This window comes from Amycolatopsis sp. NBC_01488 (assembly GCF_036227105.1).
Taxonomy (GTDB): domain Bacteria; phylum Actinomycetota; class Actinomycetes; order Mycobacteriales; family Pseudonocardiaceae; genus Amycolatopsis.
On record NZ_CP109434.1, the window covers coordinates 4,559,010 to 4,615,606 of the forward strand.

The following is a 56,597-nucleotide window of genomic DNA, read 5'->3' on the forward strand; positions in this document are numbered from 1 at the left end:
ACGCCTGCCGCCCGACGCCGCCGACGATCCCGCGCAGCAGCTCACGCGGCGAGCGCGAACCGCCGAGGTCGACGACCCGGTCGTGCCACTCGGCGGGGATGGCGGCGCGGGCGCTGCGCGTCGGCTCGCCGATGAGCACCACGCGTTCCGGGGCGATCTTCGGGACGAGCGCGCCCATCTGGCCGTTGCGTTCGACGCGGTCGGGCCGGCAGTTGATGATCACGTGCAGCGGGTCGGCGATCGCACCCTGGCGGCGGAGCTGGTCGATGTTCAGCAACGTCGATTCGGGGTCGTTCGCGGCGAAGACGTTCGCGAACCGCAGGAGACGGCGGCCGGCGCGGTACCGGTGGACCTGCAGCACGCCCGGGTCCGGCGGCGCGGCCCACATGCCTTCGAGAGCCAGCTGCCGGTTGACGTTGAGCAGGTCCGCGACGGCCAGCGCGATCGCGACGTTCTCCTTGAAGGTGATCCAGCCGAAGCGGCGCATCTCCTCGTCGCTGACCGACTCGGGGTCGACGGCGATCAGCTCGCAGTCCCGCTTGCCGGCCTCCTCCTGGAGGATGTGCAGCCGGTCCTTCTCGGCGGTCAGGCAGATCCCGCCGACGGGCATCGAGCGGGACAGCGAGCGGGCGACGTCGTCGAGGGTCGGACCCATTTCGGCGAGGTGGTCCTCACGGACGTTGCAGAGCACGCCGATGGTGGCGCGGATCAGCTTGCTCTGGTTGATTTCCTGCAGGTCGGGCATGACGGCCATGCATTCGATGACCAGCGCGTCCGGCCGGTAGGCGGCGGCGCGGCGGACGATGCCGATCTGCTCGACGACGTTGGCGATGCCGAACTTGCGGTAGACGGGTTCCTCACTGCCGTCGGGGTGGATGAAACGCGCCGCGGTGCCGGTGGTCTTGGCGGTGGTGACGAGGCCGCCGCCGCGCAGGGCGCCCGCGCAGAGGCGCGTGATGGACGACTTGCCGCGGATGCCGTTGACCAGCACGCGCGTCGGGATGCTGTGCAGGTGCCGGTAGTGCCGGCGCTGTTCGGCGATCCCGGCGGCCAGCATCACCGCCGACGCTGTGAGCAGCACGACGTAGAGGAACGTCACGTCAGACCCCGGCCCCGTCCAGCCAGCTGAGGTAGTCGCTCTTGGCCTTCTCTTCGGCGGTCCGCGCGGGCATCCGCGGCGGCGTCCGCGGGCGGGGCCGGGCCGGGCGCGGCGGCTGGGGCTTCTCGGGCTCGTCCACGATCTTCTGGAGCAGCTCGGTCTCGTCGGTCGCCGCGCCGGTCGGGCGGCGGACCTCGCCGAGCCGGTCACGGCCGTCGGTCAGGGCCTGGCGGCAGATCTCGACGCAGGAGGCGATGGTGCCGATCTCGTCCTGGCGCTGCGGGTAGACGACGGCGCCGGTGTCCCCGCCCGCGATCCGCCCGGCCTCCGCGCCGACCCGCCGCAGCGGCCGCACGACCACCAGCAGGTGCCAGGCGAACAGCATCAGCGCGACGACGGCGGTGAGCAGCGCGGCGACCCGCGCGCCCGAGCGCACGGTGTTGTCCGCGACCCCGAGCGAGCCGATCGGCTGCTCGGCGACGACGACCCACTTCAGCGCGGCGGCGTTGCCCTTGTCGGCCAGGCGTTCGGCCGCGACGAGCGACGACGAGGTCGTCTCGCGGGCGTCCTTGCCGGACTGGGCGGCTTCGACGTTCTTGATCAGCTCCGGGTCCGACAGCGCGGAGAACGCGAGGTAGCCCTCGGTGTCGGCGATCGTGCGCTTGCCCTCGTCGACCACGCGGACGCGGCCGCCCGCGGAGCCGAGCAACTCCGCCATCCGCGGCACGTCGTACTCGCCGACCAGGACGTTCTTCGAGTCCGGCAGTGGCGTGAAGGCGTAGACGACCGGGACGCGGCCGCTCGTGTTGTGCTGGCGCAGGCCTTCGCCGTCGGGCAGCTTCACGGGGTCGCGCAGGGACTCGCGCCCGGCCCGCAGCCGGACCGCGCCCTCGGCGTCGGCGACGTAGACGCTGCGGAACCGGCTTTCGGTACCGGCCAGCCGGTCGAGCATGCCGCGCAGGTCGTCCGGCTGCTTCCCCTTGCCCAGCCGGGCGACCGACTTCAGGTCGGTGAGGCCCTCGGCCAGGCTGCGGCGCAGCGTGTCGGCCGAGCGCGTGACGCGGACGCCGTGCTCGCTCAGCATGGTCGGCGACACCGCGGCGTGCTGCCGCCCGAGCGTCGCGGCGACCGCGCCGGACCAGCCGAGCAGCGCCAGCGCGACGAGACCGATGACGAGCTGGGCGGACAGGAACGGGCGCACCTTCGCCGCGGGCTTGCGGCGGCGCAGCTGTGTCGTGCCGGGGCTGCGCCCCGGGCCGGGGGCTCTGCCACCCGGAGCCCCCGCAAGCGTGCAGCGGCAGCGTTCGAGGGCAGCCGTTACGTGGTTGACCTCGCGGACCCGCGACTGCCGGACCGGCTTGCCGAGCATCCCGGCCGCGACGGCGAGCGCGTCGGTGCGCAGCCGGCGGATCGGCGCGACGACCGTGCGCCGCAGCAGGACGAAGCCCGCGACGGCCAGCGCGAGCAGTGCGGCGGCGGGAATCAGGCCGGGCCAGCGGACCGGCACGGCCTCGACCGGGAACCGGCTGAACGACACGACCGACAGGCCGAGGCTGCCGCCGATGCCCGAAGGGGAGACCGGCGCGTACGAGACGACCGGCGCGCGCTGCTTGCCCTTCTCGGTGACGGCGTCCCCGGTGAGCACGCCGGACTGCCCGACGGCGGCCGCCGTGGCGGCGCGGGCGAGCAGCTCCTGGGCCGGGCGGTCGGTCGCGGCGACGTCGGAGCCGTGCGCGTGCAGCACCGCGCCGTCCGCGGCGACCAGCCGGACCTGCTGCTGGGTGTCTTCGTCGAGGTCGCCGGTGGTGGTGCGCAGGGCCGTCGAGACGACGAGCAGCCTGCCGGCGCGGGTGCCGGTGAGCGGGAGCGCGGTCAGCACGAGCGGCGTGTCGCCGGGACGGGCGACCGGGCGGACGGTGAGGTTCGCGACGGCGACCCCGCGCAGCGTCTCGACCGGAACCGGCTCGCCGCGGGTGGCCAGCACCTTCTGCGCGACCGGGTCGTAGACGACGACGCCACGCCAGTCCTCGTAGGTCTCGCCCAGGCGGGTGAGCAGCGCGGCGTCGTCGGCGGTGTCGAACACGCCGGAGCCGGCCGCGACCTGGAGGTCACCGGCGGCGGCCGTCGCCGACGTCGCGACGCTCTGCGCGAGGCCGGCGGTGGTGCGCTGCTGGCCGGCCGTCACTTCGTCGGGGACGCGGCCGCCGGCGTCGTTCGCGCGGATCAGGGAAAGCGGCCCGGCGGTCGAAAGGTAAAGCGCGGTGAAGGCGGCGATGAGCACCAGCAGAACGAACGTGACCGCGGACGCGACCCCGGCGCCGCGCGGGAACCCCGCTTCCGGGATCTGCGCGCGCAACCGCGCCGCTCGATCGTCGTGCTTGCTCAAGAGGGTCTCCCCAGGCCCTTCCGGTCACGCGGTCCCGAAGGACCGCCGGCCATCGCGGCCGCTAGCGAAACGTCACCCGTCCGGGTCACGTGAAGGTATCGATGAAACCTTCGGGTGACGTTACAACTGCCCCCCATCGGGCGGCAAAGGACGGGTAATGCTAGCTATTGGGTGACATCAGTACACTCCGGGTGGTGATGAGCCGACCGCGGACGTTGCTCAGCGTGGCCGGTGTGGTCATCGCCCTGGCCCTGGTGCTGACCATGGTGCTGATCCTCGGTGACGCGAAGTCACCGAAGCCCGTCCCGGAGGCCGGTTTGGATTCCCTGGTGACCGATTTCACCGCCCGCCTGTCCGCGGACCAGGAGTACCGCTCACCGAAAGCCGACGAACGTCGCACCGCGGCGGCCGGCTTCGCGGCGCTCCTGGACCGCCGGAGCACGCCGGAGCTGGCGAAGCTCGGGTTCTCGGTCCGCGACGGCGTCGACCCGGCGACCGGACGGCCGTACACGATCGCCGTCAACGAACCCGGGACCGAGCGGGCGTGGGGGATGTACGTGCTCGACCGGTCGGCACCGCCGTCGCTGGCGGTCGAGGTGCCGCACCCGGCGTTCGACCTGCGGACGGAGCTGTTCGGCGTCGACCTGTTCCGCCGGACGCCCGGCGCGGTGCTGCTGGTGGCGGGCGCGCACCGGAAGGCCGACGGCACCAAGGCGGACGTCGCGCACCAGGAGGACTCGGTGTTCCACGTCATGGCCACGGCGCTGGCGGGGCGGGGGCTGGCGCAGGTCCAGCTGCACGGCTTCCACGACGAGAACCTGCCGTCGACGGACCTCGTGCTGTCGTCCGGAGCGACGGTCGCCGGCGACCCGGCCCGCCGCGCGGCCACGCACCTGACGGCGGACGGCTTCGCCGTGTGCCGCGCGTGGGAGGAGCGCTGCGGCGCGCTCGAAGGCACGACGAACGTCCAGGGCAAGCTCGCCGCGGCCGACGACACGGTGTTCCTGCACGTGGAGATGAGCCGGACCGTCCGCGAGTCCCCGGAGCGCCGGGCCGACGTCGTCCGTGGCCTGGTGGAGGCCGGCCTCGCCAGGCCGTGATCACGCCGAGCGTTCGGAGTCTCCGAGGCGGGGGAAGGGTTTCGTGGAGAACAGGACTTCCACCGGGACCTCGAAGAACTCCGCGATCCGCAACGCCACGAACAGGCTCGGGCTGTACTCGCCGCGTTCCAGGTAGCCGATCGTCTGGTAGTGCACGCCCAGCGCCTCGGCCAGCTGGCGTCGCGAGATCGACCGCTCCGCGCGCAGCATCGCGATCCGGTTGTAGACGACCTCACTCATCACTACCCCACACGCTGCATGGCCTTCTCCCGGCGCTTCGCCACCGACGAACCCGCTTCCCGCCGCGCCATGCGGCGGAGCAGCACCGGGGCCAGGGTCAATCCGACCACGGACCACGCCACGAGCACGCCCAGGGTGGCCAACGGCCGCCACGACTGGCCGATCTCGACGACCACCGCGCCGTCCGGCAGCAGCGCCGAGCGCATCCCGAGCCCCAGCCAGTACATCGGGAACACCTGCGCGATGTCCTGCACCCACACCGGCAGCGACGTGATCGGGTAGAAGATCCCCGAGATCGCGCCCAGGCCCAGTACCGGCAGCGTGATGAACCCGATGGACCGCGCGCTGGAGGTGAGCGAACCCAGCGCGGCGCCGAGCGGCAGCGTCGCGGTCAGGCCGACGGCCAGCACCCACAGCAGGTGCAGGTACGACCAGCCGCCGCCGGGTGCCAGGGCCGGGTACAGGAACAGGCAGGGGACGAGCGTGAAGAGCAGCCCGGTGACCTGCGTCAGCGACAGCGACGTCGTCTTCCCGACGAGGTAGCCGAGCATGCCGTTCGGCGTGGCCTTCGCGCGCAGCAGCGTGCCGTCCTCGCGGTCGACGGCCAGGTAGCCGGCCGCGCCGTTCAGCCCGTTGAACACGATCCCGGCGCCGAGCACGCTCGGCACGGTGGCCGCGCCGAGCGAGAACCCGGTGCCCGGCAAGGCGGAGTTGCGCATGAAGAACAGGACGCCCAGGAAGATCCCGATGAAGACGAACTGCCCGATCGCGTCCTCGCGGTTGGTCCACGTCTGCTTGAACTCGATCCAGCCGCGGGCCAGCCCGGCCCGCACCGCGACGGCGTTCACCGCGCACCCGCTTCCTGAAGGCCCAGCTCCGTCTCGCCGCCGGCTTCGGCGCGGCGGACCAGCGTCATGTACGTGTCCTCGAGCGACGCCCGCCGGACCTCGAGGTCCGCGACGGCCTCGCCGTGCTGCTTGAACAGCTCGTAGACGTACTTCGTCGCTTCGGTCGTCGAGTGGACGAAACGCTGGCCGTCGAGGGTCCAGCGGACCTCGGCTTCGCCGGAGATCCGGCGGCTCAGCGCGTCGGCCGAGCCGTCGGCGATGATGCGGCCGCCGTTGAGGATCATGATCCGGTCGGCCAGCTTCTCGGCCTCGTCGAGGTCGTGCGTGGTGAGCAGGATCGTGGTGTCCAGCTCGTCGGACAGGCGGTGCACCAGGTCGTGGAACTCGCGGCGCGCTTCCGGGTCGAAGCCCGCCGTCGGCTCGTCGAGGAACAGCAGCTCGGGACGGCCGACGATGCCGATCGCGACGTCGAGCCGCCGCCGTTGCCCGCCGGAAAGGCTCTTGAGCTTCTTGTGCGCGTGCTCGGTCAGCCCGACGGCCGCGATCAGCTCGTCGGCGTCCCACGGCCGCGGGTGCGAGGCCGTCGAGTACGGCGCGTAGTACCGGCCGAGGTGCGCGAGCAGCTCGCGGACGCGCCACTTCCCGTGGTCGCGCCAGGACTGGAGCACCACCCCCAGCCGCGCCCGCCAGTCCTCGCCGCCGTGCGCCGGGTCCACGCCCAGCACGGCCACCTCGCCCGCCGACCGCATCCGGAACCCCTCGAGGATCTCGATCGTCGTCGTCTTGCCCGCGCCGTTCGGCCCGAGCAGGCACACGACCTCGCCCCGGTACGCCTCGAAGCCGACGCCGTGGAGCACGTCGTTCGCGCCGTAGCGCATCCGCAGGCCGCGCACGCGGACCACGGGAACCGCAGGATCTCTCATCACGTCACCCCCATCGAACTGGTGCGATCGAATGTAGCACACCTACTACATTCGATCAGACTTCTGCTGCGCCGGGAACTTGACCCGCGGTCATCCGGTTCGCGGGGCATGGGAACTTGGCTGGGGCTGGCGCTCCCGGGTGGTGTCGTGGTCGTGCTGGTCATGGCGGCGATCGAGCTGCGGCCGCGCAAGAACGGCTCGCGCTTCAAGGCGCGCCTGTCCGCGACCTACCTCGAGGAGACGACCGCGTTCCTCTACGGCACCAAGCGGCGTGAGCTGGAACACCGGGAAACGACGTCGATGCTCGTCGAGCAGGACGCCGAAGGTGCACCACCCTCGCGTGACGTGGACTTGGACCGGGGAATCGCGAGGATCCGGCCGCGTTCGGACCCTCAGGAGCCCGGCAACCGCCAGCTACAGTGACCCCATGCCGACCCCAGCGCGTGTGCGAGCCGACGCGTGCCCGGGTGTTTTCGCACCCCACGACGCCGCCGACGGCCCGTTGGCGCGGGTCCGGCTGCCCGGCGGTGCGGTTTCCGCCGCGCAGCTGCGCGCGCTGGCCGACTGCGCCGAAGCGTGCGGAGACGGCGACCTCCACCTCACTTCGCGCGGCAACGTCCAGTTGCGCGGCGTCACCCGGCCCGGTCTCGCGGCACGGCTGACCGACGCCGGCCTGCTGCCTTCGCCGTCGCACGAGCGGGTCCGGAACGTCCTGGCCTCGCCGTCGAGCGGGCTGCGTGGCGGCCTCGCCGACGTCCGGGGGCTGGCCGCCGCGCTCGACGCCGTTCTCTGCGCGACCCCGGAACTCGCTTCGCTGCCCGGCCGGTTCCTCTTCGCCTTCGACGACGGACGCGGCGACGTCGCCGGTGAGGGCCCCGACGTTTGCTGGCGGGCTACCGGCCCGTCCGAGGGGACTTTGCTGCTCGCGGGCGGCGACACCGGACGTCGCGTGGCTCGCGCCGACGCCGTCCCGGTGCTGGCCGACGTCGCGCTGGAGTTCGCCCGGGTGCGCGGGTCCGCCTGGCGCGTCGCCGAACTCGACGACCCGGCCTGGCGCGGCACTCCGGCGCCGCGGACCCCGGCAGACGCCCCGGCCGGGTTGCTCCAACGCGACGACGGCGGCCTCGCGGCGGGCGTCGTGCCGCGCTTCGGGCAGCTGACCGCGCAGCAGGCCCGGGCCCTCGCCGAGTTCGGTGCCGCGGTGGTCACGCCGTGGAAGTCGCTGGTCCTGCCGGACGTCCCCGCCGACGTCTTCGAGCGGCTGGGCTTCGGCGGCGAGCCGCTCGGGACCAGCGCGTGCATCGGCCGTCCCGGCTGCGCGAAGTCGCTGGCCGACGTCCGCGCCGACGCCGTGTTCCTGCCGGGCCTGCGCGCGCACTTCTCGGGCTGTGCACGGCGGTGCGGGAAGCCGTCCCAGTCCCATGTGGACGTTGTCGCCGAAGCGGGCGGCTACCGGGTGGACGGCCGCTGGGTGCCGCTCGAAGAGCTGAAAGGGAACCTGTGATCGACTACCTGCGGGACGGTGCCGAGATCTACCGGCACTCGTTCGCCACGATCCGCGAGGAGGCGGACCTGGCGATCCTGCCCGACGACGTGGCGGGCCTGGCGGTCCGGATGATCCACGCCTGCGGCATGGTCGATCTGGTCGACGACCTGCGCTACACGCTCGACGTCGTCGAGTCCGGGCGCGCCGCGCTCGAGGCAGGCGCGCCGATCCTGTGCGACGCGCAGATGATCGCGAGCGGCGTCACCCGGCGCCGGCTGCCCGCGGGCAACGAGGTGCTCTGCACGCTGTCGGACCCTTCGGTGCCCGGCCTCGCGGAGCGGATGGGCACGACGCGCTCGGCCGCGGCGCTGGAACTGTGGCGCGACCAGCTGCCCGGCTCGGTCGTGGCGATCGGCAACGCGCCCACCGCGCTGTTCCGCCTGCTGGAGATCCTCGACGAAGGCGTCGGCGCGCCCGCGGCGATCATCGGCGTGCCGGTCGGGTTCGTCGGCGCGCTCGAGTCCAAAGTGGAGCTGGCCAAGCGGGCACCGGCGCCGTACCTGGTGGTGCACGGACGGCGCGGTGGCAGCGCCATGGCCGTCGCCGCGATCAACGCCCTCGCGAGCGCCGAAGAATGACCGGGACCCTCTACGGCGTCGGGCTCGGCCCCGGCGACCCGGAACTGATGACGGTCAAGGCGGCCCGGCTGATCTCCGAGGCGTCGGTGATCGCGTACCACTGCGCGCGGCACGGGCGGAGCATCGCGCGGTCGGTCGCCGAGCCGTACCTGCGGGAAGGGCAGGTCGAGGAGAAGCTCGTCTACCCGGTCACGACCGAGACGACCGACCACCCGGGCGGGTACGAAGGCGCGATCGCGGACTTCTACGAGCTGAGCGCGAAGCGGCTCGCCGAGCACCTCGACGCGGGGCGTGACGTCGTCGTGCTCTGCGAAGGCGACCCGTTCTTCTACGGCTCGTACATGTACATGCACGAACGGCTTTCCGGCCGGTTCGAGGCAGTCGTCGTGCCCGGCGTGACGTCGGTGAGCGCGGCGTCGTCGGTGCTCGGCCGGCCGCTGGTGCAGCGCGACGAGGTGCTGACGGTGCTCCCGGGCACGCTCCCGGCGCCCGAGCTGGCCCGGCGGCTGGCGGACACCGACGCGGCGGCCGTGCTGAAGCTCGGCCGGACGTTCTCTTCCGTGCGGGACGCGTTCGAGGAGGCGGGTAAGCTCGATTCCGCCGTCTACGTCGAACGCGCGACCTGGGGACAGCAGCGCGTCGAGCCGCTCGCTTCGGTGGATCCCGCTTCGGTGCCGTACTTCTCGCTGGCTCTGGTGCCTTCGCCCGCTTACGCGGCGCGGGTCTCGCCCGCTCCGGCCGCCGCTTCGGCGGCTTCGGAGGTCGTCGTCGTGGGCCTGGGCCCGGCGGGTCCGGAGTGGCTGACGCCGGAGGCCGAGGCGGAGCTGGCGGCGGCCGACCACGTCGTCGGGTACGGGCCGTACGTCGCGCGGGTCCCGCAGAAGGCGGGGCAGCGGCGGCACGCGTCGGGCAACCGCGTCGAGGCGGAGCGGGCCCGCGAGGCGTTGTCCCTGGCTTCCGCGGGGTCCCGGGTGGCGGTCGTGTCCTCGGGCGACCCCGGGGTGTTCGCGATGGCGTCGGCGGTGCTGGAGCAGGTGGCCGCGGGCCACGGCGCGGGCGTCCGCGTCCGGATCGTCCCGGGCGTGACGGCGGCCCAGGCGGCGGCGTCCCGCGTCGGCGCGCCGCTGGGGCACGACTACTGCGTGCTGTCGCTGTCCGATCGGCTGAAGCCGTGGGAGATCATCGAGAAGCGCCTCGAAGCGGCGGGCGCGGCGGATCTGGTGCTGGCGCTGTACAACCCGGCTTCGCGCACCCGGACGACGCAGCTGGCGTCCGCTCGCGACGTCTTGCTGCGGCACCGCTCGCCGTCGACGCCGGTGGTGGTGGCGCGCGACGTCGGCGGCCCGGAGGAGGACGTCCGCGTCACGACGCTGGGCGAGCTTGATCCGTCCACTGTGGACATGCGGTGCCTGCTGATCGTGGGCTCGTCGAAGACCCGCGCGGAGAACGGGGTGGTGTGGACTCCGCGCAGCTACTGACGTCCGACGTCCGCCGGGCGGAGCGCGCCCTGCACCGCCGGACGGCGCTGGCGTGCGAGGCGGCGTCGGCCGCGGGGGTGCCCGGCCGCTTCCGGGTGTGGGACCGGGCGGGGTTGCTGGCGGTGCTGGCGACCGACCCCGCGCTCGGCTACCTGTCGACGGTGACCGGAGTGACCCGTGAGACGCTGCCCGCGCTCGCCGGGTTGCTGCGTTCGCCCGACTGGGACGGCGTCCAGCCGGCGGTCGTCGCCCCGGCCGGGCTGCCGGTGCCGGGCCTGGTGCCGGCGGGCGAGCGGTACCTGGCCGTCCGCCGGCTCGAGCCCGCCCCGGCGCCGCCTGCGGAAGCGGCCGAAGAGGAGGTCTTCCTGCGCGTCCTGCTGGCCGGCTTCGAGGCGAGGGGAGCGGTGGCCGCGTACATGACCGCGGAACACCGGCTCCCGATCGTGCGACGGTTCCTGGTGGGGGACGTCGCGGCCGCGGGCATGACGATCGACGGCGAGGTCGCGATCCTCGGAGCGGCGTCGACCCTGCCCGCTCACCGTGGCCGGGGCGCCCAGCCGACGTTGCTGCGCCGCCGGCTCGAGGCGGCCGCCGCGGAGGGCTGCACCCTCGCCGTGGCGACGGCCCGCCCCGGCTCACCGAGCCTGGCCAACCTGGAGAGCGCCGGGTTCCGCCTCCACCGCCGTCAGGCGTGGACGAAACCCTGACTCGGCGCGTAGGTCTGCCGCGGCTTGTCGTGAGTGAGAAACAGGGTTAGCACACTGTTTCTCACTCACGACCTCTCAGCGCGTCGGGTCCTTGCCGTTGGGCTGGCTCGGGCCCGGTCCCGGGGACCACCACCCCGGCACGGTCTTCTCCCCGTGCACCACCGTCGGCGCGATGCCTTCGGTGAACGGCTCGATCTGCAGCAGCTGGCCCCACGACTGGCTCGGCTGCCCGATCAGGTAGCTCGGCACCTCGGGTTCCTCGGCCAGCTCCTCCAGCCACCCGATCGGCCCGCCGTTGGTCGACGACGCCCACTCCGCCTCGTCCGCCAGGCCGCCCGCCGTGATGCGGTACTCCGGCACCTGCGAAATCCCGTCGTGGGACGTCACCGGCTGGACGCACGGGTACACGAACGACGCCGGCCAGTCGACGTACACCGGCTTCGAGCCGATCTTGTCCGTCAGCGTCGTGAACGTCGGGACGCGCGGGGCCGACGCCGCGATCCAGCCGTCCTCCGTCAGGTCGTTGTCGACGATGTTGATCCGGACGGCGTTCGTCTCCGCGGGGAGGTCGCGCAGGTTGATGCGCGTGTCGTTCCAGCCGCCCGTGCCCGAGCCCGGCGGGAGCATGAACTGGCTGCGGAGGATCTTCACGCCCTCCGGGGTGTTGACGCCGTAGTCGAGGCTGACCGACGTCGGGCGGCGGGCCGCGCCGGCCGTGGCCACCACGATCTGGCCGTCCGCGGGCTTCTCCGTCAGCGCGTACCAGTCGCTGCGCAGGCGGCCCGCGCGCGTCTCGGGGTCGAGGTAGCTCGACCACATCGGCACGGTATCCGGGGTGAACCCGTGCGGCGGCTCGGCCAGCGGGTCCTTGTCGTCGACCGCGCGGGTGTGGAAGCCGGTCTGGACGCGGCCGTTGTCCTGGTCGGGGTTGGGCAGCGGCGAGTTCGCCGGCTCCTTGGGCTTCTCCGCGACCGTCCGCTGCTCGGCCTGCGGGTGCAGGACGCTCGTCGCGGCATCGCGCTCCACCATCACGTGGTCGGAGAGGTTGCAGCTCTTGCCGAACAGGTGCCCGATGTTCGCCGCGCCCAGGCTGTAGCTGCCGGCCTGGTTGTGGATCGCCCACGCCATCGTGACGAACTCGCCGCCCGCCACCAGGCCGCAGACCACGACCAGCGACAGCGACCCGAGCCGCAGCGCGCGCAGCCGGCCTTCTTGGGGCTGGGCCGGCAGGCCCGGCCGGTGCGCGCGGACGTTCTCGACGAACGCGTAGACGCCGGCGATCGCGGCCGCCGCCAGCAGGATCGTCGACAGGCCGATGCCGCCGATCGACGGCGCCACGTTCGTCCACTGGACGCCGAGGCGCGAAACGAACCAGTACGTGTTCGGCCCGGTCGCCGCCAGCGCGGCGACCACCAGCAGCGCCGCGAGGAAGGCCGCGCGGTTGCGTTTGGACCGCAGCACCGTCGAGCTGGTCGCGAGCGCGGCCAGCGCCGCCATCGACGCGCCGACCGCGGCGAACGCGCCGAAGTGGTGCGTCCACTTCGTCGGCGTCAGGGCCAGGAGCAGGAAGAACACCGCCGTCGTGCCGATCAGGCGACGGGCGGGGCCGAGCGACGCACCGGGGATGCGGCCGCGGCGCAGCAGCATCACCAGGCAGGTGGCCGTGCACAGCACGACCAGCAGCACCGGGAACCGGCGGGGCGCCGAGCCGTCCGGCAGGTCCGCGAACAGCAGCTGGTAGCGCGCCAGCTCCTGGAACCACGACAGGTTCGGGCCCACCTGGGTCCGGATCCGCGTCGCCTCCTGGACGGTCGCGAACGTCTGGTCGGCGAACACCACGACGAGCACCAGCAGCCCGGCCGCGGCGATCGGCGCGAGCACCGGCAGCCAGCCGCTCTCGGTCGCGCGCTGGCGGATCAGCTTGAACAGCGGGCGCGCGGCGACCAGGAACGGCGCCACCGCGATCAGCCCGGTGGGCGTCGCGGCCAGGGTGAACCCGGCCGCGGTCAGGCCGAGGCACATCGGCAGCAGCCGCCGCGTCACGAGCGTGCGCTCCACGGCGCAGATCGCCAGCAGCGAGCCGAGCGCGGCCACCGGTTCCGGGCGGACCCCGTTGTTGTAGGGCATCCACCAGATCAGGAACACCGTCGCCGCCGCCCAGCTGGCCGGGCGGCTGGTGCGGATCTGGGTGCCCAGGCGCGGCATCACCTCGCGGCTGATCAACAGCCAGCTGAGCACGCCCAGCAGGAACGACGGCAGCCGGATCCACGGCGGCACCACGCTGACGTGCGCCATCAGCTCAAAGACGTGGTAGAACCAGCCGAACGGCGCCTCGGCGACCCCGAACCAGCGGTGGTAGTTCGTCAGGAACCCGGTCTGCTCGGTGACCCGGGCCATCGTCAGGATGTAGCCGTCGTCCGAGGTCACCGGCCCGATGAAGACCCACGCGCCGAGCGCGGCGATCACCGTGACGTCCCGCATGGTCAGCCGCCACCAGCCGACCGGCGCCCAGCGCGGCGCGCGTCTCGCGGAGCCGGAGTCGCGGCGCCAGACCGCGATCATGCAGCCGATCAGCGACAGCACGGCGAGCACGCCGACGCCGATCTTCAGCGCGGTCGGCGAAGTCTGGTAGCGCGTGTCCGGCACGACCGAGACGTGCAGGCCGGCGATGGGGTCCTTGCTCGAGTTGATCGAGGAGTAGATGCCGACCACGCGCGGCCGGACGTCGCCTCCTGCGTGGAAGATCGGCGTCCCGGCCACGGCGAGGGTCATCTGCGTCGCGTCGACGTCCAGCTCGACGTCGCACTTCTCGGCGGGCAGCGGCTGCTGCGCGATCTGCTGGCCCTGGCTGGAGGCGAACAGCACGCCGTTGTCGACGCGCAGTTGCATGCCGACGCCCTTGCCCGCATTCGGGTCGGTGCGCCCGTCCGGCACGGTGGCGAACAGCAGGCCCGGGCCGCTGGTGCGGGCGTCGACCGAGCGGATCGCCGCGCACGGCAGTTCGGCGCGCAGGTCCTGGGCCCAGTACCCGGTCAAGGGCGCGTTGACGGAGCGGGTGTCGCTGCCGGTCGGCCAGACGACCTCCGCCGTGTCCTGCACCACCGGCAGGAAGGGGAAAGCCAGCGCGCACAAGGCCGAGAGCAACCCCAGCGCTACGGCAATCAGACGCATCGGCGCAACGCTAACGGGTCAGACGCCGCCAGCTGACGCAACCCCCGGGTCACGCGGCGTGAAGCGCCCGTGGTGTAAAGCCGCCATCAGGGGACGGCGGCTGCGCCAGCCGTGGCGCTCCAGGTCGGGCACGGTTTCCAGCCTGCTCACCGGCCCGACGCAGAGCCACGCGACCGGCCGGATGCCGTCCGGGACGCCGAGCAGCTCGCTGAGGAACGGCTCGCGGTAGAAGCTGACCCAGCCGACGCCGAGGCCTTCGGCGGTCGCGGCCAGCCAGAGGTTCTGGATCGCCAGGCACACCGAGTACAGGCCGGCGTCGGCGATCGCGTGCCGGCCGAGGACGTCGGGGGCGCCGCGGGCCGGGTCGTAGGTGACGACGACGCCGAGGCTCGATTCGAGGATCCCCTCGATCTTGATGTTCGCGAAGGTGCTCGCGCGGTCTTCGGCGAGCTGCTCCGCGAAGACCTCACGCTCCTCGTGGACGTGCTTCGCGAACGTCTCACGCGTCGCGTGGTCGTCGACCAGGACGAAGTCCCACGGCTGGGTGAGGCCGACGCTCGGGGCGGCGTGCGCGGCCTCGAGGATCCGCATGAGCGTCGCTTCGGGGATCGGCTCGCCGGTGAACTCGCCGCGGACGTCACGCCGCTTGCGCAGGACTTCGTAGAACTCTTCGATCATCGGTTCAGGACCCATTCGACGGCTTCGGTGACGGTTCCGGCGGTCTCGGTGCGCGGTCTCGGCGGCCGCCGGACCACGAGGACCGGTTTGCCCAGTTCGCGGGCCGCCGTCAGCTTCGCGCTGGTCTGCGGCCCGCCCGAGTCCTTGGTGACGAGGACGTCGACTCTCTCGAGCAGTTCGCGTTCGGCGGCCAGTTCGTACGGCCCGCGGGCGAGGATCAGCTCGTGGTGGCGGGGCAGCGGCGGCTCGGGCGGGTCGACGCAGCGGATCAGGAACCACAGGTCGTCGAGGTGCGCGAAGGCGGGCAAGCCCTGGCGGCCGCTGGTGAGGAAGACGCGGTTGCCCAGCTCGGGGAGCTTCTTCGCAGCGTCCGCGAGATCGTCGGCCCAGTGCCAGACGTCGCCCCGGCCCGGCTGCCAGCCCGGCCGGACGAGCCGGAGGAGGGGGATTCCGGTGCGTTCGGCCGCTTTCGCCGCGTTCGCGCCGATGCGCTCGGCGAAGGGGTGCGTCGCGTCCACGACGGCTTTGACGTCGTTCTCGCGCAGCCAGGCCGCGAGACCGTCCGGGCCGCCGAAGCCGCCTACGCGTACTTCGCCGACCGGGAGCCGTGGCCGTGCGACGCGTCCGGCCAGCGAAGAGACAACGCGGACTTCGCTCTGCACAAGCTCTTCGGCGAGTTTCCGCGCTTCGCCGGTGCCGCCGAGGATGAGGATCACGACTTTCCGTACCCGACGGCTTCGCGCCACCGGTCCAGGGTGCGCATGTTGGCCAGCGTCTCGGCCCAGGTCAGCTCCGGCGCCTGCCGGTCGCCCACGTGCGCGGCGACGTGGTCCGCTTCGCGGGCGAAGACGCCTTGCGTCGCTTCGACCTCGATGACCTCCGGCTCGCCGTCGGCCGGTGTCAGGACGATCCGGGAAATCCCGGGCTTGCGCAGCGGGTGGATCCACGCGGGCTGCGGCACGTACAACTGACCGTGCGAGCCGTAGACGCGGATGCCGTCTTCCCGGGTCAGCCGGATGCCGCAGGAGATCGTCGCCAGGATGTCGCCGGGCAGGCGGAGCAGGCCGGTGGCGTACTCGTCGACGCCGGTCGTGCTCAGGCGGGCCATCCCGCTGACCTCGGTGGGCTCCACGACGTCCTGCCCGGTGGCGGCCCGGGCCACCAGCCGCGTCAGCGACGTGCAGTAGCAGCCGACGTCGAGGATCCCGCCGCCGCCGAGCGCCGGGTCGGACAGGCGGGCGGTCTCCTCCGGGTTGCTGTCGAAGGAGAACGCCGTGTCGACCGCGCGGACTTCGCCGATGGCGCCGCTCGCGATCAGCTCGACCAGCCGCCGCGTCTGCGGGTGCAGGCGGTACATGAACGCCTCCATGAGGAAGACGTCGTGCTTGCGGGCCGCGTCGATCACCTCTTCGGCGTCGGCGGCGGTGAGCGTCAGTGGCTTCTCGCACAGCACGTGCTTGCCCGCTTCGACCGCGGCGATGGCCCACTGCTTGTGCAGCGCGTGCGGCGTCGAGACGTACACGGCGTCGACGTCCGGGTCGGCGAGGAGGTCTTCGTAGCTGCCGTAGGCCTTCGGGATCTCGAAGCGGGTGGCGAATTCGCAGGCCCGGTCGGCGTCGCGGGCCGCGACCGCGGTGAGCGTGCCGTGCTTGCTTTCGTCGACGCCCGCGGCGAAGTGGGCGGCGATGGTCCCGGCGGCCAGCAGGCCCCAGCGCAGGTGCGTCACAACGACTCCGGTTGGTTCGCCCGGTCGCGGGCACGGGAATAGAGGAAGCTGTCCGGGAAGCCCGCGGCGGCGAGCACCCGGCCGACGAAGATGGTGGCAGCACGCGTCATCCCGGCCCCCCGCACGAGGTCGGGCAGTTCCCCGAGCACGCCCCGCACGACGGTTTCGCCCGGCTGCGTCGCGAGCGCGACGACGGCGACCGGGCAGTCGGCGCCGTAGTGGGGGATCAGCTCATCGGCGACCCGCTCGACGTGGTTGATCGCGAGGTGCAGAGCCAGCGTCGCCTCGGTGGCGGCGAAGGCGGCGAGCGTTTCCTTGGGCGCCATCTTGGTGGACCGCGCCTGGACCCGGGTGATGACGAGGCTCTGCCCGATCTCGGGCACGGTGAGTTCCCGTTTCAGCGCGGCGGCCGAAGCGGCGAAGGCGGGCACGCCGGGTACGACGTCGTAGGGCACGTCCCGCACGTCGAGGCGGCGCATCTGCTCGGCGACGGCGCTGTAGAGCGACGGGTCGCCGGAGGTCAGCCGGACCACCTCCTGACCGGCGTGATGAGCCTCCGCCATCCGCGCGACGATCGCCTCCAGCGCGAGGTTCGCCGTGTCGACGAGGACTGCCTCCGAAGGGCAGTACGCGAGGAGGTCGGTGGGCGTCATGCTGCCGGGGTAGAGGCAGACATCGCACCGGGCGAGCAAGTCGCGGCCCCGCACGGTGATGAGGTCGGCGGCACCCGGCCCGGCCCCGACGAAGTGCACGGTCATCGGCTGCTCCACTGCGTCACGACGCGAGCCGGCGTCCAGCCGGTGAACCCGCCCAGCGTCCCCGCGCGTTCCACCCCGATCCGCACCAGCTCACCTCCATGTTGCGCATACGCCCGGGCCAGCACCTGCTCCGCCTCCAACGTCACCCCGTGCGCCACCAGCCGCGCCCCGGTCGCCAGGCACGCGTCCAGCACGCCCGGCGCCGTCACCCCGCCGCCGATGAACACCGCGTCCGGAGGCGGCAACGCGCTCAGCGCGTCCGGGGCGTCGCCCGTCACCACCTCCAGCTCCGGGACGCCCAGGTCCAGGGCGTTCCGGCCGATCCGCTCCGCCCGCGCCGGGTCACGCTCGACCGCGATCGCGCGGTTCAGCCCGTGCAGCCGCGACCACTCGATACCGACGCTGCCCGCCCCCGCGCCGACGTCCCACAGCAGCTCGCCGGGGCTCGGCGCGAGCCGGGCGAGTGCCGACACCCGCAGGTCGCGCTTGGTCAGCTGGCCGTCGTGGGAGTACACGTCGTCCGGGATGCCGATCAGGGGCAGCGCGGGACCCGCGCACGTGAGCGCGAAGACCGTCAGCGGGCCGGGTTCGCCGGACCAGCCGTCGGAGATGCGCTCGCCGGGCCCGCCCAGGTCCTCCAGCGCGAACAGCTCGCTCTCGCCGAACCCGCGAATCGTCAGCAGGGAGCGCAACGCCGCCGCGTCCGCGCCCAGCACCAGCACCCGCCGCCCCGGGGCGAGCACCCGGGCGACGCGGGCCGACGACCGGCCGACGAGAGTCACCACCTCGGTCTCCTCGGCGGACCAGCCCAGCCGCGCCCGGGCCAGCGTCACCGACGAGACCGCGGGCAGCGCCTCGACCTCGTACCCATGCGCCACCAGTGTGGTGCCGACCCCCGACAAGAACGGATCACCGCTGGCCAGGACGCAGATCCGCTGCCCTTCGTGCTCGGCGATCAGCGCGTCGAGCCCCGGCAGCAACGGCGACGGCCATGGCACCCCCACGACCTCCGCCGGCAGGTAGCCCAGCTGCCGCGGCGCACCCAGCACGACGTCGGCCGCGAGCACCAGGGCCCGGGCCTGTTCGGAGAGCCCCGACCAGCCGTCGGCCCCGATGCCCACCACCGTCAGCCGCGCTGCGCGTGCCCCCGGACCCCACGCCGGGGGCGCGCCCTCGGACCCCTCGCCGGCCGGCTCGGCGGGCATGTCGGGCCCCTCGGGTCCCGTTGCAGGTGGACGTGATTTTTCGCGCACGATTTCCCACCCTAAGCGAGCCGGGCGCTGTGCGATGATCGGCCGGTCGCCGAGTTCAGGAGTGCTGTTGAAGCCGTACCCGTTCACCGCCGTCGTCGGGCTGCCGGACCTGCGCCTGGCGCTGGTTCTCTCCTCGATCTCCCCCGCGGTCGGCGGCGTGCTGGTACGCGGCGAGAAGGGCACTGCGAAGTCGACCATGGTCCGCGCGCTCGCGGGCCTGCTGCCGAGCGTCGACGTCGTGGACGGCTGCCGGTTCTCCTGTGATCCCGAGGCGCCCGACCCGGCCTGCCCGGACGGCCCGCACGACGTGACGATCAGCCATCGGCGCCCGGCCAAGCTGGTCGAGCTGCCGGTCGGCGCGGCCGAGGACCGCGTCGTCGGGTCGCTGAACCTCGAACGCGCGCTCGGCGAAGGCGTCACGGACTACCAGCCGGGCCTGCTGGCCGCCGCGCACCGCGGGCTGCTCTACGTCGACGAGGTCAACCTGCTCCACGACCACCTCGTCGACACCCTGCTCGACGCCGCCGCGATGGGCCGCGCGACCGTCGAGCGCGAGGGCGTCTCGGTGTCGCACGCCGCGCGGTTCGTGCTGATCGGCACCATGAACCCCGAGGAAGGCGAGCTGCGGCCGCAGCTGCTCGACCGGTTCGGCCTGACCGTCGAAGTCGCCTCCAGCCGCGACCCGGAGCAGCGCGTCGAGGTCGTCCGGCGGCGTCTCGCCTACGAAGCGGACCCGGACGGCTTCGCGGCCGAGTACGCGGCCGAGGACGCCCAGCTCGCCGCGGACATCGAAGCGGCGCAACGGCTTCTGCCCGCCGTCAAGCTGCCCGACGACGCGCTGCGCCGGATCGCCGAGGTCTGCGCGTCCTTCGAGGTCGACGGCATGCGCGCGGACATCGTCACCGCGCGCACCGCGGTCGCGCACGCGGCCTGGGCCGGGCGCGACGAGGTGACCACCGACGACGTCCGCGTCGCCGCACGGCTCGCGCTGCCGCACCGCCGCCGCCGGAACCCGTTCGACGCCCCGGGCATCTCGGAAGAGCAGCTGGAACAGGCCCTCCGGGACGCCCAGCCGCCGGAGCCGGGCCCCGAAGACGACGGTCCCGGTTCGGGGTCGACGCCCGAAGAAGCACCGCGGGAAGTCCCGCAGGGAGAGGCGCCGCAGGGCGAGCCCCAGCAGAAGCCGAGCGGCGGGCAGCAGAAGACCGTCGGCGCGGGCGAGACGTTCAAGGCACGCGTGTTCCGCGTCAAGGGCACGGGCGAAGGCGAGCGCGGACGCCGGTCGCGCGCGATCACCGACAGCGGTCGCACCATCGGCGTCCAGCCCCCGAGCGTCCGCGACGGACGGCCGCACCTGGTCGCGACGGTGAAAGCCGCGGCGCCGCACCAGAAAGCCCGCGGCCGCGACGGCGCTGGGCTGAAGCTGCGCCGCCAGGACCTCCGCTTCGCGCTGCGCGAAGGCCGCGAAGGCAACCTCGTGCTGTTCTGCGTCGACGCGTCCGGCTCGATGGGCGCCAAGGCACGGATGCGCGAGGTCAAGTCCGCGGTGCTGTCCCTGCTGCTCGACGCCTACCAGCGGCGCGACAAGGTCGGGCTCGTCACCTTCCGCGGCAACGCCGCCGAACTGGCGCTGCCGCCGACGATCAGCGTCGACGCGGCCGCGTCCCGGCTCGAAGGCCTGCCGACCGGCGGCCGGACACCCCTCGCGGAAGGCCTCCTGGAGGCCGCGCGGGTGCTGCGCGTCGAGGAGATCCGCGACCCGCGGCGCCGTCCGCTGCTGGTCGTCGTCACCGACGGCCGGGCCACCAGCGGGCCCGACGCCGTCGCGCGCGCCCAGGCCGCGGCCGGACTGCTCGCCGGCGTCACCACCATCGTCATGGACTGCGAAAGCGGCCGGATGCGGCTCGGCCTGGCCGCCGACCTGGCCGGCCACCTGGGCGCGGAGCACGTGCCCCTGGGCGACGTCGCCGCCGAGTCCCTCGCGAACGCGGTCCGCGCCCGGACCGGAAAGGCCGCCTGATGCCCCAGGGAAAGCCTTCGGTTGTGCCGGCCGACGGCCTGACCACCCGCCAGCGCCGCAACCGGCCGCTGCTCGCCGTGCACACCGGCGAGATGAAGGGCAAGTCGACGGCCGCGTTCGGGATGGCGCTGCGCGCCTGGAACCAGGGCTGGTCGATCGGCGTGTTCCAGTTCGTCAAGTCGGCGAAGTGGCGCGTCGGCGAGGAAGCCGCGTTCAAGGCGCTGGGCAAGCTGCACGACGACACCGGCCAGGGCGGCCCGGTCGAGTGGCACAAGATGGGCGAGGGCTGGAGCTGGACGCGCAAGTCCGGCACCGACGAGGACCACGCGGCGAACGCGCGTGAGGGCTGGGCGGAGATCAAGCGCCGGCTCGCCGCCGAGGCGCACGACTTCTACGTCCTCGACGAGTTCTCCTACCTGCTCAAGTGGGGCTGGCTCGAAGTCGACGACGTCGTGTCCACTTTGGTCTCCCGGCCGGGGCACCAGCACGTCGTCGTCACCGGCCGGTACGCGCCGCCCGAGCTGGTCGAGGCCGCCGACCTCGTCGCCGAGATGACCAAGGTCAAGCACCCGATGGACGCCGGCCAGAAGGGCCAGCGGGGGATCGAGTGGTAGCGCGCGTGGTCGTCGCCGCGCCCGGCTCCGGGCACGGCAAGACCACGATCGCCGCCGGGCTGATGGCGGCGCTGCGCGAAGCCGGGCACCGCGTCTCCGGGCACAAGGTCGGGCCCGACTTCATCGACCCGAGCTACCACGCCCTCGCCACCGGGCGCCCCGCGCGCAACCTCGACCCGTTCCTGCAGGGCGAAGACGCGCTGATCCCGTTGCTGCGGCACGGTTCCCGCGGCGCCGACATCGCGGTCATCGAAGGCGTGATGGGCCTGTTCGACGGCGCTCTCGGCACCGAGGGCTACGCCTCGACCGCGCACGTCGCCCGGCTCCTGGACGCGCCGGTGGTCCTGGTCGTGGACGCGTCGGCGGCGTCGCGCAGCGTCGCGGCCACCGTGCTCGGGTTCGCTTCCTACGACACGCGGGTGCGGCTGGCCGGGGTCATCCTCAACAAGCTGGGCTCGCAGCGGCACCGCGACGAGATCGCGGCCGCGCTGGAGGCCACCGGCGTCCCGCTGCTGGGCGCGTTGTACCGCAACGAAGAGATCCACGCGCCGAGCCGGCACCTCGGGCTCGTCCCGGCGGCGGAACGGGCGTCGGACGCGCAGCGCGTGCTGCCTTCCCTGGCCGCGTGGGTGCGCGACGGCGTCGACCTCGAAACGATTGTCCGGATCGCTTCCGGGGCTTCGCGGCTTTCGGCACCCGCGTGGGAACCGTCCGGTGTGGACGGTCCGCGCGTGACCGTCGCGGCCGCGGGCGGGGCGGCGTTCACGTTCCGCTACACCGAGAACGTCGAGCTGCTGGCCGCCTGCGGGGTCGAGGTGGTCGACGTCGATCCGTTGCGGGACAAGGCCTTGCCCGACGGGTGTGCCGGGCTGTACTTCGGCGGCGGGTTCCCCGAGGTGCACGCGGCGGAGCTGTCGGCGAACACGGCGTTGCGGCTCGAGGTGGCGTCGGCGATCGAACGCGGCATGCCGGTGAGCGCGGAATGCGCGGGCCTGCTGTACCTGTGCCAGTCGCTGGACGGCCTGCCGATGGTCGGCGCGGTGCCCGCGGACGCGAAGATGACCGCCCGCGGCAAGCTCGGCTACCGGCGCGCGGTCGCCGTCGAGGACAACGTCCTGGCCACGGCCGGGCAGCGCGTCACCGGGCACGAGTTCCACCGCACCGAGGTCACGCCGTCGCACGGCGCGACGGCCGCGTGGGGCTGGGACCGGCAGCTGGACGGCTTCGCGTCGCCGACCCTGCACGCGTCCTACCTGCACGTCCACTGGGCCGGGTATCCCGAGCTGGCCCGGCGGTTCGCGGCGCGGGTTCGAGCCAATGCGTGACTACGACCTGCACCACCACGGTGACCGGGAGGTCGGGCCGGGGCTGGTCGACCTCGCCGTGAACGTCCGGCTGCCGCGGCCGCCCGCGTGGCTGCGGGACGAGCTGGCGTCCGCTTTGGACACCCTGGCCGCTTATCCGTCCACTGTGGATGCCGAGCTTTCCGTTGCCGCGCGCCACGGCCGTCCTCCGTCGGAAGTCCTGGTCACGGCCGGCGCGGCGGAGGCGTTCACGCTGCTGGCTTCGGCTCTCCGGCCACGGCACGCGGTGGTCGTGCACCCGCAGTTCACCGAGCCGGAGGCGGCGCTGCGGGCGGCGGGACACGCGGTGTCGCGCGTGATCCTGTCCGAAGAGGACGGATTCGTGCTGGACCCGGCGCTGGTCCCGGCCGATGCCGACCTGGTGTTCGTGGGCAATCCGACGAACCCGACGTCGGTGCTGCACCCGTCTTCGTCGTTGCGTTCGCTGACGCGACCCGGGCGGCTGCTCGTGGTCGACGAGGCGTTCCTGGACGCCGTCCCCGGCGAGGTCGAGACCCTCGCCGCCGGTGTCCCGGGTATCGTCGTGCTGCGCAGCCTGACGAAGACGTGGGGCCTGGCCGGGCTGCGGGCGGGATACGTCCTCGCGGCGCCGGACGTCATCGAGCGGTTGCGGGCGGTGCAGGTGCCCTGGTCGGTGTCCACGCTGGCCGGCGTGGCGACGGTGGCGTGCTGCCGTCCGTCCGCTTTGGAGGAGGCGGAAAAGCTGGCGATCGCGGGGGAGGCAGACCGCGACTACCTGGTGTCGCGCCTGACGGATGCGGGTGTTCCCGTGGTGGGTGACCCACGTGGTCCGTTCGTGCTGGTTCGGGTCCCGGACGGCGCTTCGCTGCGTGCTCGGCTGCGTGAAGCGGGTTATGCGGTGCGCCGGGGCGACACGTTCCCGGGCCTCGGCCCGGACCACCTGCGCCTGGCGGTCCGTGACCCCGCGACGACGGACGCGTTCCTGAGCGCGTTGCGGAAGCTTTTGTAAACACCGACAGGGGGTTGTCGCCACCGCCGCCGAGACTGGGCAGAGCCGGGAAACGCCCGGTGTGGCAGCGGAAGGAACGACATGCCCGGATTCAACGACGTCGCCTGGTTCGAGATCGGCGCCGCCGACCCGGCGGGCGCCGAACGGTTCTACGGCGACGTGTTCGGCTGGAAGGTCGCCCAGGACGACGCGGCGAGCACCGACACGGCCTACCGCGTCATCGACACTGGTGGCTCGCGCGGCGGCCTGTTCACCGGCAAGGAGAACTACGCGATCTTCACGGTGCTGGTCGAGGACGTCGACGCCACCTGCCGTCAGGTCGAGGCAGCCGGCGGGCGGGTGCAGCGGCCACCGAGCGTCAACCCGGTCGGCGTGACGTTCGCGCACCTGCTCGATCCGGCGGGCAACCACTTCTCGGTGTTCACCCCGCCAAAGTGAGCTGCTCGACGTCGCCGTACGGGATGTCGAGGTCCTCGGGCCGCAGCCGGCGCAGCGGCGGCACCTCGGCGGTCACGGAGAAGGAGGTGATCCGGTCGGTGCGGAAGGCCCGGACCTCCCGGCGCAGCCGGCACCAGGCCACCAGGTACCAGTGCGCGGGCTTGCCGACGTAGCCGAGCGGCTCGATCTCCCGCCGGGTGACGGTGCCTTCGCGGTCGGCGTACCGGATGCGCAGGACGCGGCGGATGCCGAGCACGTGCGGCATCGGCGGGATCGGACCCTCGCCGAGCAGGTGGACGCAGGCGGCGAGGTCCTGCGCCGCGGCGGCGTCCTCCTGTCGCATCGCCGCGATGAGCTTGCGCAGCGCCGAGCGCCCTTCCGCGCGGAACGGGGTGCCGTCGAGGTGCTTCAGCGCGAGGGCCATGGCGACGGCCTCACCGGGGGTCAGGTTGACCGGCGGCATCGTGTGCGCCTTGTCGAGGCAGTACCCGCCGGTGCGGCCGACTTCGGCGTAGATCGGCACGCCGGACTGCTGCAGCGCGCTGATGTCCCGTTCGACGGTGCGTACGCTCACCTCGAACCGGGTCGCGAGCCAGCGCGCGCTGCGTGGGCGGGGCGCGACAGCACGGAGTTCTTCGACGAGCGCGTACAGCCGATCGGTTCGGTTCACGCGCTGCACTCTAGAAAGGGGGTACGACATTTTCGCGACGTCCAAGGCGGTGCCGGGGCCTCGATCGTGACGCGCGCATCAGCGCCAAGCGAGCGCGACCAGCGCGGTCGCGACGGCGACTTCGACGCCCGCGCCGAGAACGTCGCCGGTGACGCCGCCCAGCCGCTTGGTACACCGCCACAGGAGCGCTCCGGTGGCGGCGTAGGCGAGAACGACCGCGAGCGGCCCGCGCCACCACGGCAGGCCGGGTAGCAGGGCGGCGAGCCCGGTGGCGGCGACGCCCACGGCGAGCGCCGCGGTGCGGGGAACCGAGCCCGCAACAGCGGCGCCGAGGCCCTCCGGCCGGGCCGGGGGCACTCCGCGGGCGCACGCCAGCGAGAGCGTGCACCGGCCGACGAGAACTCCCGCGGCCGCGGTCACCGGGCCGGCGGCGGTCAGCGCGCCGACCTGCGCGAGCAGGACGAAGACGAGCGTCGCGACGCCGGTGGGCCCGGAGTCGCCGCGGCGCATGACGTCGAGGGCCTTGGCACGGTCGTAGGAGGCGCCGAGGCCATCGGCGGTGTCGGCGAGCCCGTCGAGGTGCAGGCCCCGGCTCCCCAGTGCGACGGCGCCCAGCGCGAGGGCCGCGGTGGCGAGCGCGGGGAGGCCGAGTGCGGTCCCCGCGGCGACCACGAGCCCGGCGGCCGCGGCGAGCGGGAGGGCGGCGAGGGGGGCGAGCACCATGGCGCCGCCCGCGACCCGGCGGTCGATGACGCGGGGCGCCGGGACGGGGACGGTGGTCAGCGTCCCGACGGCCATCCGCGCGGAGTCGGCCCAGCGGCTCAAGCCAGGTCCGCGAGCAAGCCCATGTCGGCCAGGATCGCCCGCGCCGCCCGCAGCGTCGGGACCGCCTGCACCGCACCGCTGCCCTCGCCGAGCCGCAACCCGAAGTCCAGGATCGGCTCCAGCCCCAGCGCCTTCAGCGCGAACGCCTGCGACGGCTCCGTCGACCGGTGCCCGGCCAGCCACCACTGCTCCACGCCCGGCGCGATGTCCCGCGCGACCAGGGCCGCCGCGCCCGAGAACACCCCGTCCAGCAGCACCGGGATCCCGCGGACCGCCGCCTCGACCAGGAACCCCGCCGTCGCCGCGACGCACGCGCTTCCCAGCGCCGTCAGGCGCTCGAATGGGTCCTCCACCCGGCCCGCGGTCCGCGCCAAGGCCGCCGACACCGCGGCCGTCTTGCGCTCCAGGCCCGCCGCGTCGACGCCCGTCCCGGTGCCGACCACCTCGGCCGCCGGCAGTCCCAGTGACGCGGCCACCAGCGCCGCGCACATCGCCGTGTTGCCGATGCCCATGTCGCCCGGGATCAGCAGGTCGGCCTCGGCTTCCTCGCCGGCGATCGCGCGGCCCGCGTCGAACGCCGCCTGCGCCTCGCCCGGCGCGAGGGCGTCCTCGACGTCGATCGAGCCCGAGCCCCGGCGGATCTTGTGTGCCGTGACGGCGGGGGGCACGTCCGCGCCGTCCCAGTCCACGCCCAGGTCGGCCACCCGGACCTGCGCGCCGACCTGTGCCGCCAGGACGTTCACGCCGCTCTTGCCGGCCAGGAACACGCGCACCATCGCCGCGGTCACCTCGCGCGGGTACGCCGAGAGCGCCGACACGCCGTGGTCGCCGGCGAAGACGACCACCCGGACGTCGTCCAGCGGGCGCGAGGGCACGCTCCCGTGCGCCGCGGCCAGCCAGGCGGCGATGTCCTCCAGCCTGCCGAGCGCGCCGAGCGGCTTGACCAGGCCGTCGAGCCGCTCCAGCGCGGCGGCGCGGGCGGCGGGGTCGGGCACGGGAACGTCGAACACGGGTGCCTCCTGGCTACAGGTCGAGCGCCCGGCCCGCGACGACCAGCACGACCCGGTCGGCGTCGGCGGACACCCGGTTGTTGAGTGCGCCCAGCACATCACGGAACAGCCGTCCGGACGACGTTGCGGGCACCACACCGCTGCCGACCTCGTTGCTCACCGCGACCACCGGCACGCGCGCCGCGGCCCAGGCGGCCAGGAAATCCTCGAGGCGATCGTCCAGCCGGTGCTCCCAGCCCGGCTTCTGCCGCCACGCGCCGACGTCGTCCAGCACGCGGGACAGCCAGGTGCCGAGGCAGTCGATCAGCAGCGGCTCGGTCGCCTTGCGGAGGGTGCCGGCCAGGTCCGTGGTCTCGACGGTCTTCCAGTGCGACGGCCGCCGCGCCTGGTGCGCGGCCACCCGCGCGGCCCACTCGGGGTCGTCGTCGCCCGCGGGCAGGCCCGGCGCGACGTACACGAGGCGCGGGTGGCGGGCGACGAGCCGCTCGGCGTGCCGCGACTTCCCCGAGCGGACGCCACCGAGGACCAGCACCTTGCCTTCGTCGCGTCCGTAGCGGCGCAAGGCACGGGCGAGGGTTTCGAGGGAGCTGGCGAGCCGGTGGGTCAGCTTGGTCATACCCGGCATTGTGGTGCACGCGCTACCGTGCGCCACGTGCCACTCCGTCTAGGGACAACCGCTGCCGGACTCGTTACCGGATATGTCGCCGACACCCTGTTCGGCGACCCCCGACGGGGGCACCCGGTCGCGCTCTTCGGCTCGGCGGCCGCGCGCCTCGAACGTGTCCTGTGGGCGGATTCGAAGCCACGCGGAGCGGTGTACGCGGGCTTGTGCGCCTTCGGTCCTGTAGGCCTCGGCGTCGCGCTTCAGACGGCGACGCGGCGAAGCCCCTTCGCGCGCTTCTGCCTCACTGCCGTGTGTACGTGGGTAGTGCTCGGTGGACGCGGCCTCGCTGCCGAAGGCGCCGAAATGGCCCGGCTGCTCGAAGCGGGCGACGTGCCTTCGGCGCGTACGCGGCTTTCGCACCTCTGCGCGCGCGACGCGACGACGCTCGATTCCGCCGAGCTGACCCGCGCGGCGACCGAGTCGATCGCCGAGAACACTTCGGACGCGGTCGTGGCGCCGTTGTTCTGGGGCGCGGTCGCCGGGATGCCCGGGTTGCTGGGGTACCGCGCGCTGAACACGCTCGACGCGATGGTCGGCTACCGGTCACCGCGGTACCGGAACTTCGGCTGGGCCGCGGCGCGGGCCGACGACGTGGTCAACCTGGTGCCGTCGCGGGCCGGTGCGGCGCTCACGGCGCTGTGCGCGCCGGCGGCGGGAGGTCGCGGGCGAAGTGCGTGGCGAATGTGGCGCCGCGACGGCGGCCGGCACCCGAGCCCGAACGCGGGCCAGGTGGAGGCGGCGTTCGCGGGCGCGCTGGACATCCGACTCGGCGGCACCAACAGCTACGGCGGCGAGGTGGAAAGCCGGTCCCGGCTGGGGGAGGGACGCGACCCGGAGCCGGTCGACCTGAGAAGGGCGGTGCGGCTCTCCCGCCTGGTCGGCCTCGCCGCACTGGTGGCCGCCGCCGCAGCAGCCGCCGCGACCGCAGCCGCCGCGACCGCAGCCCCCGCCACTCCCTGGGGGGCGTCCCCTGTCCAGTCTATCGGTGCACCCTCCGGACAAGGGGCCGTTCGGCGATCTGTGGACAACTCCGCCTCCGCGCGCCCGGCTGTGGACAAAGTCCGGTGAGCGGCCTGCTGATCGCCGGCACGACCTCCGATGCCGGGAAGAGCCTCGTCACCGCCGGGGTCTGCCGGTGGCTCGCCCGCCGGGGCGTCCGCGTCGCCCCCTTCAAGGCCCAGAACATGTCCAACAACTCCATGGTCTGCGCCGACGGCGCCGAGATCGGGCGTGCCCAGTGGCTGCAGGCGCGTGCTGCCCGCGTCGAGCCCGAAGCCGCCATGAACCCCGTTCTGCTCAAGCCCGGCAGTGATCGGCGCAGTCACGTCGTCGCGCTCGGGAAGCCTTTCGGGACCCTCGAAGCCGGCGAGTACGCCACCGGCCGGGCCGGGCTCGCCGAGATCGCCTTCGCGGCCTACGAAGATCTCAGCTCCCGCTACGACGTCGTCGTCTGCGAAGGTGCCGGGAGCCCCGCCGAAATCAACCTGCGCGGCGGCGACTACGTCAACCTGGGGCTCGCGCGGCGGTTCGGCCTGCCCGTGCTGGTCGTCGGCGACATCGATCGCGGGGGCGTCCTGGCCGCCATGTTCGGCACTCTCGCCCTGCTGTCCGCCGAGGACCAAGCGCTCGTCGCGGGCTGGGTGGTCAACAAGTTCCGCGGCGATGTCGGCCTGCTGCGTCCAGGCCTGGACAGCCTCGAGAAGGTCACCGGCCGGCCGGTGCTGGGCGTGCTCCCGTGGCTCGACCGCGTCTGGATCGACTCCGAGGACGCCCTCGCCGCCGCGGGCTGGCGCCGCGAGGCCCACGGCCGCGGGCTGCGGGTGGCCGTCGTGCGCTTCCCGCGGGCGTCCAACGCCACCGACGTCGACGCACTCGCCGCCGAACCCAGTGTCACCGTGACGCTCACGGCCGACCCCGACACCGTCGCGGCTGCGGACGTCGTCGTGCTGCCCGGGTCACGCGCCACCGTGGCCGACCTGGCCTGGCTGCGCGACCGCGGCCTCGACACCGCGGTCAACGCCCGCGCCGCCGCCGGCCGCCCGGTCCTGGGCATCTGCGGCGGCTACCAGATGCTCGCAGAGTCCATTGTGGACGACGTCGAGTCCGGCGCGGGGGAGGTGCCGGGCCTCGGCCTGCTGCCGGCGCGCGTGACGTTCGCCGCCGAGAAGGTGCTCGCCCGCCCGTCGGGGACGTGGCGGGGCACCCGGGTCGACGCGTACGAAATCCACCACGGCTCGGTGACGATGCCGGCTCGCGAAGAGTCCTTTTTGGACGGCGTACGTCAGGGCGCCGTCTGGGGCACGATGTGGCACGGCGCCTTCGAAAACGACGCATTCCGCCGCGCCTGGCTCACGGAAGCCGCGGCCCAAGCCGGCGTCGACTGGACCCCGGCAGCGGGCGCCCCCGGCTTCGCCGACTTGCGCGAGCAGATGCTGGAGAAACTGGCCGACGCCATCGATGACCACCTGGACACGGCGGCCCTGGGCACGCTGCTGGACCAGGGCGCGCCGAAGGACCTGCCCTTCGTCCCACCCGGCGCGCCCCAGTGACCAAACCGAACACCCGCCCCCGCGTTGTCCTGGGGCCGGTAACGGCGCCAGCAGCTCCGACAGCTCGTCGTTCTCCGGCGAGCAGGTCGTCTGCACGGACTGAGCCCCTGGCGCCCCGGCCGGGTATCGGGTCAGGCGGCGACGGCGGCCTTCTTGGTCAACGCCTTCTCCGCGAAGGCGCCGAACGCCAGGCCCAGCGCCAGCCACAGCGTCACCTGGGTGCCGACCGACGCCGTGCGGAAACTCCACAGTGTCGACGCCGGGAAGTCCGCCGGGACCTCGTCGACCACCGGTAGCAGCCAGGCCACCACGCCGATCACCACGAGGTAGCCGGCCGCGGCCAGGAGGAAGCCGTTCCACGCGCCGTAGCGGTCGGCGAGCTTGCGCCCGAACACCGTCGCCAGGATGCCCGCCAGCAGCGACACCGCGACGAACCCGAAGTACAGCTCGGTGCGGGAGCCGATCGTGCCCGGCTGGCCGACCGCCGGCGGGTTGGCCGGGTACTTCAGGAACGGGACCAGGAACACCACGGCGAACGCGCCGCCGGTGAGCAACAGCGCCGTCACGCGGGGACGTAGGCTGCCGAGGCGGCCTTGGGCGAACGCGAAGGCGAGCGAAAGCAGGCCGCCGATCGCGACGCCGTAGACCAGCACGCCGGTCAGCAGCCCGAGGGTGCTCTGGATGTCCCGCGGGACGAGCTCCTCTGCGGGCGCTTCGGCGGGCGCGGCGCCGGCGTCGTGCGAGTGGGCGTGGCTGCCGGACTCCTCGAGCCCGATGGCGGTGTTCACCGACGGCTCGCCGAAGGCGTAGGCGAAGCCGAACGCGAGCACGCCGGCGATCAGGCCCGCGAGCATGCCGCGGACCAGCAGGGTCTTCATCATGGGAGCGCGTGCCGCCGATCAGTGGCAGGGGAAGGCCAGCAGGTGCCGGCCGTCGTGCACGAACTCGTGGACGTACATGTTCGCGAACACCGCCGTGGCGCCCTGCTCGGCGCTCACGAAGTACAGCGCGATCAGGGCGAGAAGTACCACGAACACCGCCCACGGCACGATCTCACGGATCGGGATGCGGATCGGGAGCGGAACGGCGGGAGCTGCCGTGTGGGACATGAGCGTGGCCTCCTCGGGCTTTCGCGGCCTCATCGGGGACTGCACGAAGGGATCCGGGTCTGGCTTCCCCCTCGGCGGGGGTCACAGTGGCGCGACCGCGCGGACTTGCACCGCGTTCCGGAATCTCCTCGTCTGGCCGGTTGAGCGTAGGTCCGCCGTTTGGGCCGCGTCAATGTGACAATGCCGCGGTGACTCGAATGGTGGCGGCCCTCGATGTGGGCGGGACGACGATCAAGGCGGCACTGCTGGACGAGCAGCTCCAGCCCCGGGCGACGCTGCGCGCGGAGACGGCGCGCAGCGCGGACGGCACGGCGCTGGCCGCGCAGGTCGGCGACATCGTGGCCGCGCTGGCCGAGCAGGCGGGCACCGGGACGCCGGCGGCGGTGGGCGTGGTCGTGCCCGGGATCGTGGACGAGGAGACGCGCGTCTGCCACTTCTCGGCCAACCTCGACTGGCGCGAGGTCCACTTCGGCGAGCTGCTGGAGGGACGGCTCGGGCTGCCGGTGGCGTTCGGCCATGACGTCACTGCGGGCGGCATCGCCGAGTTCCGCGTCGGCGCGGGCCAGGGCGCGACGAACGCGGCGTTCATCCCGGTCGGCACGGGCATCGCGGCGGCGCTGCTGCTCGACGGCCGGATCCACCGCGCGCACGGGCAGGCGGGCGAGGTCGGGCACATCGACGTGGGCCACGCGGGCAAGTGCGGCTGCGGCGCGATCGGCTGCCTGGAGGCGATTTCGTCGGCCGCGGCGATCGCCCGCCGCTACACGGAACGCACGGGCCGCCCGGCCGACGGCGCTCGTGAGGTCGTGGACTTGGCCCGCCACGGCGACGAGGTCGCGGTGGCGGTGGTGCAGGACGCCCTCGACGGCTTGGGCCACGGGATCCGCACGCTGCTGACGCTGCTCGGCCCGGAGGTGATCGTGCTCGGCGGCGGGCTGTTCACGGCAGCGGACTACGTGCTGGAGCCGGTCCGCGAGTGGCTGGCTTCGCACCTGACGTTCCAGCGGATGCCGGAGCTGCGGATCGCGAAGCTGGGCGACGAGGCCGGACGGCTGGGCGCGGGACTGCTGGCCCTGGACCTCCTCGGCGAGAGGTCGTGAGTGAGAAACAGTGTTCTAACGCTGTTTCTCACTCACGACCAGCCGCGGCAGACCGCCCGGCCTCCTCGGCGGCCAACGGCCTCAGAGTGCCCTGAGGAAAGCCAGCGACGGCATGAAGAAGTACTCACCGCCCCGCACCGTCACCGACTGCGGCACCGGGTCGGCCGTGCGCTGCGTCGAGCCACCCCACTCGACCGTGTAGTCCGACGCCGCGCGCTCGCCCTGGCCGATCACCGGGTCCAGGCCCGGGGTGACGCCGGCCACGATCGGGAAGCCCGGGTTGTCCGCCCAGAGTGCCTGCGTGAACTCGAACTGGTTGTCCAGCACCGAGTTGAACGCCATGAACAGCAGCCCGACGCCGCCGCTCGGGCGCGCCGCGGGCGGGATGTCCGCGTTGGGGTCGTCCGGGCGTTCGCCGTAGGTGACGCCGCGGCGCGCCATCAGGTGCAGGCGCTCGCCGGCCGGCTCTTCGGCGCCGCCGGAGCCGCGCGGGTTCGTCTTGCGGATGTGCGCCTGGAACGGGCACTTCAGCGCCGCGCGGTCGCTGTCGTAGGTGAAGTTGTTCGACACCGGGCTTTCCGCGCCGTCTTCGCGCTGAGTGGTCAGCGGCGTGCCGTCCTCGAACCGCCCGATGATCATCGCGCCCGCGCGCTCCCGGTCGTCGCCGGTCAGGCCGAGCGTGTCGGCCAGGTCCGCCTCGGCCTGCTTGAACCGCCGCACGTTCTGTTCCAGCTTGCGGAAGACGAAGTAGCTGCCGAAGTGCACGCCCGGGTCGGGCGCCGCGGTGTCGGGCACCAGCACCTGGGACAGCGGTGCCGCCGGGTTCCACACGTTGATGCCGTCGGTGTTGTTCTTCTCCGCGTCGACGTCCTCGGTGAGGAACAGTGGCTGGCTGCGGCCGTCGACGTACCCGAAGTGCTCGATGCCCTCGCCCCGCGCGTTGACGCGGCCCAGCCCGGTTTCCTCCGCCAGCACGGTGACCGAGTCCGGCAGCAGGCCCAGGATTTCGTTGCGTCGCGCGGTCATCGCCTTGTCCGTGGCGTCGCCGACCAGTACGACGGCGTGGATTTCCCCGTGGTAGCCCGGATCGAACGTCGAGCGCGGCGGGTCGTTCAGCTTCCGCCGCGTGGCCGGGGCCGCCATCCCGCGCAGGAAGGCTTCGTCCTGCGGGAAGTTCTCGACGCCGAGGGCGCGGTAGCCGGCCGCGGTGAGCCCGACGCCGACGTACGGCGTGCCCGCCGCGCCGCCCTCCTTGAACGCGCCGACCTCTTCGAGGTGGGCCTTGGCGGACTTCATCTTCCCGGTGACCGAGACCAGGAACGCCCGCGCCTGCGCCGGGTCGCCGAAACCCAGCAGCAGCACGGAAAGGTGATCGCGGACGTGGGCCTTGAGGATGTTCGGCTGCAGTTCGCCGAGCAGCACCCCGGCATCCCCGGTCGCCGTGGTCCAGGACAGCGTGGTGGACAGGTCGACACTCATTTCGGGCTCCCCTCCCGTGTGGACTTACCGCCGGACGGCGGTGCACGGCCGCCCGAAGCCCCCTTGGCCGACCGTGTTCCCCTGAATCCAGAGTGCCGGGCCCGAGGCCCCGCGTGCCACCGATTCCGGCGATTCACACGAAAGATTAAGTTGAGCGCCGAATCGTCCGCCGAAAGCGAAACGCGGGCCCCGATCGGGACCCGCGTTCGGCTGCTAACGGATCAGAACCACCACTGCGACTTGCCGCCCGCGATGAAGTCCCACAGCTGCAGCCGCGTGCCGTTGGCCCCGACCGACCCCTCGGCGGTCAGGTAACGCGGGCTCGCCGGGGTCTGCAGCCGCAGGTAGCCCTCGGGGATCGAGGTGAGGGTCCACCACTGGTTCTTGCCGCCCGCCATGTAGTCCCACAGCTGGACCTTGGTGCCGTTCGCGCCGATCGTGTTCGTGTCGGCGTCGAGGTACCGCCCGCTCTGGTAGTTCTGGAAGCGGTAGTAGCCCTCCGGGTTCTGGGTCAGCCAGAACGCCTGGTTCGGCGCGGTGTCGTTGCAGTCCCAGAGCTGCATCTTCGTGCCGTTGGCGTTGATGGTGCCCAGGTCGGCGTCCCAGCAGCGCCCGAAGGCTGCGGACTCCAGCAGGTACGGCCCCGGGTCGACGGCCTGCGCGGCCGCCTTGGCGGTGGCCCGCTGCTTCGCCGCACCGGCCACCTTGGACGGCCGCAGCTTGAGGTCGCCGATCGACGTGACCGCGGTCCCCTTGCCGTCGGCCGGAGCCGCGCCGGCCTGCGGGACGGCCACCAGGCCGAACAGCCCGGCCGCCGCGGCGACCGTCACCATCAGCCGCTTCATCTTCGTCATAGTTCCCCTTTTCGACATCGTCGGTGCTTCTGACGACGACGGAAGAAGGCAGGCGCGAACCGGTCCCGGGTCACTGCGGACCCGGCGCGTGGTCGTGCCGGCGATTCCCCCTCGTCGAGACCGTCAAACCCCCGAAAGCGGTCTCCGAAACCATCATTCAGTGCGTCTCCGCCGCCGTCGAGGTCATTTCCGCGAGGGGACAGAACGCACGTCAGGCGTGTAACGGAACGGAACCGGCGCCGATAGAGGGGCAGACACCGGGGGGAGAACGTGCGCATCGAGCTGACGCTGGCGGACCTCGTCCGCGTCGGGCTCGCCGCCGCGGCCGACCCGATGGGGGAGCTCGCCGCGAGCCTGCAGGTCCTGCAGCGGCGCGACGGCGGCCGCGCCGCGGCGTCGGCGGCGTTCAACCGGTGGCGCTACCGCGTGTGGCAGGGCCTGCCCGACTCGGCGGCGGTGCTGATGTGGCTCTGCCGGCCGGGCGCGCCGATCCCGGGCTTCCTGCTGCCTGCCGCCGGGCGCTACGAGCTGGAATCCGGGCTCGCCGCGGTGCTGGAAACGGACCCGGTGAGCCTGAAGACGGCGTTGCGCACGACGCCGCCGGCCCACGACCTGCCGTCCTGGGCCGCCGCGCTCGCCGACGGCGACCCCGCGGGCCTGCCACGGCTGGTCCAGGCCATGCGGGAGTACCACGAGCTCGCGCTCGCCCCGGGCTGGGAGACGGTGTCCGGCCAGGTGGACGCCGACCTCGGGATGCGCACGCAGCTGCTGCTCCACGGCGGCGTCGACGCGCTGCTGACCGGCCTGCGCCCGCTGGTGCGCTGGGACGTGCCGGTCCTGGAGACCGACGACCGGATCACCGGCACCGTCCCCTCGGAGGGCACCGGCCTGCTGCTGGTCCCGACCTACTTCGCGGTGTGCCCGGCCCTGGTGCCCGCGGCCCCGGGCGGCACGCCGCGGCTGCACTACCCGTGCGTCCGCCAGGCCGCCCCGCCGGCGGGCTTCGGCCACGGGACGCGCAAGGCGTCGGGCCGGGCGCTGGCGGACCTGCTGGGCCCGACCCGCGCTGCGGTGCTGACCGTCCTGGCGGTCGGGTGCTCGACGTCCGAGCTGGCGGCGCGGCTGGGCGTCACGCCGTCGGCGGCCAGCAAGCACGCCTCGGTGCTGCGCCGCGCCGGGCTGATCATCACGCACCGGGAGCGCAACACCGTGCTGCACTCGCTCACCCCACTGGGAAACGCTCTCCTGGAGGGCTGACCGGCGGCGAATCACCTTTCCCGCTGCTTTTACGTATTCGCCTACCGGTCAGTTCCACGACAGTTCGCCGGGAACCGGTAGCGGAATTCCCGCGGCCGCCGACCTTTGCTGCGAGAAACGCGGGAGGCGGAGATGAAACGAGTGACCCCGAGGCTCGCCGTACTGGCCGTCACGGCCGTCGTCGGCGCGTCCGGCCTGGCGGCCTGCGCCACCGGCCCGGTGGACCGGCGTGCGCTGTGCACGGAATTCGACACGTTGGGCAAGGACTTTCTGATGGGGAACGGCTTCTTCGACAACGCCGTGTTCTCCAGCGCGGACGACCTCGCCGACCTGGCCCGCCGGTACCAGGGCGGCGACCTGACGCGGGACGCCGACGCGCTGCAGAAGATCGCCGATGCCGATTCGACGAACGGTCTCCAGCTGATGAGCGCGACGTCGGGGATCGCGGAGGTCTGCGGGCACGAACTCGGCATGGGCACGACGAGCTACGCGGACTCCGGCAGCACCCAGGGCAGTGGCGGCGGCTACGGGAGCTACGGCGGTTACGGCTATTCCGCTCCCACGACGTCGACGGCGGCGCCCTACACCGAGCCGCCGACGTCGTACTCGCCGGCCACTTCGACCTCCGCGCCGTCTCCGGCCGACGACGAGACGTCCGCCCAGGCCACGCTCCAGCAGCAGGCGGCCACGGACCGGGCCCAGGTGGAAACCCTGGCGGACAAGTGGGTTCCCCAGCTGTCGTCGAAGGACTACGGGCTCGTGGCGGACGGCAGGACCTACGACTACCGCGCGATCTGGGCCGACTTCACGACGACCCGGCAGTCGTACCCATCGGCGCTGCTGCTCTGGTCCGGCGACTTCACGAGCTACACCAAGGGCGACTTCTGGGTCACGGTGGCGAACACGCCCTTCTCCACCGGCGCGGCCGCGAACGAGTGGTGCGTCGCCGAGCACCTGGATGCCGACCACTGCTTCGCGAAGCTCATTTCGCACAGCCACGCCCCGAAGGGCAGCACGCTGCCCCGCTGAATCCACTCGGAAAGGAATTGTCATGAGTGCTTACGAAGTCTTCAGCGTGCTCAGCGGTGTCGTCCTGCTCGGGGTCGCGTGCGCGCCCCGGATCAAGGCGTCCGAACGCTTCTGGGCCGTGGTCGGCGGGGTCTTCCTCATCGGGTACGCGATCTACGTCCCAACCAGACGAGCGGGACCTTCTACTTCCCGGCGGAAATCTTCGTGATCCCCTTCGTCGCCGCGGGGTACCTCGTGGTGCAGGCCGTCTCGAGGAACCGGGAGACCGGCGAGCGGCAGAACGACGACCGGTCGAACGAAGACCAGGCCTCCTGAGCCGGTTCCTCAGCCGAGCGCGGCCGCCGCTTCCACGAGTTCGGACAGGGCTTCGCGGGCCAGCTCGCCGAAGCCCTGCTCGTTCGCCGGCGCCACCCACCTCGCGAACGCCGTCGTGAACGCCATTCCGCCGATCTCGGCGGCCAGGTTCGCCGTCGGGTCCGGGACGCCCCGAGTGCGCAGTGCGTCGGCCATCGCGGACCGGAGCTTCGCGCGCTTCAGCAGCTCGCGCTCGTGCAGGTCCGCGTGGCCCGCGACCACCTGCTGGATCTTCCGCGCCGAGGCCCGGCGGTCCGCGTCGAACGCCGCTTCGGTGGCCGCCAGTGCCGCCGCCACCGCCTCGATCGGGGTGGCCGACGGCGGCGCGGCCGCGATCGCCTCCGTGAAGATGCGGCTCAGGATGTCCTGGCCCGCGAACAGCACCTCGCGCTTGTCCGCGAAGTGCCGGAAGAACGTCCGCTTCGTCAGCCCCGCCCGCTCGGTGATCTCGGCGACCGTGACGTCGTCGTAGCCGCGCTCGAAGAACGACTCCACCGCGACGCGCACCAGGCGCTCGCGGGCGTTCGGTTCCCAGCGGCTCATGCCCCCAGTCTAAGTGATGACACCAGGTGTCGTCGGACGTGCTACGGTGATGTCACCAGGTGTCATCACAGGGAGGTTCTCATGCGTGTCTTCGTCACCGGGGCGTCCGGCTGGATCGGCTCGGCGCTCGTACCCGAACTCCTCGAAGCCGGCCACGAAGTCGTCGGCCTCGCCCGGTCGGACGCGTCGGCGCAGGCCGTCACGAAGATGGGTGCCGAGGTGCTGCGCGGCGACCTGACCGAGCTCGAGACGCTCGAGGCGGCAGCGGACCGCGCCGACGGGGTCGTCCACCTCGCGTTCGGCCACGACTTCAGCCGGATGGAAGAGTCGGTCCGCGCCGACGCGGCACTCGTCGAAACGCTGGGAGCGGTGCTGGACGGCAAGCCGTTCGTCGCCGCGTCCGGGACGCCGTCGGTGCCCGGCAAAACGGCGACCGAGCAGGACGACCCCGCCGGGTTCGGCCCGGTGGCGGGCCGGCTGGCGGTCGCCCGCGCCGTGCTGAAGACGGCCGAACGCGGCGTCCGTGCGTCCGTCCTGCGGCTGCCGCGCTCGGTGCACGGCGAAGGGGACGCGCACGGGCTCATCGCGCGCCTCGTCAAGGCAGGACGTGAGAAGGGCATCGCGGCCTACGTCGGCGACGGAACGCAGCGCTGGCCCGCAGTGCACGTCCTCGACGCGGCGCACCTGTGCCGGCTGGCGCTGGAACAGGCTCCGGCGGGTTCGGTGCTGCACGCGGTGGGCGACGAGGGCGTGGCCATCCGCGACGTCGCCGAAGTGGTCGGCCGCCGCCTCGGCCTGCCCGCGACGTCGGTCGAGGCCGGCGAACTGGGCTTCCTCGGCGCGATCCTGGCGATCGACCAGCCTGCCTCGAGCACGGCCACGCAGGCACTGCTCGGCTGGCAGCCGACGCACCCGGGACTGCTGGACGACCTCGAAAAGGGTTACTACGGCTGAGAAGTGGGACAGCGCCGGCGGAGGTGGCGACAGTGACACCTCCGCCGGCGCCGGGCTACGCGATCGGCCGGTCCGTCGGCGCGATCGGGGCGGGCAGGACGTCGCGCCCGGTCAGGTAGGCGTCCACGCCGGCCGCGGCACTGCGGCCCTCCGCGATCGCCCAGACGATCAGGGACTGGCCACGGCCCATGTCGCCGGCCACGAACACGTTGTCCAGGCTCGTCTTGAACGCCTTGTCGCGCGCCACGTTGCCGCGCGCGTCCAGCTCGACGCCGAGGTCCTCGAGCAAGCCCTTCTTCTGCGGCCCGCGAAAGCCCATCGCCAGCAGGACGAGCTGCGCCGGCAGCTCGCGTTCCGTTCCGGGAACCGGGACGAACTTGCCGCCCTCGTTGCGCACCTCGACGAGCTTCAAGGCCCGGACCCGGCCGTCGGAGTCGCCGAGGAACTCCTGCGTGTTCACCGCGTACAGCCGCTCGCCGCCCTCTTCGTGCGCCGAGGACACGCGGTAGATCATCGGGTAGGTCGGCCACGGGTGGGCGTCCGAACGGGACTCCGGCGGCTTGGGCATGATCTCCAGCTGCGTCACCGAACGAGCGCCCTGGCGGTGCGACGTCCCGACGCAGTCCGCGCCGGTGTCGCCGCCGCCGATCACGACGACGTCCAGGCCCGCGGCCGAGTGGGGCGACTCGGAAAGGTCACCGGAAGCGACCCGGTTGGCCGGTGGCAGGAACTCCATCGCCTGGTGGATGCCGTCGAGTTCCCGGCCGGGGATCGGCAGGTCGCGCCAGTCGGTGGCCCCGCCCGCGAGCACCACGGCGTCGTGGGCCAGAAGCTCGGCGACGGGCAGGTCGACGCCGACGTTCACCGAGGTGCGGAACTCCGTGCCCTCGGCCTCCATCTGCGCCAGGCGCCGGTCGAGCCGGTGCTTCTCCATCTTGAACTCGGGGATGCCGTAGCGCAGCAGCCCGCCGATCTTGTCGGCCCGCTCGAGGACCACGACGCTGTGGCCCGCGCGCGTGAGCTGCTGCGCCGCGGCGAGTCCCGACGGGCCGGACCCGACGACCGCGACCTTCATGCCGGTCTTCGCGGTCGGCGGCTGCGGCGTCACCCAGCCCTCTTCGAAGGCGCGGTCGACGATCGAGATCTCGACGCGCTTGATCGTCACCGGATCGTCGTTGATCCCGAGGACGCACGCGGTTTCGCACGGCGCCGGGCACAGCGTGCCGGTGAACTCCGGGAAGTTGTTCGTCGCGTGCAGCCGTTCGATGGCCTGCTGCCAGTCTTCCCGCCACACCAGGGTGTTCCACTCCGGGATGAGGTTCCCGAGCGGGCAGCCCTGGTGGCAGAACGGGATCCCGCAGTCCATGCAGCGGCCGGCCTGCTTCTCCAGCTTCGTCGACGCGAAGTCTTCGTAGACCTCTCGCCAGTCCATCAGCCGCAGGTCGACCGGACGGCGCTTCGGCTCTTCGCGGGTGGTGGTCAGAAAGCCCTTGGGGTCAGCCATGTGCGGCCTCCATGATCGCCTCGTTCACGTCGCGCCCGTCCCGCTCCGCCTGCACCTGGGCCGCGAGCACGCGCTTGTAGTCCTTCGGCATGACCTTCCCGAAGCGGTCGACGCCCGCGTCCCAGTCGGCCAGCAGTTCCCGCGCGACCGCGGATTCCGTTTCGTCGTAGTGCTTTTCCAGCGTCTCGCGCAGGAAGTCCGCGTCCTCGGAGTCGAGCGGGTCGATGTCGACCATCTCCGGGTTGACGCGGTGCGCGGGCAGGTCCAGCACGTAGGCGATGCCGCCGGACATGCCGGCCGCGAAGTTGCGCCCGATCGCACCCAGCACGACCATCCGGCCGCCGGTCATGTACTCGCCGCCGTGGTCGCCGACGCCTTCGACGACGGCCAGCGCGCCCGAGTTGCGCACGCAGAACCGCTCGCCGACCTTGCCGCGGATGAAGATCTCGCCGCTGGTCGCGCCGTAGGCGATCACGTTGCCGGCGATGATGTGCTCCTCGGCGGCGATCCGCGCGTCCTTCGACGGCCGCACGATCAGCCGCCCGCCGGAGAGACCCTTGCCGACGTAGTCGTTGCCGTCGCCGTAGAGCCGCAGCGTGATGCCCTTGGGCACGAACGCGCCGAACGACTGGCCGGCGGTCCCGGTGAAGGTGACGTCGATGGTGTCGTCGGGCAGGCCTTCGCCGCCCCACCGCCGGGTCAGCTCCGAGCCGAGCATCGTGCCGACGGTCCGGTTGACGTTGCGCACGGGCAGTTCCAGCCGCACCTTGTCACCGGAGTTCAGGGCCCCTTCGGCGAGCTGGATCAGCGTGTTGTCCAACGCCTTCTCGAGCCCGTGGTCCTGCTGCGTCTGCTGCAGCCGCAGCCCGGCCGGGGCGATGTCGGGCACGTGGAAGATCGGCGACAGGTCCAGCCCGGCCGCCTTCCAGTGGTCGATCGCCTTGCGCTTGTCGAGGAACTCGGCGTGCCCGACCGCCTCGGCGATCGACCGGAAACCGAGTTCCGCCAGGTACTCGCGCACTTCCTGGGCGATGAACTCGAAGAAGTTGACGACGTACTCGGCCTTGCCGCTGAACTTCTCGCGCAGCTTCGGGTTCTGCGTCGCCACGCCCACCGGGCAGGTGTCGAGGTGGCAGACGCGCATCATGATGCAGCCGGACACCACCAGCGGCGCGGTTGCGAAGCCGAACTCCTCGGCGCCGAGCAGCGCCGCCACGATGACGTCACGGCCGGTCTTGAGCTGGCCGTCGGTCTGCACGACGATCCGGTCGCGCAGCCGGTTGGCCAGCAGCGTCTGCTGCGTCTCGGCCAGGCCCAGCTCCCACGGGCCGCCCGCGTGCTTGATGGACGACAGCGGCGACGCGCCGGTCCCGCCGTCGTGGCCCGAGATGAGCACGACGTCGGCGTGCGCCTTGGACACACCGGCCGCGACGGTGCCGACGCCGACCTCGGAGACCAGCTTCACGTGGATGCGCGCCTTCGGGTTGGCGTTCTTCAGGTCGTGGATCAGCTGGGCGAGGTCCTCGATCGAGTAGATGTCGTGGTGCGGCGGCGGCGAAATGAGACCGACGCCCGGCGTCGAGAACCGCGTCTTCGCGATCCACGGGTACACCTTCGCGCCGGGCAGCTGCCCGCCTTCGCCGGGCTTCGCGCCCTGCGCCATCTTGATCTGGATGTCGTCGGCGTTGACGAGGTACTCGCTCGTGACGCCGAACCGGCCGGACGCGACCTGCTTGACCGCTGAGCGACGCTCCGGGTCGTAGAGCCGCTCCGCGTCTTCGCCGCCCTCACCGGTGTTGGACTTCCCGCCGAGGCGGTTCATCGCGATGGCGAGGGTCTGGTGCATCTCCATGGAGATCGAGCCGTAGGAGATCGCGCCGGTGGCGAACCGCTTGACGATCTCCGAGACCGGTTCGACTTCTTCGATCGGCACCGGCGCGCGCTTGCCGTACTTGAAGTCGAACAGCCCGCGCAGCGTCAGCAGCTGCTCGGACTGGTCGTCGACGGCCTTCGTGTACTCCTTGAAGATCTCGTACTTGCCGGACCGCGTGGAGTGCTGGAGCTTGAACACCGTCTGCGGGTTGAACAGGTGCGGCTCGCCTTCGCGGCGCCACTGGTAGTCCGCGCCGGTCTCCAGCTCGCGGTGGGCGAGGCGGACGCCGTCGGCCGGGAACGCGTACTTGTGCCGCTTCGCGACCTCGTCGGCGAGCGTCTCGAAGCCGACGCCGCCGAGGCGGGACGTCGTGCCGGTGAAGCAGTTGTCGATGACCTCTTCGCCGAGCCCGACCGCCTCGAAGATCTGCGCGCCGGTGTAGGACGCGACGGTCGAGACGCCCATCTTGGACATCGTCTTCCGGACGCCCTTGCCCAGCGCCTTGATCAGGTTGTGCGTGGCTTCCTTCGGCGTCACGCCCGGGATCAGGCCCTGGTGGGCCATCTCCTCGACGGTCGCCATCGCCAGGTACGGGTTGACCGCGGCGACGCCGTAGCCGATGAGCAGCGCGATGTGGTGCACCTCGCGCGCGTCGCCGGCCTCGACGATGAGGCCGACCTGCGTGCGCGTCTTCTCGCGGACGAGGTGGTGGTGCACGGCGCCGGTCAGCAGCAGCGACGGGATCGGCGCGTGGTTCTCGTCGACGCCGCGGTCGGACAGCACGATCAGCCGCGCGCCGTCCTCGATCGCCTCCGACACCTCGGCGCGGATCTCGTCGAGCCGCTGGACCAGCGCCTCGCCGCCGCCGTGGACGTTGTAGCGGCCGAGCACCGTGACGGCCTGGAACTCCGGCAGGTCGCCGTCGTCGTTGACGTGCACCAGCTTGGCGAGCTGGTCGTTGTCGAGCACCGGGAACGGCAGCGCGATCCGGCGACACGACGCGGCGTTGCCGACGAGCAGGTTCGGCTCGGCGCCGATCTGGGTGCCGAGCGCGGTGACGAGCTCCTCGCGGATGGCGTCCAGCGGCGGGTTCGTGACCTGGGCGAACAGCTGGATGAAGTAGTCGAAGATCAGCCGCGGGCGGCTGGACAGCGTCGCGATCGGCGAGTCGTTGCCCATCGAGCCGATCGGCTCCGCGCCGGTGCGGGCCATCGGCTCGAGGATGGCTTCGAGCTCTTCCTCGGTGTAGCCGAACGCCTGCTGGCGGCGGACGAGCGCGGCGTGCAGCGGCACCTCGCGGTCGCGCTCGGGCAGGTCTTCGAGGTTCAGCAGGCCGGCCTCGACCCACTCGTCGTACGGGTGCGCGGTCGCCAGCTCGGTCTTGACCTCGTCGTCCTCGACGATCCGGCCCTCGGCGGTGTCCACGAGGAACATCCGGCCGGGCTCGAGACGGCCCTTGCGGACGATCGTCGCCGGGTCGATGTCGAGCACGCCGACCTCGGAGGCGAGCACGACGAGGCCGTCGTCGGTCACCCAGTAGCGCCCAGGGCGCAGGCCGTTGCGGTCCAGGACCGCCCCGATCTGGCTGCCGTCGGTGAAGGCGACGAGCGCCGGGCCGTCCCACGGCTCCATCAGCGTCGAGTGGAACTCGTAGAAGGCGCGTCGCGCCGGGTCCATTTCCTGGTGGTTCTCCCAGGCTTCCGGGATCATCATGAGAACCGCGTGCGGCAGCGAGCGGCCGCCCAGGTGGAGCAGCTCCAGGACTTCGTCGAACGACGCCGAGTCGCTGGCGCCGCGGGTGATCACCGGGTAGATCCGCTTGAGGTCGCCCGGGACCAGGTCGGTTTCGAGGAGGGCTTCGCGGGCGTCCATCCAGTTGCGGTTGCCGCGCAGGGTGTTGATCTCGCCGTTGTGCGCGACGTACCGGTACGGGTGCGCGAGCGGCCACGACGGGAAGGTGTTGGTGGAGAAGCGGGAGTGCACGAGGCCGATGGCGCTGGTGACGCGCTCGTCGGTCAGGTCGGCGAAGAACCGCTCGACCTGGCCCTCGGTGAGCATTCCTTTGTAGACGATCGTGCGCGAGGACAGGCTGGGGAAGTAGACGTCTTCCTCGACGAGTTCGTGCTCGGCCCGCTTGCGGACGCAGAAGGCGCTGCGCTCGATGTGCAGCGGGTCCGAGTGCTCCGGCTTCGGGCGGCGCGCGGTGAGGAACAGCTGCGTGAAGTGCGGCATGGTCTCCGCCGCGGTCGGCCCGCAGTGCTCGGTGTGCACCGGCAGCTCGCGCCAGCCGAGGACGCGCATGTCCTCCTCGGCGGCGATGCGCTCGATGGTCGTCATGGCCCGGCCGCGGCGCTTTTCGTCCAGCGGCAGGAAAGCCGTGCCGACGGCATAGGTGCCCGGCTCGGGGAGCTCGAAGTCCACGACCTCGCGGTAGAACTCGTCCGGGATCTGGATCAGCAGCCCGGCGCCGTCGCCGGTGTCCGGTTCGGCGCCCCGCGCCCCGCGATGTTCCAGGTTGCGCAACGCGACCAGGGCCTTGGCGACGATCGCATGATCGCGTCGTCCGGTCAGGTCGGCGACGAAGGCGACACCGCAGGCGTCGTGTTCGTAGTCGCTGCGGTAGAGGCCCTCGGCCTCGGCGTTGCTGAGCTGCTGCCCCGCGGAGGGCAGGGAACGGGCACGGTGGGTCACGGCTGGCCGCCTCCCAAGGCGTTGGCGCGACCGGTACTCACCTCATCGAGTGGTTCGAGCTGAACCGGTTAACGAAGTGGTCCGGGACCGCGATGGTCAGTCGAGAACAGTTGCTGTTGTCGGCGTTGTCGGTGTCACAGTGCTAGATGCCGCGAAGCGTCGGCCGGGCTCGATGCTCGGAACCGGACGCGGGTCATCTGGGAGGCCGCACAACGCTGGGCAGCCGAACATGCCGGTGCTTCTGCGCGCGCAGGCAGACCACGGTGGTGGGGGTCAGCCGGAGCGCGCGGTGTTACTCCCGGGTTCGCCGGGTCTTATGACGATAGTGTGAATTCGCTGTTATCGACATACGTCGTTGTCCCGGGGTGGGAAATGCCACGCTTGCGTTGACGGGCCCCGGGGTAGTCCCATATGCCGGGCCGGCTCTCCCATCGGTCGGTCCGTAGCCCTCGTGACCTGCGGAAACGTCTGTCCGAAGTGGCCTGGGGCACGTGCCGCGGCACCTCGGCGAGGTGGCAAGCTGGGTGCATGGCGGACTCGTCCGATGACTGATCGTTATCTCTCCGTGGCTCGTTCCGGGGTGCACGAGATCGAGATCAAGCGCTCCCGGTTCCTCTGCGCGCTGGCTCCGGTGCCGTCGGAAGAGGCCGCGCGCGAGTTCATCGCGGCCCGCCGGCGCGCCGATCCGGGCGCGCGGCACCACTGTCACGCGTTCGTTTTGGGGCCGGATGGGCGAACCCGGCGGTCCAGTGACGACGGTGAGCCGACGGGCACCGCGGGCACGCCGATGCTGGAAGTGCTGCGGCGCCGTGCGCTCACGGACACGGTCGCGGTGGTGACGCGGTACTTCGGCGGCGTGCTGCTGGGGGCGGGCGGGTTGATCCGCGCGTACGGTCAGTCCGTTTCGGACGCACTGGAAGTGGTTGGTGTACTAGAACACCGGCGTCTCAGGCTGGTCGAGGTCGCGGTGAGCTACGACCGCGCGGGGCGCCTGGAGAACGACCTGCGCGCGTCGCCGTACCTGCTCCACGCGTCCCGCTTCGACGAGTCTGCCCGCTTCGAGATCGGGCTGGCGCCGGACGAGGTCCCGGCTTTCGAGGGCTGGCTCGCGGACCTGACGAACGGCGAAGCGACGACGACGGAACTCGGCGACCACTGGGTGGTCCACCGGCGCTGAGTGGTCCGGTCCCGGATTCGCTTGGCGTGCACCAAAACTTTCGGTGCTACCGCGATCACGTTCTTTCGTGGCACCATGTCCTGCCACCGAGTTCCGGTACCACTTCGATCACCACGACGTCGTCAGCGCGGCTCGCGCCCAGCTGACAACGTTGTCACCACCGGCTGTGCCTGCCTCACTTCACCACCCGCATCGCCCGACAACGTTGTCGCCCGGCGGAAAGCGTGCGACAAGGAGGGAAGGTTCCATGTCCGGACCACGCTCGAGGCTGATCAGACGGCTGCGCGCGGCCACGCTCGCCGCGGTCGTCGTGGGGGCGGGTCTCGCCGCGCTGCCCACCACGTCCGCCGGGGCGGCGACGCTCGCCCTTACGCAGTACGTGAATCCCTTCATCGGCACGGACAACAGCAACTCGCCGAACCCGGTGCCCGGCGGCGCCGGCGGCAGCACCTACCCCGGTGCCGTCGTGCCGTTCGGAATGGTGCAGTTCAGCCCGGACACCCCGACCGCGTCGCCGTCCGGCTACCGCTACAGCGACACGAGCATCGAGGAATTCAGCCTCACCCACTTCAACGGCGCCGGCTGCGCCAACAACGAAGACCTCGGCCTGCTGCCGATCACCGGCGCGATCGGCACCTCGCCGGGCACCGGCTGGACCGGGTACGGGGGCCGCTACACCAAGGCGAACGAGTCGGCCGCGCCCGGCTACTACAAGAACAAGCTCGACAACTACAACACCACCGTCGAGCTGTCGGCCACCCAGCGGTCCGGCGCCATGAAGCTGACCTACCCGAACACGACGTCGGCGCGGCTGCTCGTCAACACCGGCCGCAGCGCCACCGGCAGCCGCACCGGATCGATCAGCATCACCGGCAGCCAGCTCACCGGCTCGGTCACCGGCGGCGGCTTCTGCGGTTCGTCGAAGACGTACCAGATCTTCTACGTGATCCAGTTCGACCGCGCGCCCAGCGGGTTCGGCACCTGGCTCGGCGGCACGGTGAACGCCGGCTCCGCGAGCACCAGCGGCACGAACTCGGGCGGCTACGTCACCTTCGACACCTCGAGCAACACCATCGTGCAGGCCAAGGTCGGCATCTCGTTCGTCAGCGTGGCCAACGCGCAGGCCAACCTCGCCGCCGAGAACCCCGGCTTCGACTTCGCCGCGACCCGGGCCGCGGCCGACACGAGCTGGAACACCATCCTCAACCGCGTGCAGGTGGACAGCGGTGCGGCCGCGGACCTGCAGAAGTTCTACACGGCGCTGTACCACGTGTTCCAGAACCCGAACATCGCCAGCGACACGAACGGCCAGTACCGCGGATTCGACCAAGCGGTCCACACGGCGTCCCACACCGTCTACCAGAACTACTCCGGCTGGGACATCTACCGGTCGTGGTCCGCGCTCATCAGCCTGGTCGCGCCGAACGAAGCCAGTGACATCGCGAAGTCGATGGTGCTCGACGGCCAGCAGGGCGGGTTGCTGCCCAAGTGGTCGCACAACAGCAACGAGCACTTCGTGATGACCGGTGACCCCGGGCCGATCATCGTCGGCAGCATGTACGCCTTCGGTGTCCGCGGCTTCGACACCGCGGCGGCGCTGACGCTGATGGACAAGAGCTCCAACGGTGGCACGACGCAGGGGCAGGCCATCCGCGGCCGCCAGTCCGGGTACGTCAGCCGCCACTACATCACCGAGGACCCGTCCGACTCGCTCGAGTACTCGGCGTCGGACTTCGCGGTGGCGCAGTTCGCGAAGGCCGTCGGCGACACCGCGAAGTACACCACGTACATGCAGCGCGCCCAGTGGTGGCAGAACGTGTTCGGCCCCGACTCGGGCTACGTCCAGCCGCGCGGCAGCGACGGCACGTGGGCGTGGCCGGTCGTGCCGTCGAGCAACAGCGGCTACACCGAGGGCAACCCGTCGCAGTACACCTGGATGGTGCCCTACAACTACCAGGGCGTGATCAACCTGATGGGCGGCCCGAAGACCGCCGTCCAGCGGCTGGACCACCACTTCACCCAGCTCAACGGCGGCCTCACCCAGCCGTACTTCTACATCGGCAACGAGCCCGAGCACGGCGTGCCGTGGGCGTACAACTACGCGGCCCACCCGCAGGGGACCAGCGCGGCGGTGCGGCGCGTGCTGAACGAGTCGTTCACCACCGGCGCGGGCGGCCTGCCCGGCAACGACGACCTCGGCGCGACGTCGGCGTGGTACGTCTTCGCCGCGCTGGGGATGTACCCGGCGACCCCGGGCGCGGACGTGCTCGCCCTGCACGGCCCGCTGTTCCCGGCGGTCTCGATCGTCCGGCCGAGCGGGACGATCAGGATCACCGGCAGCGGCGCGGGCCAGGGTGCGCAGTACGTGCAGGGCCTGAGCGTCAACGGGACCGCGACGACGAAGTCGTGGATCCGTTACGGCGACATCGCGGGCGCGTCGACGCTGAGCTACACGATGGGCTCCTCGCCGAGTGCCTGGGGAACCAGCGCGTCGGACGTCCCGCCGTCGTACAACGACGGGTTCACGCCGCCGCCGACCGCGCCGGACCTCGGCACGAACCTGGCACAGGGCAAGGCGGCCACCGGCTCGGCACCGTGCAACTCGGCCGAAGGCGCGGCCAACGCGGTCGACGGCAGCCTGGCGAACAACAGCAAGTTCTGCAGCACCGCCGCGACGAAGTTCCTCCAGGTCGACCTCGGATCGGCGCAGAACGTGTCGTCGTTCGTCGTCAAGCACGCCGGCCTCGGCGGCGAGACCACGGGCTGGAACACCGGCGCGTTCACGATCCAGACGTCGGCCGACGGCTCGACCTGGACGACCGTCGCGTCGGTGTCCGGTTCCCGGGCCGGCCGCACGTATCACCCGATCGCGACGCGGTCGGCCCGGTACGTGAAGCTGAACGTCACCACGCCGACCAACAACGGCGACGGCGCGGCCCGGATCTACGAGTTCGAGGTCTACCGCTGACCAACCGGTCGTGAGTGAGAAACAGGGTTAGAACGCTGTTTCTCACTCACGACCGCGCCAGCCACTCCTCGCGGGTGATGGCGTACTCGACCTCGCCTTGTTCACTGCCGGGCGCCTGCCCGTGCTCCGGGAACTCCTCGAAGTACGTGCGGACGAACGTCATCCCCAGCTTCTCCATCACGCGGCGTGAGCGCTTGTTCACCGTCATGGTGAACGCCGTCACGCGGCGGACCCCCAGCTCGGTGAAGCCCTTCGCGAGCAGCGCCGCCGAGCCTTCGGTTCCGTAGCCCTTGCCCCATGCCCGCTGGTGCAGCCGGTACCCCAGCTCCGGCTCGTCCACCGGATCCTCCGGGCGCGGGCGGAAATGGAACCACCCCAGAAAATCGCCGCTGCTCTTCTCGATCGCCGCCCAGAACCCGTAACCGGGGAAACGCTCGTAGTAACCGAGGAACGCGGGGAGATCCAGCGTGACGATCTCGGTGCGATCCGCGGGCCGGCCCCCATTGAGGTACTTCATCACGGCCGGGTCGTCGTAGAGCGCGAAGAGCGCGTCGGCGTCGTTCTCGGTGAACCGGCGGAAGATCAGCCGCTCGGTTTCGAGGAATACGTGCATCAGGTGATGCTGTCAGTGACCCCAGTGGGTGGCAACGCGATTACGCGGCGACCGCGAGAACCTCGTCCAGCGCCAGCGAACCGGCCTCGGTGAGCACGGCGGGCACCCGCTCGCCGCACTTGCCGGGACTGGCGGGTGCGATCAGGCCGAGCCGCGCGAGGCGGTGCACGGTGGACTGGTCGCAGCAGCTCAGGCCGTCGATGAACAGGTCGGGCTCGCAGCTGCAGCTGATCTCGGCGTGGCCCCCGGCCACGGCTCTCAACGTGGCCCGCTCACGGTGGTTCAGTTCGGTGATCATGGCGGCGCCTCCTTCCCGTCGGACCCATTAGACCGCCCACCACCGACATTTTCCGCCTTTGAGCGTGCGAACCGGGGTATTGAGGGGAAACACCTAGGGGTGGCGTGTCGCGTCATACCGGGTGACATCCGGATACCCTCCGCCGAGCGGCTCAATCGTCGTCTTCCGCAGGTGGCGGAAAACGATCGACGTCCGGAAACCGACGATCTCCCGGCGCAACGCGAGCCGGTCGGCGAGGAACGCGTGCAGCGTGTCGATGTCGGGGGTGGTCACCTCGATCAGGAAATCGTCACTGCCCGCGGTCACGTACACCGAGAGCACCTCCGGCAGTTCCGCGATGGACCGCTGGAACTCGTCGATGACCGCCCGGCTCAACGGCCGCACCTGCGCCGCGACGAGCGCCCGGACGCCGCGGTTGAGGCTCGCCAGGTCGATGTCGGCGTGGTAGCCGCGGATGACACCCCGCTCCCGCAGCAACCGGATGCGTTCGAGGCACGTCGAGGGCGCGATGCCGACCTTCCGGGCGATGTCCCGGTTGGTCTGCCGCGCGTCTTCCTGCAGCTGCCGGACGATCGCCGAATCAAGTTCGTCGAGCACCGTGGCCTCCTGACCATCGCCGAATTTCGTTCGGCAGCTTGCCGACACCGTCGACGATCACTCTAACTTCGGTCGGTATGACCGCACATGAGCACCTTGTCACTCGCCGTGGCCGTCGATCCGGCGTCACCACGATGGTCGCGATCCATTCGACCGCCCTCGGCCCGGCCGTCGGCGGCTGCCGCCTGAAGCCCTACACCGGCCTCACCCAGGCCGTCGACGACGTCCTCCGCCTGTCGGCCGCGATGACGGCGAAGTGCGCCGTCGCGGGGCTCCCGTTCGGCGGCGGCAAGAGCGTCATCGCGCTGGAGCCCGGCCGTGTCCTCTCGCCGCGCGAGCGCCGGGACGTCCTCCTCGACCACGCCGACCTGGTCGCGGAGTTCGGCGGCACGTACCTGGCCGGCCCGGACGTCGGCACCGGTCCGGCCGACATGCAGGTGCTGCGCGAGGTCTCGGCGTTCGCGTTCTGCACGCCCGAGTCCGCCGGGGGCACCGGCTCCTCCAGCGGCCCGACCGCCGTCGGTGTGCTGGCCGCGCTCCGGGCCGCGGCCACCGCCGTGTTCGGCAGTGCCGACATGGCCGACCGGCGGGTGGTCGTCAGCGGCTACGGCTCGGTCGGCGCCCATCTGGCGGCGAGCCTCCAGCGGGCCGGCGCCGACATCGTCGTCTCCGACATCGACCCGGCGAAGCGCGCCGAAGCCGAACAGCGCGGGCTGAGCTGGGCCGAGCCGGAGAAAGCGCTCACCCTCACCGCGGACGTCGTCATCCCGGCCGCGGTCGGCGGGGTCCTGAGTGCGGAGACCCCGCTCGACACCCCGCTCGTCGTCGGCCCGGCCAACAACCAGCTGACCGGCGACGCCGTCGCGGACGACCTCGCCGCCCGCGGCGTCCTGTGGGTGCCGGACTACGTCGCGAGCGCGGGCGGGATCCTCTACACGCTCTCGCGCGAAGCGGAGGGCTTGGACAACGACGCGGCGCTCGGCCGCGTCGAGACCATCGAGAAGACCGTCACGGACCTCCTGGCGGCCGCGAAAGCCAACGCGACCACCCCGCTGCGAGAGGCGGCCGCGCTGGCCGGACGGCGGCTCACGGCCGGCTCACCCTCTGGCGGCTTCTCGGAGACCCGCGAGCACGTCGGGTGAGGTCGTGCACTCGCCGAGGCGGACCGGCTTGCGGTCGCCGTGGAAGTCGCTGGCGCCCGTCACGAGCAGCCCCAGCTCCGCGGCGACGGCCCGCAGCCGCTCCCGGACCTCCGGCGGCTGCTCCGGGTGATCGGCCTCCACCCCGGCCAGCCCGGCCGACGCGAGCCCGGCCAGCTGGGCGTCGGTGACCTCGGCGCGGCGCTTCACCGACCGCGGGTGGGCCAGCACCGCCGCCCCGCCTGCCGCGCGGACCAGCGCGACTGCGTCCGCCGTGGCCAGCACGTGCTTCGGCACGTCGGCGCGGCCGCCGTCGGCGATCCAGTCGGCGGTGAACGCGTCGGCGATGCCCACCGCGGCGAGGGCCGCGGCCACGTGCGGACGGCCGAGCGGAGCACCGCCGGCGATGGCGCGGACCTGCGCCTGCGTGATCGGCGCACCCAGCTCCCGGCAGCGTTCGACCATCCGCTCGGCGCGGCGGGCCCGGTCGGTGCGGATCAGCTCCAGCTCGGCGGCCAGCGGCGCGTGCCCGGGGTCGACGAACAGCCCGAGCAGGTGCACCTCCGCGTCGTCGAGCCGGCACGAGATCTCGACCCCGGGGACCAGCTCGACGTCCGCGGCGGCCCGCGACGCCTCGGCCAGCCCGGCGAACGTGTCGTGGTCGGTGAGCGCGAACACGCTCAGCCCGGCTTCGGCGGCCAGCCGGGGCAGGTGGGCGGGCGGGGTCGTGCCGTCCGAGGCCGTGCTGTGGGCGTGCAAGTCGATCGTCACCCGGCGCATCGTCGCACCGATCGACTTGAATGGGGGTGTGGAGATCCTCACCGACGCCGCCACGCTCGCGCTGTACACGACCGACGCGTCCAACTACCGCCACGTGCCTCGCGGCGTCGTGCTCCCGGAGACCGTCGACGACGTCGTCGCCGCGGTCGCCGAGGCGCGCGCCCGCGACCTGCCGGTGATCGCGCGCGGCGGCGGCACGAGCGTCGCCGGCAACGCGTGCGGGCCGGGCCTGGTCATCGACACCTCGCGCCATGTCCGCGGGGTGCTTTCGCTGGACCCGGAAGCCCGGCTCGCGCGGGTGCTGCCCGGGACCGTCCTCGACGACCTGCAGGCGGCCGCCGCGCCGCACGGGCTGCGGTTCGGGCCGGACCCGTCGACGCACAGCCGCTGCACGCTCGGCGGGATGATCGGCAACAACGCGTGCGGCTCGCACTCGGTGGCGTGGGGGCGCACGGTCGACGTCGTCCGCTCGCTCGACGTCCTGCTCTACGACGGAACGCGGCTTCGAGTCGGTCGCGACGAGCCCACCGAAGGCCGGATCTTCGACGAGCTGCGCGCCCTCGTACGGGACAACCTGGCGTTGCTGCGCAAGGAACTTTCGACGTGGCCGCGGCGTGTGTCCGGCTACGGACTCGAACACCTGCTGCCGGAGAACGGGTTCGACGTCGCGAAGGCGCTCGTCGGCTCGGAAGGCACCTGCGTCACGGTGCTGGAAGCGACGGTCGAGCTGGCGGAGCTGCCGCAACGGCGGGTGCTGGCGGTGCTGGGTTTCCCATCCGACATCGCCGCCGCCGACGCCGTGCCGGGGATCCTGCCGTGGTCGCCGCTGACCGTCGAGGGCGTCGACGCCGAACTCGTCGCGATGCTGCCGGGCCGCGCGGGCGACCTGCCGCCGGGCGGCGCGTGGCTGTTCGTCGAGCTGGCCGGCGACGATCCGGCTTCGCGGGCTCGGGCACTGGCGGCGTCACTGGAGCTCACCGGGTTCGCGATCGTGGACGACCCGGCCGCGCAACGCCGGCTCTGGCGCATCCGCGAGGAGGGCGCCGGCCTGGCGACCCGGCTCGCGGACGGCTCGGAGGCCTGGCCGGGCTGGGAGGACGCCGCCGTCCCGCCCGAGCGGCTCGGCGCGTACCTGCGCGAGTTCAAGGAGCTGATGCGGGCGCACGGCCGGCGCAGCGTGGTCTACGGGCACTACGGCGAAGGCTGCCTGCACCTGCGGCTGGACTTCGACCTGCTGTCGACGTCGGGGATCGCGGGCTTCCGGCGGTTCCTGGAGGAGGCCGCCGACCTCGTTGCCGCGCACGGCGGTTCGCTGTCCGGCGAGCACGGCGACGGCCAGGCGCGGTCCGAGCTGCTGTCCCGGATGTACAGCCCGGAGATGATGGCCCTGTTCGGGCGGTTCAAGGCGATCTTCGACCCGGCCGGGCGGATGAATCCCGGCATCCTGGTGGCGCCGCGGCCGATCGACGCGGACCTGCGCGTCCGCCCGGCACCACCGTCCATAGAGGACACGGTTTTTCTCGGCTATCCCGAGGATCGCGGGAGTTTCGGCCAGGCGATGCGGCGCTGCGTCGGCGTGGGGAAGTGCCGCAACACCAGCGGCGGCGGCGTGATGTGCCCGAGCTACCGCGCCACCCGCGAGGAGCAGCACTCGACACGCGGGCGCGCGCACCTGCTGGCCGAGATGCTCAACGGCGAGGTGATCAAGGACGGCTGGCGTTCGTCCGAAGTGCACGATGCCCTGGACTTGTGCCTGTCCTGCAAGGGATGTCTGTCCGACTGCCCGGTCGACGTCGACATGGCGACGTACAAGGCGGAGTTCCTGCACCAGCACTACCGGCGGCGGCTGCGCCCGGCGTCGCACTACTCGATGGGCTGGCTGCCGCTGTGGCTGCGGCTCAGCGCCCGGGCGCCTCGGCTCGTCAACTCCGTCGGGCGGTCCCGGCTGGCGGGCTTGGTGAAACGGCTGGGCGGAATCGCGCCGGAACGAGAGTTGCCGTCGTTCGCTTCGGTGCCATTTACGCGCAGCCGGGCGGATCTCCGGCGCCGGGCGTCGGGGGAGCGGCGCGTGGTCCTGTGGCCGGACTCGTTCAACAACTACCTGACGCCCTCGGTACTGGAGGCCGCTCTCGAGGTGCTGACCGCGGCGGGCTACGACGTCGTGCTGCCGGACCGCGGAGTCTGTTGTGGACTGACGTGGGTGTCTACGGGCCAGCTCGGCGTCGCGCGCCGCGTCCTGACCCGGACTTTGGACGTCCTCGCGCCGTACCTCGAAGACGGCTACGAGGTGGCCGGGCTGGAACCGAGCTGCACGGCCCTGTTCCGCGGCGACCTGCCGGCGTTGCTGCCGGGTGACGCGCGTGCCGCGGTGCTGGCGTCCCGGACGTTCACCTTCGCGGAGCTGCTGGAGCGGGCGCCGGTCCCGTTCGCGGCCCTGGACGTCGACGCGATCACGCAGGTGCACTGCCACCAGCACGCGGTCCTCGGCTTCGGCGCCGACGAGTCGGCGCTCGCGGCGGCCGGGGTCCGCGCCACGACGCTGGACTCGGGGTGCTGCGGCCTGGCGGGCAACTTCGGCTTCGAGCGCGGCCACTACGACGTGTCGAAGGCGGTCGCGGAGGACCGGATGCTGCCGGCGATCCGCGCCGCTTCGGAGGACACGGTCGTGGTGTCGGACGGCTTCAGCTGCCGCACGCAGATCGAGCAGGAGTCGGGCCGGAAGCCGGTCCACCTGGCCGAACTCCTCCGGCGCGCGCTGCCCTGAGCGGTTACCCAGTGCGCTCCAGCAGCGTCCGGACGGCGGTGAGCACGAGCCGGCTGACGTGCTCGGGATCGGCGCTCGCCAGCGGCTCCGTGCCGGTGATCTCGCGGACCAGCCCGATGCCGAGCAGCCAGGCCAGCGCCAGGTCCGCGCGCAGCTCGGCGTCGGGGGCGTCGGTGAGCGTGGCCAGTACCCGCGCGTACTCCTCGCCGACTTCGCGCCGGATCGCGGCGGCCGCGTTGTCGCTGCCCGTCGAACGCAGGTACATCTCGAGCGTCGGGTTGCGACGTCCGGAATCGGCGGGTTCGAGCATGCTCCGCAGCGACGCGCCGAAGAGGTCTTCCGGCGTCGTGGCGGCCAGGTGCTCCCGGCCGCCCCGGGCCATGACCTCTTCGAACAGCGCGTCCTTGCTGCCGAAGTAGCGGAACAGCAGCGCCTGGTTCGCCCCGGCCCGGTCGGCGATGTCGCGCACGGTCGTCCGGTCGAAACCCCGCTCGGCGAAGAGCGTGGCCGCGGCGTCGAGCAGCGCGGCCCTGGTCGCGGCCGCGTCCCGCCTGCGGCTCGGCTGTGCGGTCACCGGTGCAGGTTAACCGGCAAACCGGACGTGCGCGCTCCCTACCCGGTGAGCCGGATCGCGGCGGCCGGGCAGGTCAGCTCCGCCTGCCGGACCGCGTCCTCCTCGCCGTCGGCCGGCTCGTCGGCGAGGAGGACGACGGTGCCGGCGTCCTCGTCCTGGTCGAACGTGCCCGGCGCGAGCAGCACGCACTGTCCGGACGCGACACAGCTTTCGGGGTCCGCGGTGATCTTCATCGGCTCCCCCTTCACCAGGTCACGGGCACGGCGTCGACCCCGCCGGCGACACGGTTGACGCGCACCGGGATCTCGTCGATCCCGGCCGCCAGCCGCAGGCCCGGGAACCGCGAGAACAGCTTGGGGAACACCGTCCGCAGCTCGGTGCGCGCCAGGTTGGCGCCGATGCAGACGTGCGCGCCGGTGCCGAAGGCCAGGTGGACGTTCGGCGTGCGACCCGGGTCGAACTCGTCCGGGTCGGCGAACACCGCCGCGTCGCGGTTGGCCGAATCGCTGGAGATGAGCACGGCGTCGCCGCGCATGATGCGCGTCCCGGCGACCTCGACGTCCTCGTGGGCGTAGCGCAGCAGGCCGGTCCCGCTGGTGGCAGTCAGCCGAAGGATCTCCTCGACCGTCTGGTTCACCTCGCCTTCGGGGTCGGCGGCGAAGCGGTCGCGGCGGGCGGGGTCGCTGAGCAGGAACAGCGTGCCCATCGCGATCCGGGTGGACGTCGTCTCGTGGCCGGCGAACAGCAGGCCGGCGCCCATCCGGGCGAGGTCGTCGTCGGTGAACGTCGGGTCGTCGGCCTGGACCGCGACCATGTCGGAGATGACGTCGGGCTGCGGGTCCACGCGCTTGGCGTCGGCCAGCTTCGTCATGTAGGCCTTGAACTCGGTCATGGCCGCCTGGGCGTCGTCACCGCCGTCCATCCTCGCGATCCGCTCGGACAGCCCGCGGAACTTCTCGCGGTCGGCGTAGGGCACGCCGAGCAGTTCGCAGATCACCAGCACCGGCAACGGGAACGCGAGGAAGTCGGTCAGGTCGACCGGCTTTCCGGGGTCGGCGTCGCGGGCGCCCTGCAGGTCGTCGAGGCAGCGGTCGGTCAGCTCGGCGATCCGGTCGCCGAGGGCGCGCATGCGGGGCGCGGAGAACGCGGGCGCGAGCATCCGGCGCATTCGCTTGTGCTCGCGTTCCTCGGTTTCGAAGTCGCCGCTCGGGCCGTCCTGCACCGCGGCGTGCGAGATGCGCGACGCCTGCTCCGGCGCGGGGTGCGACCGGCCGAAGCGCTTGTCGCGGAAGATCTCCTTGGCCTCTTCGTACGAGGTCACCAGC

51 protein-coding genes (2 of these 51 cut by a window edge) are annotated in these 56,597 nt (G+C 72.3%); 22 read left to right on the forward strand and 29 right to left on the reverse strand.

What is annotated here, in order from left to right; all coding sequences use genetic code 11:
* A protein-coding gene (gene pgsB, locus OG738_RS22140) for a poly-gamma-glutamate synthase PgsB (RefSeq protein WP_329056291.1) crosses the window boundary here: on the reverse strand, positions 1-1,099 show its 5' portion. 80 nt of this gene lie to the left of the window's left edge; only the first 1,099 of its 1,179 coding nucleotides appear in the window; the start codon lies at positions 1,097-1,099; its stop codon lies beyond the left edge, outside the window.
* A 1-nt stretch (position 1,100) separates the two neighbouring features.
* The gene (locus OG738_RS22145) at positions 1,101-3,485 is read right to left on the reverse strand and encodes a methyl-accepting chemotaxis protein (RefSeq protein ID WP_329056292.1); all 2,385 of its coding nucleotides are present in this window, start codon (positions 3,483-3,485) and stop codon (positions 1,101-1,103) included.
* A 197-nt stretch (positions 3,486-3,682) separates the two neighbouring features.
* On the opposite strand from OG738_RS22145, the gene OG738_RS22150 reads away from it, so the two are divergent.
* Complete coding sequence (locus OG738_RS22150) at positions 3,683-4,585, forward strand: hypothetical protein (protein ID WP_329056293.1); 903 nt, start codon at positions 3,683-3,685, stop codon at positions 4,583-4,585.
* On the opposite strand, the gene OG738_RS22155 is transcribed toward OG738_RS22150, so the two are convergent.
* The 3 genes from OG738_RS22155 to OG738_RS22165 are packed head-to-tail and all read right to left on the reverse strand — an operon-like array spanning position 4,586 to position 6,596.
* Positions 4,586-4,825, reverse strand: coding sequence for a helix-turn-helix transcriptional regulator (locus tag OG738_RS22155; protein WP_329056294.1), 240 nt, complete (start codon positions 4,823-4,825; stop codon positions 4,586-4,588). It lies immediately after the preceding gene.
* 2 nt (positions 4,826-4,827) lie between these two features.
* Positions 4,828-5,673: an ABC transporter permease gene (locus tag OG738_RS22160; RefSeq protein ID WP_329056295.1), complete on the reverse strand. Its 846-nt coding sequence runs from the start codon at positions 5,671-5,673 to the stop codon at positions 4,828-4,830.
* A complete protein-coding gene (locus OG738_RS22165) occupies positions 5,670-6,596 on the reverse strand; it encodes an ABC transporter ATP-binding protein (protein WP_329056296.1) in 927 nt (308 codons plus the stop codon). Before OG738_RS22165 ends, OG738_RS22160 begins: the two co-directional genes overlap by 4 nt.
* A gap of 108 nt (positions 6,597-6,704) precedes the next feature.
* On the opposite strand from OG738_RS22165, the gene OG738_RS22170 reads away from it, so the two are divergent.
* The 5 genes from OG738_RS22170 to OG738_RS22190 are packed head-to-tail and all read left to right on the forward strand — an operon-like array spanning position 6,705 to position 10,905.
* On the forward strand, positions 6,705-7,019 hold the full coding sequence (locus OG738_RS22170; protein WP_329056297.1) for a DUF6191 domain-containing protein: 315 nt from the start codon (positions 6,705-6,707) through the stop codon (positions 7,017-7,019).
* Positions 7,020-7,023: 4 nt separating this feature from the next.
* Complete coding sequence (locus OG738_RS22175) at positions 7,024-8,100, forward strand: precorrin-3B synthase (RefSeq protein ID WP_329056298.1); 1,077 nt, start codon at positions 7,024-7,026, stop codon at positions 8,098-8,100.
* Positions 8,097-8,720 (forward strand): precorrin-8X methylmutase, encoded by a 624-nt coding sequence (locus OG738_RS22180; RefSeq protein WP_329056299.1) that lies wholly within the window; start codon positions 8,097-8,099, stop codon positions 8,718-8,720. The genes OG738_RS22175 and OG738_RS22180 overlap by 4 nt, the downstream gene beginning before the upstream one ends.
* Entirely contained in the window at positions 8,717-10,198 is a 1,482-nt protein-coding gene (locus OG738_RS22185; RefSeq protein WP_329056300.1) for a precorrin-2 C(20)-methyltransferase, read from the forward strand. Before OG738_RS22180 ends, OG738_RS22185 begins: the two co-directional genes overlap by 4 nt.
* Entirely contained in the window at positions 10,177-10,905 is a 729-nt protein-coding gene (locus OG738_RS22190; protein WP_329056301.1) for a hypothetical protein, read from the forward strand. Before OG738_RS22185 ends, OG738_RS22190 begins: the two co-directional genes overlap by 22 nt.
* A 75-nt stretch (positions 10,906-10,980) precedes the next feature.
* Here the strand turns inward: OG738_RS22190 and OG738_RS22195 are convergent, their stop codons facing one another.
* From OG738_RS22195 to cbiE, 6 genes are read right to left on the reverse strand one after another with little or no spacing between them, the layout of a single operon-like run.
* The gene (locus OG738_RS22195; protein ID WP_329056302.1) at positions 10,981-14,076 is read right to left on the reverse strand and encodes an arabinosyltransferase domain-containing protein; all 3,096 of its coding nucleotides are present in this window, start codon (positions 14,074-14,076) and stop codon (positions 10,981-10,983) included.
* Positions 14,077-14,094: 18 nt separating this feature from the next.
* The gene (bluB, locus tag OG738_RS22200; RefSeq protein WP_329056303.1) at positions 14,095-14,754 is read right to left on the reverse strand and encodes a 5,6-dimethylbenzimidazole synthase; all 660 of its coding nucleotides are present in this window, start codon (positions 14,752-14,754) and stop codon (positions 14,095-14,097) included.
* Positions 14,751-15,470, reverse strand: a complete 720-nt coding sequence (locus OG738_RS22205) for a cobalt-precorrin-6A reductase (protein ID WP_329056304.1) — start codon at positions 15,468-15,470, stop codon at positions 14,751-14,753. The genes bluB and OG738_RS22205 overlap by 4 nt, the downstream gene beginning before the upstream one ends.
* Positions 15,467-16,480 (reverse strand): Gfo/Idh/MocA family protein, encoded by a 1,014-nt coding sequence (locus tag OG738_RS22210; protein WP_329056305.1) that lies wholly within the window; start codon positions 16,478-16,480, stop codon positions 15,467-15,469. The genes OG738_RS22205 and OG738_RS22210 overlap by 4 nt, the downstream gene beginning before the upstream one ends.
* The gene (gene cobM, locus OG738_RS22215) at positions 16,477-17,238 is read right to left on the reverse strand and encodes a precorrin-4 C(11)-methyltransferase (RefSeq protein WP_329056306.1); all 762 of its coding nucleotides are present in this window, start codon (positions 17,236-17,238) and stop codon (positions 16,477-16,479) included. The genes OG738_RS22210 and cobM overlap by 4 nt, the downstream gene beginning before the upstream one ends.
* Entirely contained in the window at positions 17,235-18,443 is a 1,209-nt protein-coding gene (gene cbiE / locus OG738_RS22220) for a precorrin-6y C5,15-methyltransferase (decarboxylating) subunit CbiE (RefSeq protein ID WP_442875917.1), read from the reverse strand. Before cbiE ends, cobM begins: the two co-directional genes overlap by 4 nt.
* Before the next feature lie 115 nt (positions 18,444-18,558).
* Here cbiE and OG738_RS22225 point away from each other — a divergent pair, with 115 nt between their 5' ends.
* The 5 genes from OG738_RS22225 to OG738_RS22245 all read left to right on the forward strand — a co-directional run bounded on the left by OG738_RS22225 (position 18,559) and on the right by OG738_RS22245 (position 23,897).
* On the forward strand, positions 18,559-20,511 hold the full coding sequence (locus tag OG738_RS22225) for a putative cobaltochelatase (protein WP_329056307.1): 1,953 nt from the start codon (positions 18,559-18,561) through the stop codon (positions 20,509-20,511).
* The gene (gene cobO / locus OG738_RS22230; RefSeq protein WP_329056308.1) at positions 20,511-21,125 is read left to right on the forward strand and encodes a cob(I)yrinic acid a,c-diamide adenosyltransferase; all 615 of its coding nucleotides are present in this window, start codon (positions 20,511-20,513) and stop codon (positions 21,123-21,125) included. Before OG738_RS22225 ends, cobO begins: the two co-directional genes overlap by 1 nt.
* Entirely contained in the window at positions 21,119-22,450 is a 1,332-nt protein-coding gene (locus OG738_RS22235; protein WP_329056309.1) for a cobyrinate a,c-diamide synthase, read from the forward strand. The genes cobO and OG738_RS22235 overlap by 7 nt, the downstream gene beginning before the upstream one ends.
* Positions 22,443-23,459 (forward strand): Rv2231c family pyridoxal phosphate-dependent protein CobC, encoded by a 1,017-nt coding sequence (gene cobC / locus OG738_RS22240; protein ID WP_329056310.1) that lies wholly within the window; start codon positions 22,443-22,445, stop codon positions 23,457-23,459. Before OG738_RS22235 ends, cobC begins: the two co-directional genes overlap by 8 nt.
* 81 nt (positions 23,460-23,540) lie before the next feature.
* A complete protein-coding gene (locus tag OG738_RS22245; RefSeq protein ID WP_329056311.1) occupies positions 23,541-23,897 on the forward strand; it encodes a VOC family protein in 357 nt (118 codons plus the stop codon).
* Here OG738_RS22245 and OG738_RS22250 read toward each other — a convergent pair.
* From OG738_RS22250 to OG738_RS22265, 4 genes are all read right to left on the reverse strand, one after another.
* Positions 23,881-24,567 (reverse strand): helix-turn-helix transcriptional regulator, encoded by a 687-nt coding sequence (locus tag OG738_RS22250; RefSeq protein ID WP_329056312.1) that lies wholly within the window; start codon positions 24,565-24,567, stop codon positions 23,881-23,883. The genes OG738_RS22245 and OG738_RS22250 overlap by 17 nt on opposite strands.
* 78 nt (positions 24,568-24,645) lie before the next feature.
* Complete coding sequence (locus OG738_RS22255) at positions 24,646-25,365, reverse strand: adenosylcobinamide-GDP ribazoletransferase (RefSeq protein ID WP_329056794.1); 720 nt, start codon at positions 25,363-25,365, stop codon at positions 24,646-24,648.
* A 23-nt stretch (positions 25,366-25,388) separates the two neighbouring features.
* Complete coding sequence (gene cobT, locus OG738_RS22260; protein ID WP_329056313.1) at positions 25,389-26,402, reverse strand: nicotinate-nucleotide--dimethylbenzimidazole phosphoribosyltransferase; 1,014 nt, start codon at positions 26,400-26,402, stop codon at positions 25,389-25,391.
* Between the two features lie 13 nt (positions 26,403-26,415).
* Positions 26,416-27,018, reverse strand: a complete 603-nt coding sequence (locus OG738_RS22265; protein WP_329056314.1) for a bifunctional adenosylcobinamide kinase/adenosylcobinamide-phosphate guanylyltransferase — start codon at positions 27,016-27,018, stop codon at positions 26,416-26,418.
* 36 nt (positions 27,019-27,054) lie between these two features.
* Here OG738_RS22265 and OG738_RS22270 point away from each other — a divergent pair, with 36 nt between their 5' ends.
* Together OG738_RS22270 and OG738_RS22275 are read left to right on the forward strand one after the other, a co-directional pair.
* Positions 27,055-28,134: a cobalamin biosynthesis protein gene (locus OG738_RS22270; protein ID WP_442875918.1), complete on the forward strand. Its 1,080-nt coding sequence runs from the start codon at positions 27,055-27,057 to the stop codon at positions 28,132-28,134.
* A complete protein-coding gene (locus OG738_RS22275; protein ID WP_329056315.1) occupies positions 28,131-29,615 on the forward strand; it encodes a cobyric acid synthase in 1,485 nt (494 codons plus the stop codon). Before OG738_RS22270 ends, OG738_RS22275 begins: the two co-directional genes overlap by 4 nt.
* Before the next feature lie 131 nt (positions 29,616-29,746).
* Here the strand turns inward: OG738_RS22275 and OG738_RS22280 are convergent, their stop codons facing one another.
* Both OG738_RS22280 and OG738_RS22285 read right to left on the reverse strand, forming a co-directional pair.
* Entirely contained in the window at positions 29,747-30,496 is a 750-nt protein-coding gene (locus tag OG738_RS22280) for a CbtA family protein (RefSeq protein ID WP_329056316.1), read from the reverse strand.
* Positions 30,497-30,514: 18 nt separating this feature from the next.
* Entirely contained in the window at positions 30,515-30,724 is a 210-nt protein-coding gene (locus tag OG738_RS22285; protein WP_286002977.1) for a CbtB domain-containing protein, read from the reverse strand.
* Between the two features lie 197 nt (positions 30,725-30,921).
* Between OG738_RS22285 and OG738_RS22290 the strand changes: the two genes are divergently transcribed.
* Positions 30,922-31,824 (forward strand): ROK family protein, encoded by a 903-nt coding sequence (locus OG738_RS22290; protein ID WP_329056796.1) that lies wholly within the window; start codon positions 30,922-30,924, stop codon positions 31,822-31,824.
* Between the two features lie 81 nt (positions 31,825-31,905).
* Here the strand turns inward: OG738_RS22290 and OG738_RS22295 are convergent, their stop codons facing one another.
* Both OG738_RS22295 and OG738_RS22300 read right to left on the reverse strand, forming a co-directional pair.
* Positions 31,906-33,303 carry a Dyp-type peroxidase gene (locus OG738_RS22295; protein WP_329056317.1) on the reverse strand — a complete coding sequence of 466 codons (1,398 nt, stop codon included), beginning with the start codon at positions 33,301-33,303 and terminating at the stop codon, positions 31,906-31,908.
* Positions 33,304-33,524: 221 nt separating this feature from the next.
* Positions 33,525-34,157, reverse strand: a complete 633-nt coding sequence (locus tag OG738_RS22300) for an RICIN domain-containing protein (protein WP_329056318.1) — start codon at positions 34,155-34,157, stop codon at positions 33,525-33,527.
* A gap of 270 nt (positions 34,158-34,427) precedes the next feature.
* On the opposite strand from OG738_RS22300, the gene OG738_RS22305 reads away from it, so the two are divergent.
* The 3 genes from OG738_RS22305 to OG738_RS22315 all read left to right on the forward strand — a co-directional run bounded on the left by OG738_RS22305 (position 34,428) and on the right by OG738_RS22315 (position 36,651).
* Positions 34,428-35,414: an ArsR/SmtB family transcription factor gene (locus OG738_RS22305; RefSeq protein ID WP_329056319.1), complete on the forward strand. Its 987-nt coding sequence runs from the start codon at positions 34,428-34,430 to the stop codon at positions 35,412-35,414.
* A gap of 132 nt (positions 35,415-35,546) precedes the next feature.
* On the forward strand, positions 35,547-36,443 hold the full coding sequence (locus tag OG738_RS22310) for a hypothetical protein (RefSeq protein ID WP_329056320.1): 897 nt from the start codon (positions 35,547-35,549) through the stop codon (positions 36,441-36,443).
* A gap of 22 nt (positions 36,444-36,465) precedes the next feature.
* On the forward strand, positions 36,466-36,651 hold the full coding sequence (locus OG738_RS22315) for a hypothetical protein (RefSeq protein WP_329056321.1): 186 nt from the start codon (positions 36,466-36,468) through the stop codon (positions 36,649-36,651).
* A gap of 116 nt (positions 36,652-36,767) precedes the next feature.
* Here OG738_RS22315 and OG738_RS22320 read toward each other — a convergent pair whose 3' ends face one another.
* Complete coding sequence (locus tag OG738_RS22320; RefSeq protein ID WP_329056322.1) at positions 36,768-37,340, reverse strand: TetR/AcrR family transcriptional regulator; 573 nt, start codon at positions 37,338-37,340, stop codon at positions 36,768-36,770.
* Positions 37,341-37,421: 81 nt separating this feature from the next.
* Here OG738_RS22320 and OG738_RS22325 point away from each other — a divergent pair, with 81 nt between their 5' ends.
* The gene (locus tag OG738_RS22325) at positions 37,422-38,294 is read left to right on the forward strand and encodes an SDR family oxidoreductase (RefSeq protein WP_329056323.1); all 873 of its coding nucleotides are present in this window, start codon (positions 37,422-37,424) and stop codon (positions 38,292-38,294) included.
* 55 nt (positions 38,295-38,349) lie between these two features.
* Here the strand turns inward: OG738_RS22325 and OG738_RS22330 are convergent, their stop codons facing one another.
* Both OG738_RS22330 and gltB read right to left on the reverse strand, forming a co-directional pair.
* Complete coding sequence (locus OG738_RS22330; protein ID WP_329056324.1) at positions 38,350-39,798, reverse strand: glutamate synthase subunit beta; 1,449 nt, start codon at positions 39,796-39,798, stop codon at positions 38,350-38,352.
* Positions 39,791-44,362 carry a glutamate synthase large subunit gene (gene gltB, locus OG738_RS22335; RefSeq protein ID WP_329056325.1) on the reverse strand — a complete coding sequence of 1,524 codons (4,572 nt, stop codon included), beginning with the start codon at positions 44,360-44,362 and terminating at the stop codon, positions 39,791-39,793. The genes OG738_RS22330 and gltB overlap by 8 nt, the downstream gene beginning before the upstream one ends.
* Positions 44,363-44,906: 544 nt before the next feature.
* Here gltB and OG738_RS22340 point away from each other — a divergent pair.
* The gene (locus OG738_RS22340) at positions 44,907-45,539 is read left to right on the forward strand and encodes a YigZ family protein (protein ID WP_329056326.1); all 633 of its coding nucleotides are present in this window, start codon (positions 44,907-44,909) and stop codon (positions 45,537-45,539) included.
* 247 nt (positions 45,540-45,786) lie between these two features.
* Complete coding sequence (locus OG738_RS22345) at positions 45,787-48,507, forward strand: GH92 family glycosyl hydrolase (protein WP_329056327.1); 2,721 nt, start codon at positions 45,787-45,789, stop codon at positions 48,505-48,507.
* A gap of 46 nt (positions 48,508-48,553) precedes the next feature.
* On the opposite strand, the gene OG738_RS22350 is transcribed toward OG738_RS22345, so the two are convergent.
* From OG738_RS22350 to OG738_RS22360, 3 genes are all read right to left on the reverse strand, one after another.
* Positions 48,554-49,120, reverse strand: a complete 567-nt coding sequence (locus OG738_RS22350; RefSeq protein WP_329056328.1) for a GNAT family N-acetyltransferase — start codon at positions 49,118-49,120, stop codon at positions 48,554-48,556.
* Positions 49,121-49,160: 40 nt separating this feature from the next.
* The gene (locus OG738_RS22355; RefSeq protein WP_329056329.1) at positions 49,161-49,418 is read right to left on the reverse strand and encodes a hypothetical protein; all 258 of its coding nucleotides are present in this window, start codon (positions 49,416-49,418) and stop codon (positions 49,161-49,163) included.
* A 93-nt stretch (positions 49,419-49,511) separates the two neighbouring features.
* Positions 49,512-50,015, reverse strand: a complete 504-nt coding sequence (locus tag OG738_RS22360; protein ID WP_329056330.1) for an Lrp/AsnC family transcriptional regulator — start codon at positions 50,013-50,015, stop codon at positions 49,512-49,514.
* A 77-nt stretch (positions 50,016-50,092) separates the two neighbouring features.
* Here OG738_RS22360 and OG738_RS22365 point away from each other — a divergent pair, with 77 nt between their 5' ends.
* Positions 50,093-51,157: a Glu/Leu/Phe/Val dehydrogenase dimerization domain-containing protein gene (locus OG738_RS22365; protein WP_329056332.1), complete on the forward strand. Its 1,065-nt coding sequence runs from the start codon at positions 50,093-50,095 to the stop codon at positions 51,155-51,157.
* Here OG738_RS22365 and OG738_RS22370 read toward each other — a convergent pair.
* Positions 51,113-51,925 carry a PHP domain-containing protein gene (locus OG738_RS22370; protein WP_329056333.1) on the reverse strand — a complete coding sequence of 271 codons (813 nt, stop codon included), beginning with the start codon at positions 51,923-51,925 and terminating at the stop codon, positions 51,113-51,115. The two genes, OG738_RS22365 and OG738_RS22370, sit on opposite strands and share 45 nt — an antisense overlap.
* A gap of 37 nt (positions 51,926-51,962) precedes the next feature.
* On the opposite strand from OG738_RS22370, the gene OG738_RS22375 reads away from it, so the two are divergent.
* Positions 51,963-54,698 carry an FAD-binding and (Fe-S)-binding domain-containing protein gene (locus OG738_RS22375; RefSeq protein ID WP_329056334.1) on the forward strand — a complete coding sequence of 912 codons (2,736 nt, stop codon included), beginning with the start codon at positions 51,963-51,965 and terminating at the stop codon, positions 54,696-54,698.
* A 4-nt stretch (positions 54,699-54,702) separates the two neighbouring features.
* Here OG738_RS22375 and OG738_RS22380 read toward each other — a convergent pair whose 3' ends face one another.
* The 3 genes in view from OG738_RS22380 to OG738_RS22390 are tightly spaced (at most 38 nt apart) and all read right to left on the reverse strand, a layout consistent with a single transcriptional unit that may run on beyond the window.
* Positions 54,703-55,272 carry a TetR/AcrR family transcriptional regulator gene (locus OG738_RS22380; RefSeq protein ID WP_329056335.1) on the reverse strand — a complete coding sequence of 190 codons (570 nt, stop codon included), beginning with the start codon at positions 55,270-55,272 and terminating at the stop codon, positions 54,703-54,705.
* Positions 55,273-55,310: 38 nt separating this feature from the next.
* A complete protein-coding gene (locus OG738_RS22385; protein WP_329056336.1) occupies positions 55,311-55,505 on the reverse strand; it encodes a ferredoxin in 195 nt (64 codons plus the stop codon).
* Positions 55,506-55,516: 11 nt separating this feature from the next.
* A protein-coding gene (locus OG738_RS22390) for a cytochrome P450 (protein WP_329056338.1) crosses the window boundary here: on the reverse strand, positions 55,517-56,597 show its 3' portion. The gene runs 134 nt beyond the window's last position; the window shows 1,081 of its 1,215 coding nt (coding positions 135-1,215); the start codon falls outside the window, past its right edge; the stop codon is at positions 55,517-55,519.

Coding starts and splice junctions, on each gene's coding strand:
- OG738_RS22150 (WP_329056293.1), top strand. CDS start 3,683: ATGAGCCGACCGCGGACGTTGCTCAGCGTGGCCGGTGTGGTCATCGCC.
- OG738_RS22155 (WP_329056294.1), bottom strand. CDS start 4,825: ATGAGTGAGGTCGTCTACAACCGGATCGCGATGCTGCGCGCGGAGCGG.
- OG738_RS22165 (WP_329056296.1), bottom strand. CDS start 6,596: ATGAGAGATCCTGCGGTTCCCGTGGTCCGCGTGCGCGGCCTGCGGATG.
- OG738_RS22170 (WP_329056297.1), top strand. CDS start 6,705: ATGGGAACTTGGCTGGGGCTGGCGCTCCCGGGTGGTGTCGTGGTCGTG.
- OG738_RS22175 (WP_329056298.1), top strand. CDS start 7,024: ATGCCGACCCCAGCGCGTGTGCGAGCCGACGCGTGCCCGGGTGTTTTC.
- OG738_RS22185 (WP_329056300.1), top strand. CDS start 8,717: ATGACCGGGACCCTCTACGGCGTCGGGCTCGGCCCCGGCGACCCGGAA.
- OG738_RS22195 (WP_329056302.1), bottom strand. CDS start 14,076: ATGCGTCTGATTGCCGTAGCGCTGGGGTTGCTCTCGGCCTTGTGCGCG.
- bluB (WP_329056303.1), bottom strand. CDS start 14,754: ATGATCGAAGAGTTCTACGAAGTCCTGCGCAAGCGGCGTGACGTCCGC.
- cobM (WP_329056306.1), bottom strand. CDS start 17,238: ATGACCGTGCACTTCGTCGGGGCCGGGCCGGGTGCCGCCGACCTCATC.
- cbiE (WP_442875917.1), bottom strand. CDS start 18,443: ATGCCCGCCGAGCCGGCCGGCGAGGGGTCCGAGGGCGCGCCCCCGGCG.
- cobO (WP_329056308.1), top strand. CDS start 20,511: ATGCCCCAGGGAAAGCCTTCGGTTGTGCCGGCCGACGGCCTGACCACC.
- cobC (WP_329056310.1), top strand. CDS start 22,443: ATGCGTGACTACGACCTGCACCACCACGGTGACCGGGAGGTCGGGCCG.
- OG738_RS22245 (WP_329056311.1), top strand. CDS start 23,541: ATGCCCGGATTCAACGACGTCGCCTGGTTCGAGATCGGCGCCGCCGAC.
- OG738_RS22255 (WP_329056794.1), bottom strand. CDS start 25,365: ATGGCCGTCGGGACGCTGACCACCGTCCCCGTCCCGGCGCCCCGCGTC.
- OG738_RS22265 (WP_329056314.1), bottom strand. CDS start 27,018: ATGACCAAGCTGACCCACCGGCTCGCCAGCTCCCTCGAAACCCTCGCC.
- OG738_RS22280 (WP_329056316.1), bottom strand. CDS start 30,496: ATGATGAAGACCCTGCTGGTCCGCGGCATGCTCGCGGGCCTGATCGCC.
- OG738_RS22285 (WP_286002977.1), bottom strand. CDS start 30,724: ATGTCCCACACGGCAGCTCCCGCCGTTCCGCTCCCGATCCGCATCCCG.
- OG738_RS22290 (WP_329056796.1), top strand. CDS start 30,922: ATGGTGGCGGCCCTCGATGTGGGCGGGACGACGATCAAGGCGGCACTG.
- OG738_RS22295 (WP_329056317.1), bottom strand. CDS start 33,303: ATGAGTGTCGACCTGTCCACCACGCTGTCCTGGACCACGGCGACCGGG.
- OG738_RS22300 (WP_329056318.1), bottom strand. CDS start 34,157: ATGACGAAGATGAAGCGGCTGATGGTGACGGTCGCCGCGGCGGCCGGG.
- OG738_RS22310 (WP_329056320.1), top strand. CDS start 35,547: ATGAAACGAGTGACCCCGAGGCTCGCCGTACTGGCCGTCACGGCCGTC.
- OG738_RS22315 (WP_329056321.1), top strand. CDS start 36,466: ATGAGTGCTTACGAAGTCTTCAGCGTGCTCAGCGGTGTCGTCCTGCTC.
- OG738_RS22320 (WP_329056322.1), bottom strand. CDS start 37,340: ATGAGCCGCTGGGAACCGAACGCCCGCGAGCGCCTGGTGCGCGTCGCG.
- OG738_RS22325 (WP_329056323.1), top strand. CDS start 37,422: ATGCGTGTCTTCGTCACCGGGGCGTCCGGCTGGATCGGCTCGGCGCTC.
- OG738_RS22330 (WP_329056324.1), bottom strand. CDS start 39,798: ATGGCTGACCCCAAGGGCTTTCTGACCACCACCCGCGAAGAGCCGAAG.
- OG738_RS22340 (WP_329056326.1), top strand. CDS start 44,907: ATGACTGATCGTTATCTCTCCGTGGCTCGTTCCGGGGTGCACGAGATC.
- OG738_RS22345 (WP_329056327.1), top strand. CDS start 45,787: ATGTCCGGACCACGCTCGAGGCTGATCAGACGGCTGCGCGCGGCCACG.
- OG738_RS22350 (WP_329056328.1), bottom strand. CDS start 49,120: ATGCACGTATTCCTCGAAACCGAGCGGCTGATCTTCCGCCGGTTCACC.
- OG738_RS22355 (WP_329056329.1), bottom strand. CDS start 49,418: ATGATCACCGAACTGAACCACCGTGAGCGGGCCACGTTGAGAGCCGTG.
- OG738_RS22365 (WP_329056332.1), top strand. CDS start 50,093: ATGACCGCACATGAGCACCTTGTCACTCGCCGTGGCCGTCGATCCGGC.
- OG738_RS22385 (WP_329056336.1), bottom strand. CDS start 55,505: ATGAAGATCACCGCGGACCCCGAAAGCTGTGTCGCGTCCGGACAGTGC.